This window comes from Plastoroseomonas hellenica (assembly GCF_018129085.1).
Taxonomy (GTDB): domain Bacteria; phylum Pseudomonadota; class Alphaproteobacteria; order Acetobacterales; family Acetobacteraceae; genus Plastoroseomonas; species Plastoroseomonas hellenica.
Genome location: NZ_JAAGBB010000024.1, coordinates 1 through 56484, shown reverse-complemented (window position 1 = coordinate 56484; position 56484 = coordinate 1). Strand labels below are relative to the sequence as shown.

Genomic DNA, 56484 nt, shown 5'->3' with positions numbered 1-56484 from the left:
ATTCGGGGAGATCATTCTTCTCGCGCTTCGCGACGATAGCATTTGGTCGACCGCGAACATTCTCGCTAATTCGCCATACATATATTCCTATGATTCCTAAAGAGAGGAGTGTCATAAAGCCGAAAAACAAAATCGCTATCATTATGGGAACGTATCCGGCAACAGTAATGTCCCCAAACAACCATGCCAGCATGACTACGGTGGCAATGGCGATTGAAAGTATGCCACCAATGGCGCCTACGGCGACGAGCAACGAGATCGGCAAGTCCGAAAAGGCGAACACGCTGTCCAAGAAATACCTGAAGCGCTTCGCAAAAACCCAGGCGCTACGGCCTTTCGTGCGGGCACGCCTGTCGTAGGGAATTTTGACTCGACGGAATCCAACCCAAAAAAGCTGCCCAATGAGTGAGCCTGCCCTTTCGTCAAGGCTCAGCAGGGCGTTGCGGACTGCTTCATTGCAACCAAATACATCGACACCACCAGCGGGCACGTCTGAGATCACGAAGCGCCGGTATAAGCGCCAATAAATATTAGACAAAAATCGTGACATTCTAGGATCTTCGCGTGAGCGGCGGACGCCCAGACAAAGATCAGCACTGCCTTTAGTCAGATCGTCAAAAAATTTCTCAATTAATTCAGGTGGTTCCTGCATATCCGCGGCCATTACGGCGAAGTAGCGACCGCGAGCCGCTATCAAACCTTCGCGAATAGCAGAAAATGCACCGAAATTACGAGAGAGTACGAGTAGCTGCGCTGGAAAACTGAGCTTTTGCAATGATGCTCGCAAGATAATTTCACAATTATCGGGCGATGCATCAACGACGAAGACCACCTCCAGCCCGTTTACTCGCGTCGCGAGATCGCTGAGAGCAGGTATTAGGTCAGGAAGATTTTCTTCATTTCTGTAAACCGGGATAACTAGGGAGCAAGTTATATCTTCCATTATAGCTTCTGGCCGTTCCACAATTCATACCATGATTGCATTGAAGGCTCGCTATGCTTTCGAAAACACATTGAGGCGGGCGGTACCCACGCAAACAGTTCGCGACTACGAGATCCCATAACACTCCTCTCCATTGTACCCATCCTAGCAGTAGGAACCGCCAGCGGGAACTGTCTGAGCAGGAGTCGCCACGATCATGCACGCGCCGCGTCGTAGCGCCCAGACGCGGCGCCAGACTGCCGGAAGTCGCCTCGCCATCTTAACTGAGTGAGCCGCCGGGAGTGGACTGCCCTCGGGCCAGTCTCAGCCACGGAGGGCAGATGTGCCGCTGCAGCCCTCCTCCAGCCCGGTGCTCGCTGCGCCTTGACAGCGGCGTCCGCAAGCCGCGCATCTATGGACATGAGCCCCACTCCCACCATTGAGGCCCGCCTCGACCAGCTAGAAAGCCGTCAAATCCTGCTGCGCGAAAGCCTGATCCGGGCCTTCTGGGAGCAGGCAGACCGCCTGGACGCGCTCACGCTCCCTGGGCGCCGGCTGCGCTGCCCGATCTGTGACCGGGAGGAGACGCGCGAGCGCCTGGAAAAGCGAATTGATCAGTGCCAGTTCGGCGGTGGCCGTCTGGAGCGCTACGAGTGCCAGGGGTGCGGCGGGGTTTTCGGGCCAGCGAAGTTTCTCGACCTGTCGCCCGAGATGGTCAGCACGGATTACCGCCTGCTCTACGACGGCTATGCGGAGGCGAACTCGACGGCGTCCGAGATCCGCGCCTTCCGCTCCCTGCTCCCCGAAGCTCCCGGTCCCTACCTAAACTGGGGATGTGGCCGGTGGAGCGATACCATCCCTACCTTGCGCGCCGAGGGCCACGATGTGTGGGGATACGAGCCCGCTGCCCCGCCGGTGGACGGCGGCTTCATCGTCGGGGACAAAGGCCACATCTCGGCGCAGTTCGCCGGCATCTTCTCGAACAACGTCATCGAGCACATGCTGCGGCCGGTGGAGGAGTTTCGCTACTTTCACTCCATACTGAAGCCGGGCGGCCGAATGGCGCACGCATCGCCCTGCTATGAGTACGCCTATGCGAGCACTCGGTTCCACGTGATCTTCCTGACGGGGGATGCGCCTCATGTACTGGCAGAGCGCACTGGTTTCCGCGTCGCGGGCCGGGAGCAAGAGGGGGAGTTCATTAACTGCGTGTTCGAGAGGGTCTAGGTCACCAACTCATAAGCGCGAAGCCAAATACGTGTAGCGGTGAGTTTGACGATACCAGGTAGTTAGCAGCAAGTTTGTCATATCGGGTGGCGGCGGCGCGTAGTGCAGCGGAGGCAGAAAATGAAAGCCGCGCAGGCGATCGGCGCTCATGTGGCGGCGGACCTGCAAGATCCACGCTCTGGCCAACGTGCAAGGCCGGCCGATCGCTTCGTCGTGACGCCCGGCAATGTTGCCGATATCAGCGTTGCTGCAGCCCTTCTCGAGGACATTGCGCCACCACAGCGCCTGCTCGCTGACAGGGCCCTATGACGCGGACCACCTCCGCCACAGGCTGGAGCAGCAGGGCACCGCTGTCGTTACCCGTCCACGCGCAGCCGTCGCAGGCCCTACTACCCACTCGACCACAACGCATATCGTCGACGGAAACGTCATCGAGCGCATGTTCTGCCGCCTGAACGATTGGCGCTGCATCGCTACCCGATACGACAGGCTCGCCAGGAACTTCCTCTCCGCTCTCGCTCTCGCCGCACCGCTTCTTTCTGGCTGACCTAATAGAGTCGACAGCTAGACGGTATCCGGGAGGTATGCCAAGCGTCGGGGCCAAGCGGGGAGAGGGCTGTGACGATTCGGGTCAGGCAAGCGGTTGCGGATGTGGCGGTCCTATGCGCGGCATCCATGTGCATGCCGGCACTATTTGCCATATTGCGTCGCCTTGGTTTTCCTCTCGGGCTACGAGTGGTCCCCATGGGAGAGGATTATAATTGGGTAATAATTCTGAATGCGTCAAGCGTAGCGGCCCAGGCCCAAACATTTTGGTCAATGAATGACCGAAATCCACTTTCCCCCTGGTGGTATATTATCGCGCAATACTTGTACATGGGTCTCCCCAACGGGCCTCTGCTAACGCGCTTGGCCATGAATCCGCTTCTTGCGATATCCGCGTATGTGATGGTCCGATGTTTGGCCCCAGTTTCTGGACGAGGTCTGGCGCTGTCAGTAGGGATTCTCGTTGCTTGTTGGACGTTTTCAACTACAGTTGATCAGATCTACTGGAATTTCCTTGGTGCTCTTGCGTTGACGATGCTGTGTATCGCTTCTTTTGCCGTGTGGAGTAACCGCGCCGGCAGGGAGGCGACGGGATGGTATGGAATTTCTTTGTGTCTGTGGTTTGCTGCCTTTGCAACATATACATTTCAAGTTGGAGCCATTCTTGCGGTCTCGGTTCTCGTTATTGCCTACACTTCGCTGAATAAGATTTCAATTTCAAAATCAATCGGCGAGTTGGCTAGAATAGTTACTCCTTTCGCTGTTATTTTGGCGCTATTTATCCTGATATGGACGACGGCACGTAATCCATTAATGAGTGATTATTATAATCTTAATATAAACGTGCTGTTCACAAATTTAATCCCGTCATTATATTCGGGTCTATCCCCAGTTCGCTATTTCGGATTCGCAAATGTCGCATTTGCGTCAATGGGTTTTTGGGCCCTTGTGCCGTCTGTGCTTACAGCAATACTGGTGGGGGGTGGGATATATAGTCTCATCCGCGCGACCGTCCCCAGCGTTCGGGAGGCGGTGTCGGTACTATGTGTCGCATTCTGCATTATTCTGCCAACCGTGCTGATTGAATCCATGTCGTCGACATGGTCCGTTGGCATGCGATGGGTGATGGTGGATCAAGTCTGGCAGCCGCTTCTTTGGCTCAGCGTTACGTACTGGATTACAGCAATATGGCCTTTCCTCCGTTTGGCCTTCGCGTTCATAACCGGAGCGATGGCTGCCTGTGTCATGCTATTGTCGCTGGGACATAACGTCGCTCAGAACCGTGCTGCAGTTTATGAAGTTGCCCTTCGGGAGGGATCGAGGCAGATCGCGGCGAACTGGATCGGCCGCCTCCCGCTGCACATCATCATTTTGATGGAAGAGGGAACGCGGCCGGATGTTATGAATATCCGGATTGCTCCCGTCTGGTTTGGAGGCAGAAGCGTAACACTCCGCACATTGTGGCGAGGGTCCGCACCACCGGAGGCAGCACATGCGGGGTGGTGGGATGTCGTATTTGATGACAACGGCGTTCGGAACGTTGCCATTGGTGGCGGGGCGGCACCCTACGATCAAGTTGCTATCGCTCGCTTTGACGGACGCGAAGTCCGGTTGGTCGATGTCTTACGTCCTGAAGACGTAATTGGCTTTCCCGTGCGTTGGCAGAGGTCAGGCCCGCTGTCGCCAAGATAGTGACAGCTGCTGTCGCTGGTACCGAACGTCTGGGCTATTCCGAACTGGCATCGTTCGGGTCAGAAGCCCTTTCGCCGCGCAGCGGCCACCTTCTCCGGTGACAAGCCCAGGGAATCCACCGCAGCGCTAGCTCGCCGCACAGCGGGGTCGCCGCGAGCCAGCCCGAACCCGCCGAGCAGCTCCGTTAGTTTTTCGCGCGCTTGCCTGCGCGGCGCATCCGCCACTACAGCCTGCAGCAGCGGTAGCAGCGCATCCGCATAGGCCTCCGGCGCGTGTCTCGCGCATGCCACGGTACGGCCGCGCTCCCCGATGGCCATGCCGCACGTCGGATCGGTCAGAAAGGATTCCAGGTGACGCATCACATCGAGCGCTTCGGCTTCAGGACGGCAGAATAGCGCGGCATCTCGCGGCAACTCCGCGTAGCAGCCGTGATCCGTGACCAGCACGGGGCGCGCCGAGGCGAGGGCGGTGACGACCGAGGCCGAGGCCCCCTCCAGCACCGGGTTCCGTAGGCAGCAGACGACATCCACATCTCGCATTCGACGGACGAACTCGTCATCACTCACCCATCCCGTGATCTCGGGGGTGCGCATCCCGAGTTGCCCTGCCAGGCGCTCGAACGACGCGCGGTGATGCGGCTCCGCCGGGCCGATCACTCGCAAATGCACGCGGTGCCGCAACAAGGGCGAGGCGGCGATGGCCAGCATCACCTGGTCGACGCGCTTGTTCTCGTTGGCGTGGCCGAGCACCGCGACGGTCAGTCCCGCGGGCCAGAGCGGAGGGGGGGGCGGCAGGGAAGGCGCGACATAGGCGAGAGGGATCACTGCCACAGGGCCATCGCAGGCGGCACGCAACCGCTCAGCATAATGCTCGGCATGGGCGACGCCTGCCGCGCATTCCCGCGCCAGCCATTCCAGCATGGGGCGGCGGCGCGCCATCTCTGGTAGCGGCAGTCCGAATGGCTCGCCTTCTGGCATGGATTCAGCGCCATAGAGCTCGCGCGGTACGACCTGCAGCAGTGCCTCCTGCCCTGTGGAGACTGCATGCATGCCGAAAAGGTTGGCGATGAAGGCGTCATGGAACACGCCGACCGTGCGCACGCGGTCCAGCCGTCCCGGCAAGGCGCCATGATTGCCTAGGTGATCGCCGATCTGCGCCACGACCAGGTCGAACTCCGCTGTCATCGCCTCCGGCGACATCTCCACCAGGCGGCACAGAGGCCCGGGTGCCGGGCGCGGCGGAAGGGCGGCGGTCTCGCCAGTCTCCGTGCGCAGCACGCTGACCCGATGTCCCCGTGCGGTGAGCGCTGCCACCACCTCCACGCTGTGGGCCGCAATGGCGGAGTGCACATGCCAAGGCGAAGCCCAGCCGATCCGGAGCGCCGTCACGATACCAGCCTCTTGATGGTGCTCGGCCAGTCCAGCCGTAGGGCCGCCATCGCCTCCTGCCCGGCCATCCCCATGACGCGCGCCCGCGTGCGATCCGCGGCCACGGCGCGCATCGCGGCGGCGAGGGACTCCGGCTCGGGTGGGACTACGTAGCCGTTCTCTCCGTCCCGAACGACGTCGAGCACGCCACCTGCATCGGTTGCGGTGATCATGGGCTTGGCCGCCTGGAACGCCTCCATGGTGCAGTAGCCCAGGCTGTCCTCGTCATAAGGCAGGTAGGCGACAGCGAGCGCATCATTCACCAGCGCCGCGAGTTCCGCGCGTGGCAGAAAGCGCAGGTCGAGCGTCAGCCGATCTTCTACGGCTTCCTCTGCGGCCAGGCGCCGCAGCGCCTGCTCATCCGCTGGCGCATCTGGGGGGCCTGCGATGATGAGGCGCAACCCCGGTGCGTGGCGCAGCGCCTTGATCAGCAGCGATTGCCGCTTGCCGGCGTTCACCCGGCCCGAAGCGAGGATGTACCCGCCGTCCTCGCCACCAGCGAAAAGCTCCGGGTCGTTCAGCGGCGGCCGGAGCACCTCGCTGTCAAAGCCATTGTAATGCTTCAGTCGCCGCGACGTGATCGGTGCGTTGGTGTAGATGCGGCGCGCCTCGCTGAAGGCTAGTGCATCGCCGGCGCGGATGGCACCGAGGATGCGCTGCCCGGCCGTATCCTGCTCGATATGGCTCTGCCCTGCGTCCAGCAGGTCATAGGCCTGACGGAACTGATGCAGCACCCACAGCACCTTGTCGTGCCAGGGCACCATGTAGGCAGGGAATTTGAGCGCGATGACCCGGTCCACGTTCCAGAGCCTGATCTGGCGCGCGATCAGCATCTCATCGATCAGTCGCTCGGGCGGATTCCAGGAGAACGGTAAGCGCATCCCTTCCGCCTCATGCCCTTGGCGGCGGAGATTGAGCACGAGATGCTCGTACAGTTCCTCTGCACCCCCATGCACGAAAGGCACGAGGGTGCTGAGCACCAGGATCTTCATGCCAGCAGTCTCTCGATCGCCGCGCCCCAGTCGATGCCAAGCGCCGCGACGCGCTCTCGCGCCGCCGCACCCAGCCGTGCGGCCAAGGCCCGGTCCTGCCAGAGCCGGTCGAAGGCCGCACCGAGCTCAGCTGGATTAGGCGCGGTCAGCAAGCCGTTCTCGCCATCCACCACGAATTCGGCCACGCCTCCGGAATCGGCGACGGTGATGGTGCAACGGCTGGCATGCGCCGCCTCGATGGTGGGATACCCGTAGCTGTCCTCGTCATAGGGCAGGTAGGCGGAGGCGAGGGCGCTGTGCAGCCGCGCGGCCTTTTCCTCTTCCGTGATCCAACGTTCCTCGAAGGTGACGCGGTCGGCTACGCCGAGGCGCGTCGCCATGTCGCGGAGGGAGCGCGGGTAATCCGGGTTGCCGGAGAGCCCGCAAAGCCGCAGCCGGACCGGGCTGCGCGCATGCGCCATCGCCTCGATCATCAGATGCTGCCGCTTGTGATGTTCGACGCGGCAGATGGCGACGATCTCGTCGCCATGCTCGCCGCCCACGAACATCTCCGGCCGCAGCACCGGCGGATAGAGTACCTCGCTCTCCATCCCGTTGAAGCGGCGTAGCCGGTCACCGACCACGCGGGAATTGGTGAAGATCCGGTGCGCCTCGGACAGGCATTGATTGTCCATCGCCATGATGGCAGCCCGTAGCGCCTCGCCGCCAGCATTGTGCACCACCGCGCTGTAGGGGGTGTCCCAAAGGTCATAGTACCCCCGCAGGTGATGGATGAACCACACCACCTTGCACCTGTGCCGTACCGTGTGGGCGGGTGGGCGGATGGTGATGACGCGATCGAAATACGCGTCCAGCTCCATCATGCGGAAGGCAGCGGACTGCGAGAGGATCTGATCTTGGTATTCAACGAAGGGCAGGTAGATCGTCTCGGCCTCATGGCCGTGCTCGACGAGCTTCTCGTGAAGCCAATCGACAATGAAGCGTCCGCCGCCGCTGATCAGCGGGACCGCAGTGGAGATAATGCCGACGCGCAAGGGAGGTGTTGCCTTACGCTGTGCGCAGCGCCGGATACTCCGAGAGTGGAGCGCGCAGCATTAGGAGGTTGACGGAGAGCATCTGCTGCAGGGCGTCGAGCGGTCGCGCCGGGCGAACCAAACCCTTCATCTCCTCCACCTCGTAGATCCGGAAGCCAGCTTGCACGAAGGACGACATCCATTCGGCAGGAGTGATGCCAGCGCGTTGCAGATGGCTCGGGCCGAACTCCAGCAGCAGCGCCAAATCAGGATTATCGGCCACGATGCGGGTCATGCCACGCCACACCTCGAGCTCGTAGCCTTCGACGTCGATCTTGGCGAGCCGGATGCGCGTGCCTGGCGGCACCAGCGCGTCCAGCGGCTGCACAAGTACCTCCTCGGTCGGCCCTTCCGTGATGGGGTTGATCAGGCTTGATTCGCCCAGCACCGGCCTAATGGAAAGCCGCGCCTTGCCCGGGCTGGCGCCCGCTGCACATCCATGCACCACGACCACTTCGTCGAGCGCGTTCAAGGCGATGTTGCGCCGTAGTAAGCCGGCTACGCGTGACCCGGGTTCGACGGCGATCACACGCCCCCCCGGGCCCGCAGCGCGGGCCGCGGGCAAGACGGTTAGCCCCAGATGCGCGCCAACGTCGATCACCGTGTCGCCGGGCTTGATCAGGGCCTGAATGACAGTGATCGTTCCCGGCTCCAGCCGGCCACCACTGTCGATCAGATGAGCGATCAGCCGGTCATCCTCAGCCGGAAGCAGCAGATAGCCTTCCGGCGACCGGACCATCACCTCTGTGCCCAGGGGCACAGCGACGCGCTGGACCAGGCGGGCGGCCATAGTCGTCAACTCGCCCGTGGCCCGCAGCGCTTGCTCCAGTTGCTGACGGATGGCGTCGATCGCCCCTTTCGTCGCCCCGGCGAACTGCTGCATATCGAGCCGGATGGCATCGACGCCGAGCTGCGCCACGGCGATGCGCTGCATGAGAGCCTCTATGTCCAGGCGGGCGGCTTCAGCATCGAGGCGGGCGGCGTCAGCTCTATCCCGCGCCTCAGCCTCCATCCGCAGCAGTATGCCGGAATGCTCTACAGCATGGGCCATCCGGAGCTGCAGCCGGTTCAGAAAGGGAAGCGCCAGGGGACGCAGCGGACGGAGCAACCGTCGGGCCGCCCGCCGCGTGAAGGGCAGGTTACTATCGGACACGTACCCTCCATGGGGCCTGGGCAGCGGAACATCGAGTTCGCAAGCCTTATCCGGACGAGGCTGAAGCTGGCAAGGCCAGCGGGCCACCCTCTGGCTGCGCGCTGGGCGTTACCGCGTCGCCGCTATCAGGCGTGGCACCAAGCGTCGGATTCAATCCACGAGGTGAACGGCCATGCTGGCACCAGCAGCGATAGCGGTATTCCGATTCAGTCGAACTCAGCGGGGTGGTCCTGAAGCGCGGATCGCATCCACAAGTGTAGCGCATATGCGTTCGACATCGCCTTCAGTCAGCGTCGGGTAGCTCGGCAGGCTGATGCCACGCGCGGCGATGTCTTCTGAAATCGGCAGAGACAATTCCGGCCGCCGATGATGCGGCATATGGTGCGCGCAGTAGAACACCGGACGTGTTTCGATACGTGCCTCCGCCATGCGCTGCATCACGGCGTCACGGTCCACGCCTGCCGGCAGCAGCAGGCTGATGAGCCACTCCGAGCTTTCTACCTCCGGCCTCGGGCGCTGGAAGGTCACCGGCTGATTGGAGAGCAGCGATCGGTACTGGCGGGCTATCCCGCGCTTGCGCTGCAGGATGCTGTCCAGCCTTTCGATCTGACCGAGGCCGATGGCCGCGGCGATATTGGTCATGCGATAATTGAAGCCCATGGCGATATGCCAATAACGGCGCTCCGGATCCATACCCTGGCCCTTGGCGATAGTCAGCTTGCGGAGCATGTCCGCATCCCGCGCCATCACCATGCCGCCCTCTCCGGTCGTGACGGTCTTGTTCCCGAAGAAGCTGAAGGTAGCAACATCGCTGAAGCTGCCGACATGGCGGCCCCGCCAGGTGCTGCCCAGGGCTTCGGCGCAATCTTCCACCATGGCGAGTCCGTGCGACCGCGCCAGTGCGTGCAATGCATCCATGTCGCAGACCGCGCCATACAGATGCACCGGCATGATCGCGCGCGTGCGCGGTGTTATGCGACGAGCGACATCCGCTGGGTCGACTAGCCAGTCTTCCTGCCGGATCTCGGCGAAAACAGGCACCGCACCGGCCTGAATGATCGTGTTGACGGAAGCGATATAAGTGAAGGACGGGACGATCACCTCGTCACCGGGCTTCAGATCCAGGCAATGCAGCGCCAGATGCAGGGCGACGGTCCCGTTACAGACGGTCGAAACATGCGGATTGCCGACAACCTGGCCGAAGGCGTCCTCGAAACGGTTGATGAATTCCCCTCGTGAAGAAATCCATGTGCTGGTGACAGCTTGATCGACATAGCGGCGCTCATTGCCGGAGAGATCGGGTTCGTAGACCGGCAGGAACGCCGCCATTGCGCCCTGGGGGCTTGTTGCTGGACGCGTCATTCTCGGTTCCTTTCAGATGCCGCTCACAAGCCGCAGGGGCAAGCTGGCGCGCCGCTGAGGCTTTAAACTAGCAACAATATCAAGCCAGTGAAAACGGTGGTGATGTCTGCGGAGGCTTTCCCATAATCACCGCAACGTAATCGGCGGCCACCTGCCCCCAATTTCTCTCGCTTATGACTTGCAGGATCGAGGTCTGGCGTTCCAGCAGGGAGGCTCGCTCCTGCAGCACGGATCGGATGAGCTGAGCCAGCTCCTCCGGATCATATGGATTGAAGACAGCATCGCGAAGCTCGGGCACTTCTGAAATCAGCTCCTGGACATGGGGACCGTTCGCCATGATGCATGGAGTGCCCACACTGACGGCTTCACTGAACGGGAACGGGGCTCGCCCCCCTTCGAAGACCGAAGGATGAACGGCGAGTGCCGCGCAATGGAACAGGGCTGCATGGATATCGTCGGGCAAGAAGGGCATCGATATCACATCATGCCTCAGGCCATGCTCACCAAGCAGCGCATCGAGGGGCAATCCAGGGTGTATGCCCGCGGTAACGATAAGCTTGACGTCTAGCAGATCCCGCCGGAGGAGGATGCGGACGGCCTCGATCACGACCTGGAGATTTTTGTTGGGCCGATCCTGAGTCGAGACGACGAGATAGGTGACTTCCTCGAACGGAAACTCACGAAGGTAAGTCCATTCCCGATCGGCGGCATATTGGCGCAGCATCTCTGCTGCGAGGGTCCGGGTTGGCGATGGGGCTTCCGCCGAAGCCAGGAATGGCAGCAGATGTGCAAGTCGTGGCGGCGCATGTGGGACCACGTGGCAGCGCTCGGGCGCCACGCCAAAAATGCCAGATGCATGCCGCCGTGCGACATGCTCGGAAAAGGTGATCACCGGGTCACCATCGGCAAGCAAATGCCTGATTCGTGCCTGCCATTCTGCCCAAAAACCCCCGTTGACGAAGTAATCGTTGGTCCAACCAGCAGCGAACTCCACAGGGATAGCATCGGGAAACAGAACCGCCTTCGGTTTCGGCAGCAATGTCGCAGCATTAAAATAGGGCATGAGCACCAGCCAGCCATCGACCGGCATCGACGTTGCTGCCTTGCGAGCCAGGTCGGCGATCGACGGCGGGATGATCGGACCTTCACTCTCATCAGGCCGTGCCGCCTCGCGCGCACCTGCCGCCAGTGACCCGGGTTCATCGGCTGGTTCCCCCGTGGCGATCCAAGCCTGAAGCAATCTGCCCAGGCGGCGGCCGAGACCAAGGGGAAGCCGATCCAGCCAACCGACGGCGAAACTGACGCCGGTTGCCGGATGGCGGTATGCCTCCCGGATGACCTCCAGTCGCGGCCGCAGATGCGGCCAAAGCAAGCGCCACATCGGGCGCAGCATCGCGCGAATGATAACCAGCGGCATCGACATGATGCCGAGGACAAGGATGCTATTGCCCATGGTGCGCGGCGACAGCCGCGCCCATTTCGGCAAATCCGGGGAGGCGGCCGGGAGGGACTCCTCGACTGCCGGCGCCGATGAGGAGATGGCCGCGCTTTGCATGACGGCTTCGGGTGCCGTCGCATTGACCAGCCAGTCGACGCCTTCTCTCGCCTGCAGCCCGCGCAGGAAACTGCGGGCCTGCTCGGCGGAGGATGGCGGCACGGCGACACAAAAGATGCAGCATCGCGATCTCGCCGCGCCCTCGATGAGGAAGCCCAAAAGTCGCGACATGCCCTCGACGGCGAAGGAGGAGCCCTCTGTTCGTTCCAGCCAAACCCCGATCTTCGGCCGCGACGTCCCGGGCGCCGGGATTACGCGCATCTCATCGCTCACTGGATGGTCACGCCTATCCCGGGCCGGTGCAGCGTGACCGCCGCATAGGCCGCCGCAACCTGCGCCCAGGTATTGCGCGCTAGGTCGGCATAGACCTGCCGTTGACGGTGCAAGGTTTCCTCGCGGTTGTTCATCACTTTCAAAATGCGCCGAGCAAGATCCTCCGCGTCGTAGGGATCGAAGATGTCCTCGGCAAGGTCATGATCGGCGCGCCCCTCCGCGACATGTGGTCCCTGGGCCACGAGGCATGGCGTGCCGACGCTGATCGCCTCGCCGAAGGGCAAAGGCATGCCGATGCCTTCAAATACCGCGGGATGAACGGCGAGCGCGGCGCAATGGAACAGCGCGGCGTGCTCGGGTGCAGGCAGGTCGGGCATGGCGATGACGTCATGCTCCAATCCGACCTCGCGGATCTGGCGGCCGAAGCCTTCGGCCGGATCCGGTGTGGCGGTGACCACCAACTTCAGGCTCACCAAGTCGCGCCTGAGCAGCCGCAGCAAGGCTTCGACGACAATACTGAGGTTCTTGTTCGGCCTGTCCTGCGTGGACACCACCACGAAGGCGGTCTCCTCGAACGGAAAGTCGCGCAGATAGGTCCAGCCACGCTTGGCCGCATGTTCGCGCAGCATGGCCGCCGCTGCGGCGCGGCTGTCCGGAGTCGCGGCCATGCATGACGCCACTCCGGGCAACAGGGGAGCCAGATTTGGCGGCGCCAGTGGGATGACATGGCAACGCTCCGGCGCGACCCCGAGCATTCCGATCACATGCCGTCTGGCCACATGGTGAGAGAAGGTGATGATCGGGTCGCCCTGGTCGAGAAGCAATCGGGTGCGTCGAAGCCAGCGATGCCAGGTGCCACCGGGTTGCCACTCCGCGTCGCGCCAACCGTGAGGAAAGTCGAAGGGCATGGCGTCCGGGAACAGCACTGCACGCGGGCCGGGCAGCAGGGTCGCGGCCGAGTAGTTCGGGAAGAATATCAGCCAGCCATCGACAGGGAGACGGCCCAAGGTGAGGGCCAATGTCGCCGAGGCCGGGTCGATCAGTACCGGATCATATATCCGCTTCTCCGCTTCGGCTGCCGGCAGAGGCGGAAGCTGATCGAGGCGCCACAACTCCAGCAGGCGCGCCGGACGCTCGCCGAGATGGAAAGGCAATCGCCGCAGCCAGGCCGCGACCTCAGTCGCGCCGTTCACGGGGTCGCGAGCGACTCTCATCAGCATGGCGAAACGCCGCCAGAGCGGCCGCAGAATCGGCCGCAGCAGGCTGCGCAGAAGTGCCAGGGGAAGCAGCATCACGCCAACCGCTGCCAGCACGACGCCGGCTGCACGAGGATGCGGGCTGCGTACCCATGCTGGCGCCGGCGGAACGGGCTCCTTGGCGAGGCTGGGCTGCTCTTCGGGAAGCTGCGGCGCATGCAGCGTCCAATCAACTCCCTCGGTGGCCTTCAGGCTTCGCAGGAAGCGATGGGCATCGGCGGCGACGGCGCTCGGCACGGCAACACGAAAAGTGCAGCATCCACATTGCGCTGCGCCTTCGATGAGAAAACCGAGCAAACGCGACATGCCTTGGGCCACAAAAGATCCGCCAGCAGGCCATTCCAACCAGACGCCGATTGCCGGGCGAGGCAGAGTCGGGGAGTTCATGGTGCGAGCAGGGTATCGAGCAGACCCTGGTAGGCGCGAACCCGTTCCTGAGGATCATCGGCGACGAGCACATGACGCGGCGCCTCTCCTGCGCGCAGCCGGCGCTCGGCCTCGCGGAGCGCCGCAGCGGCGGCCCGGGCATCGGTTGCCGGAAACCAAATCCCGTCGATTCCGTACCGATCCGCTAAATACCGCATGGACGGATAATCGCTGCTAACGAAATGGCGCCCGGCCCGAGCCGCATCGAAGGCGGTGAAGGTGCCGTTGTCCATGATCACGTTGTGCCAAACAAAGGCGGAATCGGCGATCAGGTCGAGAAAGGCGGCATCATCCGCTTCGCCGGCGAAGGCGATGCGTTCGATCAGACGTGGCCTGTTTCGCAGCGCCTCCGCAAATGGGTGATCAGACGCGGAGGCGGGGCGCAACTGATCAGTAGACGGACCGCAAATGAGGACGTCCAACCTGCCGTCGAATTCCTGCCAATAGAGGCGGAGCGCCTCGAGCGCCTTCAGGTGGTTCTTGTGTCTGGCGGGATTGGTGACCCATAGAATGCGATCACCTGGCGGCCGCATCTGGGGCACCGGCGTATCGCGCACCGGATCGATGAGAGTTGGCACGAGCTTGACGTTCCGGCTGACCACGCCGGCGTAGCTCACGGTGTCGGAAATGGTGCGGGGTGTGGTGGCGAATACACACCGCGCATGGCGCCAACCAAGGAAGGTTTCGTCGGTCAGCTTCTTGTGCTCGGGCGTCCTGAATCGCTCAGCTTCCGGCACATAGCGACTGATGTGGTCGGCGCAGTAGATGATGCGCGGCCGCAGCGGCGCCACATAGCCTTCCAGCGAAGTGCCGAAGACTATCCAGCCTTCGCAATCGAGAAAGTCGTGAAGCCCATCACGTGGCATCCAGCCATAGGTGACAAGGCCCTCCGGAATCAACTCACGCGCGGCCATCACATTGAGAATCGCGGGTGGCTTGAAAGACCAATCCAGCTTGCGGATACTGAGACGATAAGATGCCTGCCGGGCCCGCGCCTCGAACGCAGGCCAATCGTAAGCCCCATCGCGACGAAAGCCGATCACCACTTCCAGCGGCCGCCCGTCGGGCGCCCGCAGGTCGCCGATCGTATCGGCCAAAGCCCAGGCGTTCCGCAGCATGCCGCCATGCCAGATGGCGGGCAAAAGTATCGCAACGCGGCAATATGGGCCACGGACGGCGATCGGTAGCATTGTGTACGGGCTTCCCTCAAGTATGCCCTTTTCCAATAGTCACCTGTGGCTGACAAGTGCTGCCACTCTGTATGACGCCAGTCAGCGGTTGCGCAACGGCTTGGCGGGGGTACCTCCAACCCGGCAATCGGCCTCTAGATTCGATACAACGGCCGAGCCGGCTCCCACGATCACATCGCCTCCGATTTGAATGCCGGGCCGCACCGCCGTGCCAACGCCGATCAGGGTCCGATCGCCGACGACGACGTTGCCGGCAAGAGCACAACCAGGCGCTATATGCGCGGCGGCACCGATGGAATTGTCATGATCGACCACGGCTCCGGTGTTCAGAATGCTCAACTCCTGCAGCACGGTTTCTGTGCCGACTACGGCGCGCGCCATGACGACCACGCCCTGCCCGATTCTCGCGGAGGGCGAGACAAGGGCGGATGGGTGCACCGCAGCGGGCAGCAGGTAGCCCATTTCCTGCAATTGGCGGCCAATGCGCTGGCGCAATCGGTTGTTCCCAAGTGCCACAAGAGCAGCCTGCACGCCCTCCTTGCGCAGGCGCGGCAGCAAGGTGTCGTCCCCGAGAACTGGGAGGCCCAGCACCTGCGCCCCGAGCATGTCGGGGGCGATAAAGCCGACGACGTCATGGGACCCGAGGGCTCTGAAAACCTCGAGCACCACCTTTGCGTGACCGCCAGCGCCGACAATGACAAGCTTCATGCGATCTCCAGAGCGATTGGTGTAATGGTATCGCGCATAAAGGCACTGCGGTGCTAGAAAGCCGCGCGCAACCCAGGAAAGAGTGCAGCCGTCAAGGCGTTCCAGTTCCCGTTGCGCCGTATAGGCCATGCCTTTTTGCACCAGCAATGGCTCACCATGTCATTTCCACGCTGGGGCCTCAGGGCAGCGAAGCGCGCTGCCCGGGGCTGTCAGAACGTTCTGAGTTAAGAATATTCCGGACAAATTGGTGACTGCCCTCGTTGTGCCCGCTTGCCGGCTTCTGGCGACGGTTTCAGACTGTGCTGCCTTGCGGGATTCTCCGCATCCGCACCTCATGGTCAGGCCATTGCCCAGCGCCGGCAAAATTCTGGCTCAGGTGCAGTGAATAGATGGGGGTCTATTGTAGATTGGGTGAAAGAATGGAAATTCTGTTCCATAAGAGTATATTCTAGTAAGAATTGGTCGAATCAGTTACTTTAAGTTAGACTAGACTGCCTTTCCTGAGGCTCTCTTCGGTGGTGCCCGTGACCTTCATCTCGTATGCGCAGAATTTTGAAGACGTTATGCTTTGGCGAGCGCTCAAGCACGTGGAGCGAGGTTTCTGGATCGATGTCGGGGCGGCACATCCGGATGAGTATTCCATCACTCGCGCCTTCAGCGACCGGGGCTGGCGCGGCATCAATATCGAAGCCAACCCGTCCTTCGCAGTGCGCATTGCCGGAGCGCGGCCGCGCGACGTGACCCTCGCCGTCGCCGTGGGCGTAAGTTCGGAACCTGTGCGCTTCTTCGAGGTGGTTGGCACCGGACTTTCGACCACGCACGGCGACATCGCCGATCGGCATCGTGCGGCCGGGTTCGAGGTCCGGGAGCACGAGACCCCTTCGCGTCGCCTGGCCACGATCTGCGACGAGCACGCCTCGGCAGAGATCCATTTCCTGAAGGTCGATGTCGAAGGATCGGAAGCGGAGGTGCTGGCTGGCGCGGATTTCGCGCGGCACCGCCCTTGGATCGTGCTGGTCGAGGCCACCAAGCCACTGTCGCAGGAGGAAGCGTTCTCGGAATGGGAGCCGCTGCTGCTCTCGGCCAACTATCGCTTCGCGTGGTTCGACGGCCTGAACCGCTTCTATATCGCTGCCGAACATTGGGAGGCATTGTCATCAGCCTTCGCGACGCCGCCGAATGTGTTCGATGACTTCATTCGCGCGGGCGATACGGAACAACTCAACCGGATTGTTGGCGCCGAGACGCGCGCAGGCGAAGCGGAGGCGCGCGCCGGGCAGGCGGAGCTGAGGGCTCTGAAGGCGGAGACACAGGCCATGCAAGCGGGCGCGCGCGCCAATCAGGCGGAGACGCGGGCCGCGCGGGTGGAAGCAAGGGCGGTGCAGGCTGAAGCGACGGCGCGCCGCGAAGCCGCACGCACCACCATCGCCGTCAGCCGCGCCGAGGCCGCAGAGACCTGCCTTGCTCACATCCATACGAGCACCTCCTGGCGTTTGACAGCGCCTATACGTGCGGCGCGTGAAGCCGCCCGTGGCCGCCTGGGCCTCGCCCTGGTGGAGGCGGGCATGGCGCCGACCCGGGTGGAACGGCTGAAGCGCAGCGCGGGCGAGGATGGCGGCCACCTCAAGAAAGCCGCGCGCATCGCCTTTTATGCGGCAACTCGTGTCGCTGTGCGGCTCCCCGGCAGTAGGGCGGCCGACGCCTGGCTCAGGCGGATCGCGCCGGGGGGCTGGCGGTGGCTGCATCAACGCAGCGATGCCTATCTGGCTTCCGCCCTGCAGACCAGGGTCGCCTCGCACAGGGTAATTCCATCCCATGCGATCGGATCGGCGGCCCTGGCTTCCAGCCCGATACCGCTCTCGCCCGCGCATCGGCTTACCCTCGTGGTGCATCAGTTCCATTCAGGCTCGGCGCCGGGCGATGCGATCACCAACAGCATGCTACTGATCCGCAGCTGGCTGCGCGGCCAGGGCTATGAGAGTGAGATCTTTGTGGAGCACCGGCATCCGGCGCTGGCAGATGATCTGCTGGAGATCGGCGACCTGCCGCAGCACGACGACTATGTTCTCATCGTGCATCACTCCATGGGCTACGACGCGCTGGATCGCATCCTGGCACTACCCGCGCGTAAGATCCTAATGTACCACAACATCACACCGCCGGAATTTCTCTCGGATTTCCCGGTTTCGGTCCGCTACGCCGAGATCGGCCGGCAGCAGCTCGGTATCATGCGGCCGCATATGTATGCCGCGCTTGCCGACAGCGATTACAACGCTCTGGAACTGCGCGCCTTTGGCTACACGTCGCCGGCAGCCTGCCCACTTCTCTTCGATGTGGACGCGATACGCGCCCGCGCGGGATCCGGGGCGGATGCGCCCAGGCCCGGTGACCAGCCTTTCACCATCCTCTTCGTCGGCCGCATCGTCGCCTCAAAGGGGCAGGCGGATCTGGTGGATGCCTTCGCTACCTTCCGCGGGGAATGGGACAAGCCGGCCCGGCTGGTGCTCGTCGGCCGCTCGGCGGGAGATGAGGCAGAGTATCCGACGGAGATCCGTCGAAGGATCGCGCTGCATGGGCTGGACGGCGATGTCATTCTGACGGGTCCGGTGTCGGATGAGGCGCTGCATGGATGGTATCAGGCTGCGGACCTCTACGTATCGCTCAGCCATCACGAAGGTTTTGGTGTTCCGCTGATCGAGGCGATGGCGCATGGCGTGCCGGTCCTCGCCTGGCCGGCCGGAGCGGTGCCCTATACCCTCAGCGGCGCCAGTGTCCTGCTGCAGGACCGCGCACCCGAGGCGGTGGGCTACGCGATGCTCCAGCTCGCGCGCGATCCGGACCGGCGCGCGCGCATCGTCGCTGGGCAGCGCGAAGTGCTGGGCCGTTTCCGGCTTGAACGGCATACGCAGACGCTGATGCAGGCGCTGCTCTCGGCCGGCGCTGCTCCGCCAGCCAGCCGCACGGCGCGGGACATTATGGCCGCTAACCTTCGGGTGACCGTGACCGGCCACATCAGCGGCAGCTACAGCCTGGCCATAGTCAACCGCACCACGGCCCTGGCGCTGGAGGCCCGGCAGCCGGGCAGGATACGAATCCTACCCTGGGAGAATGGGCCGGCCACAACGCTCGACGGCGTCCCCACGGAGGAACTTGGGCCGGTCTCGGAACTGATATCCCGACCACCTGCCGTGACAGGGCCGGAGCTAGTCCTGAGCCAGCACTATCCGATCCATGTGCCGCAGGACCCGCGCGACGGCGCCGCCGTCATGGTGTTCTGGGAGGAATCGCTGCTGCCGGCGGAGACGGTGGCACGCATCAACGGTGGCTTCCGGGGCGTCCTCGCGCCTTCATCTTTCGTCGCCAAGGCACTGATCGATTCCGGTGTCAGCTTGCCGATCGCCGCCGCCGGCTATGCACCCAGCCTCGATGCCTTCTTCAGCATCGGTGAACAGCGCTCGTCCAGACCCCGCCCGATCGATGAGCCCTTCACCTTCGTTCACGTCTCATCCTGCTTCCCGCGGAAGGGGGTGGATGCGCTGCTTGCGGCCTATGCGGCGGCATTCCGGCGCGGCGATTCCGTCCGGCTGGTGATCAAAGGCTTCCCGAACCCGCACAATGACGTGGCCGAGCAGATCGCCGCGCTGCGCATGGCCGATCCGGAACTGCCGGAAATCACCTTCGTCAACGAGGATCTCGCTGGCGAGGCCTTGCTCGACCTCTACCGTACCGCCGACGTCATGGTGTTGCCGGCGCGGGGGGAGGGTTTCAACATGCCGGCGGCGGAGGCCGTGGCAGCCGGCATCCCGCTGATCGTTACCGGCTTCGGCGGTCACCTCGACTTCTGCACGCCCGATGAGGCGCGCTTCATTGGCTACCGCTTCGCGCCATCGCGCAGCCATATTGCATCTGCGGGCTCTGTCTGGGTTGAGCCGGATCGCGACGACCTTGTACGGGCGCTGCGCGAGGCGTTCCAGGATCTCCAGGGCGGCGGCGGACGCTTCGCCGGGATGGCCGAGCGCGCGCGCGCTGCTCTCGTGCAGCGGCTGGACGCCGCGGCCTGGGCCGACCGCGCCTGGGATATGATGATCGACATACTACTGGCCGCCGCGCCGCGGCCGATGCGGCTCGCCTGGGTCTCCACCTGGGATGTGCGCTGCGGGATCGCCGAGTATTCGCGCTTCCTAACAAAGGGCATGGGCGACGCGGGTGCGGCGATGCAGACCACGATCATCTGCGATTCCCGCACAGCGCCGTCATCGGTCGGCAAGGAGCGGGTTCGGGTCGGCTGGACCATAACTGATGTCCACACCGCCGAAACCCTGGCGCGAGAGATCGCAGTGCTGGATGCCGACGTCGTGGTCATCCAACATCAGCCGGGGTTGATCGAATGGCAGCAGCTCAGGCATCTGTTGCTCGACCGGCGCGTTGCAGGCCGCGTCGTGACGGTTACGCTTCATGCCGCGCCGCGCATCATGGAGATTCCCGAAGAGGATCGCCTGGCCACCCTCGAAGTGCTCCGTGGAATCGCTCGCGTAGTGGTGCACCAAGTCGCTGATTTGAATCTGTTGAAGGACCTGGGACTGACGGCCAATGTGACGCTGTTCCCGCAAGGAGCACCGGCCAATTGGGTTGCGCCGGCGGCGCGAGCCCTCTCCAATGAAGATGCGCCAGTGATCGGATGCTTCGGATTCCTGGCTCCAGGAAAGGGGATCGGCCGGCTGATCGAAGCTGCTTCGATACTGAAGGCACGCTGGCCAGGGCTGCAACTGAAGCTGCTGAATGCATTACATCCCTACGCGCCGCGTACGGAGCTGACGCGTTGCCAGGCTTTGGCTGAGTCGCTCGGCCTTGCCGACGCGATCGCCTGGGAGACGGAATTCCTGCCTCTGGAGGAATGCCAGCACCGGCTTTCCCAATGCGATCTGGTCGTGTTGGCCTATGACGAGAGCAAGGAATCCTCGAGCGCGGCCATTCGCGTCGCCCTGGCGAGCGGTGCACCGGTGGCGGTGACGCCGGTGGCGATCTTCGAGGAGGTGATTGGTGCGGTCCATCGCTTCGAGAGCCTCGATGCGGAGGCCGTTGCGCAGGGCGTCGATGCGTTGCTGCGCAATCGACCGATGCGCCGCCACTACCAGGTGCGTGCGGCGGCGTGGCTGGAGGAACACGCCTGGGACAGCCTAGGGCGCCGGTTCCGCGGCATGCTGCAAGGGCTACGGGTCAACACGGAGCGGCTTAGTTAGTGTGGAAGAATGTAGGGCCAGATAAGGGGAGGAGGACCATGGACGAATCCACGTCTTTGCGAAAGATCGCCAGATTTTTCAAAACAGTGATCCGAAGTCAAAAAGCTGAATCAAATGGCACCGAAAATATCAGCTTAGCGGAAATTTGCGAAATGAACTTCAAAGAATATGTAGCTAACGGTAGAAAGTTCGGCCCTTTTGTTTTTGATTTCTTAATTTCTGACGAAACGGGGAAATCCTGGTACGATTCCTCTCCCGATCAGTTCATGCCCGAGCGGCAGTGGTGCCTGGAGAATGTGCGGCCAGGCTTCAACATTCTCGATTGCGGCGCTCATCACGGCATGATGACGGTGCTCTTTTCCCTGATGACGGGGAAGACGGGTCAAGTGCATGCGTGGGAAGCACTTCCGGCGAACGCGGAAGTCGTTCGTCGCAATGCCGCGCTGAACAACTGCACAAACGTGCTCGTGCATCCCAGGGCCGTCGGCTCAGGCGACGCCACGCTTCCATATCACCGGAATTCCGGCAACGTGGTGCTTGTGGCCGGTTCGGACCGGTCGAGCACGGATCATATCCAGGTCGTCGCTCTCGATGACGATGTCGACCCCTCGTTGAGGGTCGATTTCGTCAAGATGGATGTGGAGGGAAGCGATCTCGAAGCTCTTCAGGGGGCGAGGAGGATCCTCACGCAGCGCCCGGTGATCGATTTGGAGATTCATAACTTCTTGTTCGCCGACCGCGTGTCGACCCTGAGCGCGATCTTCGAAATCCTCAATCAGCATGACTACTCGTACGAAGTCCTGCCCAATATCTTCGATCCGATCATGCGCATCGATGGCCATGTGGATGTTTCATGGCTGGCGTCCTTCGATAACCCGCACGTCTTCTGCTCACCACACTGACGCTTCCAATCGTGGAGCAGCGGAATTCGCGCGGTCCAACACGCGGCACCGCTGGCGCGTCGACTGACATTGATGATCGCGGGAACCCGGAAGCCTGCTCAAGCAAGGGCACGCCGGGCGTCTGATTTATCTGCTCGTCACCGGTCTAGCCGCAGCCTGAGCGCCCACGGATGAGTGTTCCACAGTCTTCCCATCCAATCCCTGGAACAACGCCATTGGATGCGAAACTCGCGCACTCGGCACTAGGCAGTGCCAGCCGAGGAACTCCTTCATCACCAGCGCAGTGATCGGTGCCAGAGCATCGGCATGCGCTGCGTCACGTGTGTACCAGCCGATGCCGTCGAGCTCGTCAGAGCCCGCGATGTCCCCCTGCACCCGCTCGGCGGGCGCCAGCAGGAAGCGCGCATTGAAGCGGATGGGGCTCGCGGCCGGCGTGACCGCGCGGCAGAGGTAGCCAATGCAGGCAAGATCGGGCGCGAGACCGGCGCCCTGCCGCTCACCGAGGACCAGCCCGGTCTCCTCATAAAGCTCCCGCACCGCGGCCACCGCGATCGCGCGGGCGAGGGAAGGCGTCGCTTTGCGTTCCAGCGCGATGCGCGTCGCCTCCGGCAGCGGCGTCAGCGGCTTCGCATAGTGGTCGGCGCGATCGACGGCGCCGCCCGGGAAGACCAGCACATTCGGCATGAAGCGGCTTTTCGCGTGCCGCCGGCCCATCAGCATCTCCGGCCCCGCCGGCGTGTCGCGCCAGAGGATCAGTGCGGCGGCGTTACGCGGCCGTGCGGCGCGGCGTCCGCGGCGCCGGCCAGGTTCGGCATCCGCGCCGCCCGGGTTGTCGGCACGGGGATCGGGGCGGGCGGCGTCGTCAGGCAAGGTCGAAGCCGCGGGTGCGGAGCCAGGCCGCGAAGCCGAAGCGCTCCGGCACCGAAAGCTGGCGCGCGACATTCTCCGACCAGGCGCAGCCCTGTGGCGCCGCGCCATGCACCTCCGGATAGCGGGGCTTCGCCGACGGGCGCAGCGCATCATAGCCGGGCAGCGCAGCTTCCAGCGCCGCATCGTCATAGGTCTCACGATGCACGACGACACTGGCCGGCAGGCGCGGGGAGGGGGCGTTGCGTTCCTCCGGGAAGCCGAGCGTCAGCCCCGCGACGGGATAGACCCCCTTCGGCAGCCGGAACAGCGGCGCCACCTTCTCGATATGGCTGCGCACATAGCTGATCGGGCAGGTGCCGAGGCCGAGCGCATCGGCCGCCGTCATCGCCGCCCCCATCGCAAGCGCCGCATCGACCGCCGTGTTGAGGAAGGTGTCGAGGTTGTTGTTCGCGTGCTCCCGCCCATGCAGGCCGGCCACGCGCTGACCGCGCCGCATGTCGCCGCAGAACAGCAGGAAGACCGGCGCCTGCGTGATCCAGGGCATGCTGCCGATCCAGCCCGCGACGGCCGCGATCTTCACGGCGTCGCGGGTGACGACGATGGAATATTGCTGCAGGTCGGACTTGCTCGGCGCCGATTGCGCGCCGGCCAGCACGGCGTCCAGCAGCGCATCCGGCACCGGCGCCGCGCGGTAGCGGCGCGTCACGCGGCGATCGAGGAGGGCGCGGAACGCCTCCGGCAAGGGATCCGGCAGCGCGAAATCCGCACTGCCGTAGCGGGCCTTCAGATATTCGCTCACGCCCGCATCCTCCTCAGGGTCGCCCGCACCGGGATCAGACCGGATCCCAGCTGAACACGTCGCCCGACCGCTCGAGCGGCGCGAAGGCGGGCTTCAGTGCCGGCAGCGCGTATTCGGCGATTGCCTCCGGCGTCCAGCCCTCGCTGCGATGGATGCCGCGCACCGGCCGCATCGCGTTGAACACGAAGAGCTCGTTCATGCGCGGCGCGAAGACCTGGCCGGTGACATCCTTGGCCGCGTCGGAGGCGAGGAAGACCGCGAGCGGTGCGTTCTTCTCCGGCCCCATCGCCATCAGGCGCTGCACCCGCGCCTTCTGCTCCGGCGTCTCGGCCGGGATGGAGCTCGTCATGCGGCTCCAGGCGAAGGGAGCGAGGCAATTGGAGCGGACGCCGAAGCGCTGCATGTCGAGTGCGATCGACTTCGACAAGGCGACGATGCCGAGCTTCGCCGCCGAATAATTCGCCTGCCCGAAATTGCCGATCAGGCCGGAGGTGGAGGTGATGTGTACGAAGGCGCCCGAGCCCTGCTTGCGGTAATGCTCCGCCGCGGCGCGGGAGACGAAGAAGCTGCCGTTCAGGTGGACGTTGATGACGGCGAGCCATTCCTCGGGCGAGGTCTTGTGGAAGATCTGGTCGCGGAGGATGCCGGCATTGTTCACGACGATGTCGATGCGGCCAAAATTGTCGAGTGCGCACTGGACGATCCGCTGCGCATTCGCCCATTCGCTGACGCTGTCGGTATTGATCGCCGCCTGGCCGCCACGCTGCTCGATGATCGCCTTGGTCTGCTCTGCCGGCGTCGCTGACTGGCCCTCGCCGGTCAGGCTGGCGCCGATGTCGTTGATGACGACCTTGGCGCCGGCCACCGCCATGGCGATCGCGATCTCGCGCCCGATGCCGCCACCCGAACCGGTGACCACGGCAACTTTGCCTTCGAGCATCATGGTGCTGCTTCCTCCTGCTTGCGAACCCTCGTATCTAGTACCGTCATCCGGCTTCGGGAAGCCGGTCCGGCCACGCGGCCCTCCTGCGCCTGCCATTCATGGGATGCCCGCAAGCGCCGAGTAGCGCGGGGCGTCGGGCGCCTGTAACATTGGCGGCCATGACCGACGCAGCCGATTCTCGCCTCGCTGCCCTGCGAGGTCTCATTGCGGACCTCGCACCTCATCTCAACATGGACTTGGCGCTGAAGTTCTGGGACGGCGTGCCCCTGCCGCTCGGCCCGCGCTGGTCCGGCGACCTGGCGATGGAGATCCATTCGCCCGGGGCGCTCACCCGATTGTTGCGCTCCCCGCGCCTGCAGACCCTGGTGGAGCTGATCGTCGAGGATCTGGTCTCGATCGAGGGCGGCACCCTGCTCGACATCGCGGCACGCCGGGCGGAGCGCCGCACCAAGCGCCTCTGGCGCCGGCTCAGCAAGGTGAAGCTGGCCCGGGCGCTGCTGCCCTTCCTGTTCGGGAACCCGGCCGCGACCTCGAGCCTCGCCTATGAGGGCAAGGCGCCGCGCGAATACGAGAAAGGGCGAGACGACAAGGCGCTGGTGCAGTTCCACTACGACCTCTCGAACGCCTTCTATCGCCTCTTCCTCGATGAGGAGATGGTCTATTCCTGCGCCTATTTCCCGGACTGGGACGCCTCCATTGACGTCGCCCAGAAGGCCAAGCTCGAACACATTTGCCGCAAGCTGCGGCTGGCGCCGGGGGAACGCTTTCTCGATATCGGGTGCGGCTGGGGTGGCCTGGTTTGCCATGCGGCGCAGCATCACGGGGTCCAGGCGCATGGCGTGACGCTGAGCCAGGCGCAGTTCGACTTCGCGCAGGCGAAGATCGCGCGCCTCGGCCTGCAGGACCGCGTGACGATCGAATTGCGGGACTTCCGCGAGCTCACCGGCACTTTCGACAAGATCGCGAGCGTGGGCATGTTCGAGCATGTCGGGCTCGCCAACCGGGATGCCTATTTCCAGCACATCAAGGGCCTGCTGCGGGAGCGCGGGCTCTATCTGCACCACGCGATCACCTCGCCGATGAAGCGCACGGAGCGCCAGTTCCGCCGCAACAGCCCGGAATTCAAGGTGCTGACCAAATACATCTTCCCGGGCGGCGAGCTCGACCACATCGGTGGCACCGTCACCGCGCTGGAGCGCAACGGCTTCGAGGTGCACGACGCCGAGAACCTGCGCGAGCATTATGGCCGCACCTGCCGACTCTGGACCGAGCGCCTCTACGCGAACCGGGAAGAAGCCGCGAAGCAGGTGGGGCCGGCGAAGGTGCGCCTCTGGCTGCTCTATCTGGCGGGTGTCACGCTGTCCTTCGACCGCGATACCTCCCGCATCTTCCAGACGCTCGCCTCCAAGCGTTCGCGCGGGCCGAGCGGGCTGCCGCCGACCCGCGCGGATATCTACCGGTAATCCTATTTCTCCGTCGCGGAGATGATGCTGCCGGACTGGCTCTCGGGGATGCGCAGCCGCCAGGCGCCGGCATCGACCTGGGTGACGAAGTCGAGCACCGCACGGTTGAAGGCATCGGGATATTCGAGGTTCATCGTATGCCCGGCCTTCGGCATCACCAGCAGCGCGCTGGAGCGGATGGTGCGCTTCAGATAGAGCGCCGGCTCCAGCGTCGGGTCATCCTCATCGCCGGCGATGACCAGCGTCGGCACCGTCAGCGCCGCGAAGCCGTCCTTGAGGTCATAGAGCGAGGGACGCCGCCGCTGCACGCCCTGCTGGGTCAGCGCGGAGCCTTCGGTCGAATGCTCGCGGAGCTGCGCCTGGAATTCGGCGAAGCCGCGGGGATCGGTCTCGGCGAAGACGAGGCGGGTCGGGCCGCGGCTGTAGCTCAGGCCGAACGTCGCCATCCCTTCGGCGCGGATGCGCGCGATGGCGGCGTCGCTCTCCGCCTGGAACTGCGCGCGCTTGCCGGCTTCCGCGCCATAGCCGACACCGGCCGCGGTCAGGCTGCGGGCGAGTTCCGGATGGCGCAGGCCGAGATGCAGCGTCGCGAAGGCGCCCATCGAGAGGCCCACGACATGGGCGGGCGGCAGGTCGAGGCCCCGGATGACGGCGGCGATGTCGTCAGTCGCCCGGTCCTGGGAATAGGCTTCGGGATCGCTCGGCACCTGGGAGGGCGGATACCCGCGGGCGTTGAAGGCGATGCAGCGGTAGCGGCGGGCGAAGAAGCGGAGCTGCGGCTCCCAGCTCCGGCAGTCGCCGGCAAATTCATGGACGAAGACAAGCGGCGTGCCGCTGCCCGCCTCCTCGTAGTACAGCTCGACACCGTCATCGGTGCGGATCACCGGCATGGATCTCTCCTTCGCGGGGTTGGCGCGCGGGGTTGGCGGGGCGGCCGCGCGCCAAGCATAAGCCGGCAGATTGAGCGCCGATTCCGGGAGCGTCCAGACGGCTGGCTACCCTTGACTCGGGGCCTTCGCGGGCGCATCTGCAATCCGGACCGAGAAGGTCCGTTTTCTGGTCCGAGAGGAGCGGGAGCCCGTGTTGCGGCTTTCCAAACTGACCGACTACGCAGTCGTCGTGCTGGCCCGGCTCGGGTCGGAAGGCGGGGTGCAGACCGCCCCGGGCCTTGCCGCCGGCACCCATATCGCCGAGCCGACGGTCGCCAAGGTGCTGAAGATCCTCGCCCATCACGATCTGGTCGAAGGCCAGCGCGGCGCCCGTGGGGGTTACCGGCTGACCCGGCCGCTCGCCGCCATGCCGCTCTCGGAGGTGATCGCCGCCATCGAGGGACCCGTCGCGCTGACCGCCTGCGTCGACAACGGGATCGGCACCTGCGAGGCGGAGAGCGTCTGCGCCGTGCGTGGCCGCTGGGACCCGGTGAACCGGGCCATCCGCGACGCGCTTGCCGGCATCACCATTGCCGATCTCGCCGGCCCGCCGAAACGGGCCGCAGCGCCCACCAGCTTTCCCACCGCGCACGCCGCGGAATAAGAGCCAGGACACGCCATGCCTGCCGTGAATGAAACGATCGAAGCCGTCCAGTCCGTCACCGACTCCGGATATAAATGGGGGTTCGAGACCGACATCGAGATGGAGTTCGCGCCCAAGGGCCTGAACGAGGACATCGTCCGCTTCATCTCGAAGAAGAAGAACGAACCGGAATGGCTGCTCGAATGGCGGCTGCGCGCCTTCGCGCTGTGGCAGACCATGGAGGAGCCGCGCTGGTCGGCGGTGAAGTACAACCCGATCGACTACCAGGACGCCTATTACTACGCGGCCCCGAAGCAGGGTCCGAAGTCGCTCGAGGAGGTCGATCCGGAGCTGCTCCGCACCTATGAGAAGCTCGGTATCCCGCTGCGTGAGCAGGAGGTGCTGGCGGGCGTCGAAGGCGCTGGCTCGGCTGCCGACGCGCGCATGCCGATCGCGGTGGATGCGGTGTTCGACAGCGTCTCCGTCGCCACCTCCTACAAGGCGCGGCTGGAGAAGGAAGGGATCATCTTCTGCTCCATCTCGGAAGCGGTGCAGACCCATCCGGAGCTGGTGCGGAAGTATCTCGGCTCCGTCGTGCCGCAGGGCGACAACTTCTTCGCGGCGCTGAACTGCGCCGTCTTCACCGATGGCAGCTTCGTCTATGTCCCGAAGGGCGTGCGCTGCCCGATGGAGCTGTCCACCTATTTCCGCATCAACGCCAAGAGCACAGGTCAGTTCGAGCGCACGCTGATCATCGCCGATGAGGGCAGCACGGTCAGCTACCTCGAAGGCTGCACAGCGCCGATGCGCGACGAGAACCAGCTCCATGCCGCGGTGGTCGAGCTGGTGGCGCTGGACGATGCTTCGATCAAGTACAGCACGGTGCAGAACTGGTACCCGGGCGACGCCAATGGCAAGGGCGGCATCTATAACTTCGTCACCAAGCGGGCGGCCTGCCGCGGCAAGCGCAGCAAGGTGAGCTGGACGCAGGTCGAGACCGGCTCCGCCATCACCTGGAAGTATCCCTCCTGCATCCTGCAGGGCGACGACAGCGTCGGTGAGTTCTATTCCGTCGCCATCGCCAACAACTGGCAGCAGGCGGATACCGGCACCAAGATGATCCATCTCGGCGCGCGGACGAAGTCGACCATCGTCTCCAAGGGCATCAGCGCCGGGCAAGGGCAGAACACCTATCGCGGTCTCGTCCGCATCGGTCCGCGTGCCAGTGGTGCCCGCAACTTCACCCAGTGCGACAGCCTGCTGATCGGCGACAAGTGCGGCGCACACACCGTGCCCTACATCGAGAACCGCTGCCTCACCGCCAAGGTGGAGCATGAGGCGACGACCAGCCGCATCGCCGAGGATCAGCTCTTCTACTGCCGCCAGCGCGGCCTCAGCCAGGAAGAGGCGGTCGGCATGATCGTCAATGGCTTCTGCCGCGAGGTGCTGAAGGAGCTGCCGATGGAGTTCGCGGTGGAAGCGCAGAAGCTGCTGCAGATTTCGCTCGAAGGAAGCGTTGGTTAACCGCGTCCGATAACCGGAGGGCGCTTGTCGCCCGGAGGTCTGAATCGGCCGCGTTCCGAAGGAAATAAATGGGTATGTTGAAGATTGAGAATCTTTCTGCCGAGATCGACGGCAAGACCATCCTGAACGGCATCTCGCTCGAAGTGCCCGCCGGCGAGATCCATGCCGTCATGGGGCCGAATGGCAGCGGCAAGTCGACGCTGTCCTACGTGCTGGCGGGCCGCGAAGGCTATGAGGTCACCGGCGGCAGCGCCACTTTCCACGGCCAGGACCTGCTGGCGCTGGATCCGGAGGAGCGTGCGGCGGCCGGCCTTTTCCTCGCCTTCCAGTATCCGGTGGAGCTGCCGGGCGTCGGCAATGCGAATTTCCTGCGCACCGCGCTGAACGCGATCCGCAAGACCCGCGGCGAGCCGGAGCTCGACGCCATGCAGTTCCTCAAGATCGCGCGGGAGCGGATGAAGGCGCTCTCGATGCCGGAGGACATGCTGAAGCGGGGCGTCAATGTCGGCTTCTCCGGCGGCGAGAAGAAGCGCAACGAGGTGCTGCAGATGGCGCTGCTGCGGCCGCAGCTCGCGATCCTGGACGAGACCGACAGCGGCCTCGACATCGATGCGCTGAAGATCGTGGCCGATGGCGTGAACGCGCAGCGTGCGCCCGATTTCTCGGCGCTGATCATCACCCACTATCAGCGGCTGCTCGACTACATCATTCCCGACCGCGTGCATGTGCTGGTGAAGGGCCGCATCGTGAAGTCGGGCGGGCCGGAGCTGGCGCATGCGTTGGAGAAGGAGGGCTATGCCTCCGTGCAGGAGGCGGCATGAACGCCGTCGCGGGCGCTGCCGGCTTCTCCCACCGTTTCGAAGGCCTGCGAAGCCGGCTGCCGGGCGCGAAGCTGCCCTGGCTCGATGCGCTGCGCGGCGAAGCGGCGGAGAGCTTCGGCGCCCAGGGCTTCCCGACCCGGCGGGTGGAGGCATGGAAATACACCGACCTCAACCCGCTCGGCCATGTCAGCTTCGATGAACCGCTGACCCTGCTGGATGGCGGCGTGACCTTGCCGCCGGCGATCGCGCCGCGCGTCGTCTTCGTCGATGGCCGTTTCCGGGAGGATCTGTCGGACCATCCGGGCGCCCGTTCACTGGCGCGGCACCTGCCGGAGCTCGAAGGCCGGCTCGGCGTCCTGGCGCAGCCGGCGCGGGAGCCGATGGCGGGACTCAACACCATGCTGTTCGAGGACGGGCTGCTGCTGGAGATCGGCGAGGGCGTCGATGGTGGCGTGATGGAGCTGCTCTCCTACGCCACCGCCTGCGAGCGGCCGCAGGCCTTCCACCCGCGCCACCTCATCCGGCTGGCACCCGGCGCGTCCCTGACCCTGATCGAGACTGCGACGGGCGCCGCCCGCGCCCGCTACCTGCACAACCCGGTCTATGAGATCGAGGTGGCGGAAGGCGCGCGCCTGACCCATGGCCGGCTGCAGCAGGAAGCGCGGGAGGCTTGGCACCTCTCGACCGTCTATGCCCGGGTCGCGGCGGGCGGGGTCTATGACAACTTCACGCTCAACGCCGGCGGCAAGCTGGCGCGGAACGAGATCCACACCGCGCTGACCGGCGCCCGCGCCCAATGCCACATGAACGGCGCCCAGCTCCTGGTCGATGGCCAGCATGCCGACACGACGACCGCGCTCGACCACGCGGCGCCGGATTGCAGCAGCCGCCAGACCTACAAGACCGTGCTCTCCGGCAAGTCGCGCGGCGTCTTCCAGGGCAAGATCCTGGTGCGCCAGGCCGCGCAGAAGACCGATGGCTACCAGATGAACCAGGCGCTGCTGCTGAGCCCGGATGCCGAGATCGACAGCAAGCCGCAGCTTGAAATCTACGCGGACGACGTGAAGTGCAGTCATGGCGCGACGGTGGGGGAGCTGGATGCCGACCAGCTCTTCTACCTGCGGGCCCGTGGGATTCCGGAAAGCGAGGCCAAGGCGATGCTGGTGGAAGCCTTCCTGCAGGAAGCGGTGGAGAGCGTTGCGGAAGAGACGCTGCGCGGCGCGCTGGCCCGCGCCGTCGATGGCTGGTGGCGGGCGGAGGCAGCGGCGTGATGGACGGCCTGGCGCGCTCCCCCGGCTACGACGTCGCCCGCATCCGCGAGGATTTCCCGATCCTCGGCAAGGAGATCCGCGGCAAGAAGCTGGTCTTCCTGGACAGCGGGGCGTCGGCCCAGAAGCCGCGCCAGGTCATCCAGGCGATGACCCGCTGCATGGAGGAGGCTTATGCCAATGTCCATCGCGGCGCCTACCATCTGAGCGAGGTCGCGACCGGCGCCTATGAAGCAGCGCGCGGCGCGGCGGCGCGCTTTCTCGGCACGCCCGATGCGCGCGAGGTCGTCTTCACCCGCAACAGCACGGAGGCGATCAACCTGGTCGCCCGCAGCTATGGCGGCGGCGTGCTGAAGCCGGGCGATGCGGTGCTGACCAGCGAGATGGAGCACCACGCCAACCTGGTGCCCTGGCAGATGCTGCGCGACGCTGAAGGCATCGAGCTGCGCTTCATCCGGGTGACCGATGCCGGCGAGCTCGACATGGAGGACTACGCCGCGAAGCTCGCGGACGGGCGGGTGAAGCTGGTCGCGGTCACGCATATGTCGAACGTGCTCGGCACCGTGACGCCGGCGCAGCGCATCGCGCGCATGGCGCATGAGGCGGGCGCTGTGGTGCTGTTCGACGGCTCGCAGGCCGCGGTGCACCGACATGTCGACGTGCGGGCGATCGATGCCGATTTCTATGTCTTCACCGGCCATAAGCTCTATGGGCCCACCGGCATCGGAGTGCTCTACGGGAAGCTGCCGCTGCTGGACGCCATGCCGCCGATGCTGGGCGGCGGCGACATGATCGCCTCCGTCACCCTGGAGCGCTCGACCTGGGCCGAGGTGCCGGCCAAGCATGAGGCGGGGACGCCGGCGATTGTCGAGGCGGTCGGGCTGCACGCCGCGATCGACTACGTGAACGCCATCGGCTTCCCGGCGCTGGAAGCGCATGAGCGCGCGCTGACCGAACATGCGATGGCACGGTTTTCCGCGATCGAGGGCGTCACGGTGCTGGGGCGCGCGCAGGACCGGGGCGGGGTCTTCAGCTTCGCGCTCGACAATGCGCATGCACATGACCTCTCGACCCTGCTCGATCGGGTCGGCATCGCGGTGCGCGCCGGGCGGCATTGCGCCGAGCCGCTGCATGCGCGTTTCGGGATGGAGGCCGGCACCTGCCGCGCATCCTTCGGCCTTTACACGACCCTGGGCGAGATCGATTTCCTAGCTGATGCGCTGGTGGAGGCGCGGAGGTTCTTCCGTGTGTGATCATGTTTGACGACCTGCGGGACCTTTATCAGGAGGTCATTCTCGACCATGGCCGCAAGCCGCGGAACTTCCGCCGGCTGGAGGATGCCGACCGCAGCGCACGCGGCGACAACCCGATGTGCGGCGACCGGATGGAGCTGTTCCTGAAGCTGACGCCGGATGGCGCGATCGGCGATGCCGCTTTCCAGGGCCGCGGCTGCGCCATCTCGATGGCCAGTGCCTCCCTGATGACCGAGGTCATCAAGGGCAAGGCGCCGGAAGCGGCGCAGGCCCTGGGGGCGAAGTTCCGCGACCTGGCCATGACCGGCACCTGCCCCGAGTGCGGCGCCGATATCGCGGACGAGATGGAGCGGCTGCAGCCGCTATCCGGCGTGCATGAGTTCCCGTCGCGCGTGAAATGCGCGACGCTCGCCTGGCATACGCTGAATGCAGCGCTGGCCGGGGCGAAGGAGGCGAGCAGTGAGTGACGACGCCAAGACCGCGCCCGCGCATGGTAGCTGGACCCCGGATGGCGAGGTGCCGCCGCCCGTCCGCGTCAGCGAGGATGCCGTGATCACCATGCTGAAGACGGTCTTCGACCCGGAAATCCCAGTCGACATCTATGAGCTCGGCCTGATCTACGCGATCGAGATCGCCGATGACGGCCAGGTGAAGATCGAGATGACGCTGACCACACCGTCCTGCCCCTCGGCGCAGGAATTGCCGGGACAGGTGGAGGAGGCGGTGCGCCTGGTGCCGGGCGTCGGCGACGCGAAGGTGGAAGTGGTCTGGGATCCGCCCTGGGATCAGAGCCGCATGAGCGAAGATGCCCGCCTCGCGCTGAACATGTACTGAGGACCTGCCCGATGAGCACGACCATCGACACGCCGAAGCCGAAGCGCGCGCTGCCGCCGTTGATGAGCCTGTCGGACGGTGCCGCCGAACGCCTCGCCGCGCTCTATGCGAAGGGCGAGCAGGGCCGGCTGTTGCGCATCGCGGTCTCCACCAAGGGCTGCTCAGGCCTGTCCTACGATCTCTCCTGGGTCGACGCGGCAGGGCCGGGGGATGAGGTGGTCACCGACAAGGGCATCACCGTCCTGGTGGACCGCAAGGCAACGCTGTTCCTGATCGGCACGGTGATGGATTACGAGGTGAAGGCGATGAGTGCCGGTTTCACCTTCACCAACCCGAACGAGAAGGGCCGCTGCGGCTGCGGCGAGAGCTTCCACATCTGACGTCTTCGGCGCCTACGGGAATGATTCTGCCCGAGCGCGCCGAAGCCCGCGTGCTAGCTTTGAACGAACCAGAGAGTTCGGGATCTGCCGTGTACCCAAAGACTTCCCCCGATGCCTCCGCCGCTGACACCGTGGTCCGCAAGCGGGCGCCCGAGGAAACGCGCCGCGCGATCCTCGATGCCGCCATCGCCGAATTCAGCGAGAAGGGCTTCTCCGGCGGCCGCGTGGACGACATCGCGGCCCGCACGCGCACCACCAAGCGGATGATCTATTACTATTTCGGCGGCAAGCAGGAACTCTACGCGGCAGTGCTGGAGGAGCTTTACGGCGGCATGCGCGATGCCGAGCAGGCGCTCGGCCCCGAGGTGCTGCCGCCGGAGGAAGCGATGGTCCGGCTGGTCGAGCTGACCTTCGACCATCACGCGGCGCATCCGGAATTCGTCCGCCTGGTCAGCGTGGAGAACATCCACGAAGGCCGGCAGGTCGCGGCGTCACCGACCATCCGAGCCCGCAATGCCGCGGTGATCGGCTTGATGACGCGCCTGCTCCAGCGCGGTGAACAGGAAGGGCGCTTCCGGCCGGGCGTCGATCCGCTCGACCTGCACATGCTGATCAGCTCGTTCTGCTTCTACCGCGTGTCGAACCGCTACACGCTGCGGGCAATCTACGGCCAGGACAACGCCGCGTCGGAAGTGCATGCCACGCATCGCCGCATGATTGTCGATGCAGTGATGCGCTATCTCCGGCCCGGGGCGTAGCGTCCCTGCATCTCCAGCCACGGGCTCAATCCGTCGGGTGGCAGCGCGGCGCTGCGGTCAGCGCCTTGAAGTGGTCCTGCATGCGGACGGCATCGGGCTCGATGCCGGTGAAAAGCCGGAACGCGCCCACCGCCTGGAACACCGCCATGCCGCCGCCATCGAGGGTGCGGCAGCCGCGTTCGCGCGCATGGCGCAGCAGCTCGGTCTCCAGCGGGAAATAGACGATTTCCGCCACCCAGAGGGCCGGGCGCAGCAGCGTGGCGGGCAGGGGGAGGCCCGGATATTTCGCCATGCCGATCGGCGTGCAGTTCACCAGGCCATCGGCCTCCGCCATCGCGATGACGAGATCGGCGGCGGTGACGGCGCGCCCGGCCCCGAAGCGGGCGGCGAGATCGCTCGCCAGCGCCGCAGCCCTGATGGGCTCGACATCGAACAGCACCAACCGCTCGACGCCGAGACCGAGCAGAGCATGCGCGACCGCGGCCCCTGCGCCGCCGGCGCCGAGCTGCACCACCTGGCGGCGCGCGACCTCTGGCAGGCCGCGCCGAAAGCCTTCGGCGAAGCCGGAGACATCGGTGTTGTGGCCGATGCGCTTGCCATCCCGCAGCACGACGGTGTTGACCGCCCCGATCGCGCGCGCATCCGGGGACAATGCGTCGAGCAGCGGGATCACCGCCTGCTTGCAGGGATGCGTGATGTTGAGCCCGGCGAAGCCGAAGCGCTGCGCCGCGACCAGAAGTTCCTCCAGCGCCGCGGGGCCAAGCCCGAGGGTGGCCAGGTCGATGCGCCGATAGATCAGGCGCAGGCCCTGCGCCGCGCCCTCCCGCTCATGCATGGCGGGCGTCAGGGAAGCGCCGATCCCCGCGCCGATCAGGCCGGCCAGGACCGCCGGCGGAGCGTCCTGTGCTGTCGGGGATGCGGTGTCCATTGCGGCCTTCCTGCTGGCTTCGGGCTGAAGCGGGTTCCGTCCGGCGGCATCACGCGAACGGGTGAAGATCTTTGGCAAAACAGCGCGTTAGATCCGGCCATTGGGCGCCGGCCGGCGCAGCAATTTTTCTCTTGCGTCAGAATGTACCATCTAGTACGTACAAAGCAACACTGATGATGCCCCACTCGAAGCCGGGGCTTCCGTCACACACAAAACGGGGCGGCCGTACCGCCTCGCCAGAGGAGAGCGTCCATGCTTCTGCACCGCCGCCGCCTGCTCGGCACCACGACCCTCATCCTGGCCGGCGCCGCCGCGGGCCAGGCTGCGCTTGCGCAGGGCAGCAACGCCTATCCAGGCAACCGTCCGGTGACCCTGGTCGTTGCCTGGGCCCCGGGCGGGTCGACGGATTTCGTCGCCCGGGTACTGGCCCAGCAGCTCAGCCAGGAACTCGGCGGCAATGTCGTGGTCGACAACCGTCCCGGCGCCTCCGGCACCATCGGCCATGCCTCGGTCGCCCGCGCGCGGGCGGACGGCTATACGCTGCTGCTCGGCGTCAATTCCACCTACGCCATGTCGCGCCATCTCTTTCCGCAGCGCGGCTATGACGATGAACGCGCCTTCGTCGGCATCGGGCGCGTGGCGATCTCGCCGATCTTCCTCTGCGTCAACCCGACGCTCGGCATCACCGATATCCAGGGCCTGATCGCCCGCGCGAAGGAAGCGCCGGGGCGGATGTCCTACAGCTCCTCCGGCGCCGGATCCTCAGCGCATCTCGCGACCGAGCTCTTCCTGCGCGAGGCGGGGATCGACATCCAGAACATCACCTATCGCGGCGGCGCCCCGGCTGTGCAGGCGCTGATCGCGAATGAAGCGCAGGTCGCTTTCGTGGATGCGGTCACCGCGCTGCCCCTGATGCAGGCCGGAAGCATCCGCGCCATCGGCGTCAGCACCCCGCAGCCGAACGAGCTGGCGCCGGACGTGCCGACGATCGCGAGCGCCGGCTTCCCGGGCTTCGAGGCGACCTCGGATTTCGCGCTGCTGGCGCCTGCCGGCACGCCGGCGCCGATCGTGCAGCGCCTTGCCACTGCAATGACGGCCGCGATGCAGAATGCGGAGGTGCTGCAGCGTCTGCGCCAGAACTCGATCTTCCCGACCGTCGGCACGCCGGAGGCGTTCCCCGCCTATCTCCAGGCCGAGAGCGCCCGGTGGGCCGACGTGATCCGCACCCGCGGCATCACGCTCGAATGACGCCGATCAGGAAGGGATAAGCCGATGGCCGGCGCGCCCTGCATCATCTCCGTCGCGATCACCGGCTCGGTGCCGCGCAAGCGCGACAACCCAGCCCTGCCGGTGACGGTCGCCGAGCAGATCGAGAGCACCCATGCCGCCTACGAAGCCGGCGCCGCCCTGGTGCATGTGCATGTCCGCAACGCGGACGAGACACCCTCCAGCGATCCCGACAAATTCGCTGCCTTCCAGGAGGGCATCCGCAGGCACTGCCCGGACATCATCATCCAGTTCTCGACCGGCGGCCGCGGCCGCGCGCTCGAGCAGCGCGGCAGCATGCTGTATCTCAGGCCGGACATGGCCTCGCTCGCCACCGGCAGCGTCAATTTCCCGACCATCGTCTACGAGAACCCGCCGGACTTCGTGCGCACGCTGGCTGTCCACATGCGCGACTTCGGCATCAAGCCGGAGATCGAGGTCTTCGACCTGGCGATGCTCTACAACACCGCGGATCTGGTGGCGGAAGGACTGATTCGGCCGCCGCCGCATGTGCAGTTCGTGTTCGGCGTGAAGCACGCGCTGCCGGCGCGGCGCGACATCCTGGAATTCGAGGTGGCGAAGCTGCGGGAGTTGCTGCCCGGCGCCACCTGGACCGCGGCGGGCATCGGCCGGCACCAGTTCGAGGTGGCGTCCTGGGCGCTGGCGATGGGCGGCCACTGCCGCACCGGGCTCGAGGACAATATCCGCCTGGACCGCGAGACGCTGGCGCCCTCCAACGCCGCCCTGGTCGCTGAAGTCGCGGCCATGGCGGACCGCGTCGGCCGCCCCGTCGCCACCGCCGCCGAGGCGCGGCGCATCCTCGGTCTGCCCGCCGTTGCGCAAGGGAGTAACGGGGCATGAACCCCGCCCATGAATTCGTCGCGCGCGACCGCGCGCAGCATCCGCCCGCGGTGACGCCGATCTACAAGACCAGCGTGTTGCGCGGGCCGCATCGGCCGCTGATCTCGCTGCAGAACAGCCAGTCGGAGGTGACGGGGCCGGCCTTCGGGAACAGCGCGCTCGGCCCGCTCGACAATGACCTCATCCTCAATCACGCCAAGACCGGCGAGCCGATCGGCGAGCGCGTCATCGTCCATGGCCGCGTGCTGGACGGATCGGCGCGCCCGGTCGGGGGCGTGCTGGTGGAGTTCTGGCAGGCCAATGCCGGTGGGCGCTACCGGCACCGCAATGACAGCTACGTCGCGCCGATCGATCCGAATTTCGGCGGCTGCGGCCGCACCATCACCGATGCCGACGGCCGCTATCATTTCCGCACCGTCAAGCCCGGCCCCTATCCCTACCGCAACCGCGTCAATGACTGGCGGCCGGCACATATCCACTTCTCCGTCTTCGGCTCCGGCTTCGCGCAGCGGCTCATCACCCAGATGTATTTCGAGGGCGATCCGCTGATCCGCCACGACAGCATCCTCGCGACCGTGCCGGACGGCGCCGCGCGCGATCGGCTGGTGGCGCGGCTCGACCTTGATGCTTCCGTGCCGCTCGACACCCTGGCCTATCGCTGGGACATCGTGCTGCGCGGCAGCCGATCGACCTTGTTCGAGAACCGGCTGCAAGGGAACTGACGGCATGATCACTCCCGACGCGCTCGGCTACCTGCCCGAGACACCGTCCCAGACGGCCGGGCCCTATGTGCATATCGGCCTGATCCCGCGTCAGGCCGGCTTCGACATCTTCGAGAACAACCTCGGCGAGGCCGCCTTCGATCCGACAGCCGAGGGTGAGCGGATCCGCATCGAGGGGCGCATCCTTGATGGTGCCGGCGCACTGGTGCGCGACGCGCTGGTCGAGATCTGGCAGGCCGACGCCTCCGGCCGCTATCCGGCACAGGGGATGAATGATCCATCCGGCCGCGGCTGGGCACGGACGGGCACGGATTTCGAGACCGGGCTCTGGAGCTTCGAGACGATCAAGCCAGGCCGCGTCCCCGGCCGGCGCGGGCATGGCCGGATGGCGCCGCACATCAATCTCTGGATCGTCGCGCGCGGCATCAACACCGGCCTCTCGACCCGGCTCTACTTCGCTGATGAGGAAGCGGCGAACGCGGAGGATCCGGTGCTTGGTATCGTCGAGCAGCCGGAGCGGCGCCGGACGCTGCTGGCACGGCGCGAGGTGCGCGACGACAGGCCTTGCTACGTCCTCGACATCCGCCTGCAGGGCGAGGGCGAAACCGTCTTCTTCGACATCTGAGCGTCCGATGACCGGATGGGGTCCGACGTATACGTCGGACGGCCCGGAGGTCTGAATCGGTCGCTCCACTGACAAGCGTCCGATGACCGGAGGGCCGGAGGCCTGGAGGTCTGAATCGGCCGCTCCACTGACAAGGGGCCGCTGCCATGCCGGATCTGCGCCGCCTGCCGAAATCCATCGCCACCGTCTGCCTGTCCGGCCTGTTGCCGGACAAGCTGGAAGCGGCGGCAGCGGCCGGCTTCGAAGGCGTCGAGATCTTCGAGAACGACCTGCTGACCTTCGACGGCACGCCCGCCGATATCAGGCAGATCTGCGCGGATCTCGATCTCGCCATCACGCTCTTCCAGCCCTTCCGGGACTTCGAGGCGATGCCCGAGCCGCAGCGCCGCCGCAATCTCGATCGCGCCGAGCGCAAGTTCGACACCATGCAGGCGCTGGGCGCGGAGCTGATCCTGGTCTGCAGCAACACCCATGCGGCCGCCCTGCCGGAGCCGGAGCGTGCCGCCGACGATCTGCGGGAGATGGCGGAGCGCGCGGCACAACGCTCGCTCCGCGTCTGCTACGAGGCGCTGGCCTGGGGACGGCACGTCAACCGCTGGCGCCAGGCCTGGGACATCGTGCGGCATGCCGACCATCCGGCGCTTGGCCTCTGCCTCGACAGCTTTCATACCCTGTCGCTGCAGGACGACCTGGCGGGGCTTGCCGGCGCCGTCCCGGCGGAAAAGCTGTTCTTCCTCCAACTCGCGGATGCGCCGAACCTCGCCATGGACGTGCTGTCCTGGAGCCGGCATCACCGCCTCTTCCCCGGCCAGGGCGAATTGCCGGTCGCCTCCTTCCTGCGCGACCTGCTCGCGGCGGGCTATGCCGGCCCGCTCTCGCTCGAGGTCTTCAATGACGAATTCCGCACCGCGGCCTCGCGCCGCATCGCGCGCGATGGCCTGCGCAGCCTGATCTGGCTGGAGGAGCAGGTCGGTGCCGCGCCCCTGCCGGCGCTGCCGAAACTCTCCGGCGTCGAATTCATGGAGTTCGCGGTTGATCACGCAGCGCGGGACGAGCTTGGTGACCTGCTCGGCAGGCTCGGCTTCCGGCACGCCGGCACCCACCGCACCAAGGATGTCGAGCTCTGGCGCAACGGCGGCGCCAACCTGGTCCTGAACGCGGAGCCGGACAGCGCAGCGTCGGAGCGCTTCGAGCAGCGCGGCGCGTCGGTCTGTGCCATGGCGCTGCGCGTCGATGATCCCGACCGCCTGGTCGCCCGCGCCCAGGCGCTCTCCTATCCGGTCTGGCGCGAGCGCATCGGGGCAGGGGAGCGCCGGATTCCGGCCGTGCGCGCGCCCGACGGCACCCTCGTCTATCTGGTGGAGGCCGCGACTGCGGCAACGCGGCCGATCTGGGAGGATGATTTCCGGGTGGAGCCTGGCGTCGATGCGGCCGGCCTGCTGGGCGTCGATCACGTGGCGCAGGCGGTGGCACCCGGCATGATCGACGGCTTCGTACTGTTCTATCGCACGCTCTTCGGCCTCGAGCCCGACGCGCTTTGGGAACTGGCGGATCCCTATGGCCTGGTGCGGTCGCGCGCTTTCGTCGGCGGCGCGGGCAGCGTCCGGCTGCCGCTGAATGTCTCGCAGAGCGGCAACACCGGCACCGGCCGCTTCGTCTCGGCGCTGGCCGGCGCCGGCGTGCATCACATCGCCTTCACCACCGCCGATGCCGAGGTGGAGATGGAACGGGCCGCCGCGCGCGGGGCACCGATGCTCGACATACCCGAGAACTACTACGAGGACCTCGCCGCCCGCTTCGATCTCGACGACGGCGAATTGACGGTCCTGGCGCGGCTGCACCTGCTCTACGACCGCGATCCCGAGGGGGGCAGCTTCCGGCACGCCTATACGCATGCTTTCCATGATCGCTTCTTCTTCGAGATCGCCGAGCGGCGCGACGGTTATCGCCAGTATGGCGCCGCCAATGCCGCCGTGCGCATGGCGGCGCAGGGGCGCCGCCGCACGGGCGGGGATTGAGGAAGCGCCCAGGGCGGATCGCCATTTGGCCTGCGGGGGCGTCTGGCGGGTCTTTTCCGCCCCTGGCGCGCCGATCTCCTCGCCGATGCTACAGCATCGGCTGCGTCGACCGGCCCACCAGGGACGCAAAATCCCTCGCCAGACGCCTCCCGGTGCCAAATGGCGATTCCGCCTATCCCGGCGGCGCCCCAGCGCAAGCCTTCAGCACGCTCAGGAAGCGGGCGAGGCCGCGATCGATCACCTTCTCCCGCCGCAGGATGATCGCGAGCGTCCGGCCGAGGGCAGGGCGCAGCGGGCGCATCGCGGTGCCCGGGATCGGCTGGCGCAGCGCCATCGCCGGCAGCACCGAGCAGCCACGCCCGCCCGCGACCAGGATCTTGGTCGCCTCCACGCTGGCGAGTTCCATGATGGTCCGCGGCACCAGTCCTGCGCGGCGGAACCAGGCATCGATGATGACGCGCGTATTCGCCCCCGCCTCATAGAGGATCAGCGGCAGCGCCTGGAGGTCGGCAGGTGTGAGGCGCTGCCGGCCTGCCGGCAGCATCGCCTCCGGCACCAGCGCGAGCAGCGGGTCGGGCATGATCCGCGTCGCGACCAGACTGCGGCCGAGCGCTGCCGGCAAGGTCACCAGCGCGACATCCAGCTCCCCGTCCTCGACCCGGCGCAGCATGTCCGGCGTATTGCCGGTGGAGACGATCACCTCCAGCCCCGGCATGGCCTCGTTCAGCGTCGCCAGCACGGCGGGCAGCAGGTGGATGCAGGCGGTGGCGCCGGTGCCGAGCCGGACCCGGCCGGTCTCGCCCGCCCGATGGGCGGAGGCGACGGCGCGCGCATCCTCGACGGCCGCCCGCGCCCGGCGTGCCGGCTCGATCAGCGCCCGGCCCGCGGCGGTCGGCACCGCGCGTCCGCCCACGCGCTCCAGCAGGCGGATGCCGAGCGCACGCTCGAGCTCCCGCAATTGCTGGCTCGCGGCCGGCTGGGTCAGGCCGAGCACCTGGGCGGCGGTGGTGATGCCGCCGGTCTCGACAACCGAAAGAAAGGTCCGCAACTGACGAAGGCTGGGATCGCGCATGCAGAAAACTTATCCTGATACGGCATATCAGAAAGAGTTCCTGTTGCGCCCTGCGCCGCCGGGGCAAGTTCGGGGCATGGACATCCAGGACCTCGCCCCGCTTGCCGGGCCGCTACCCGCCATCCGCATCCGGCCTTCGACCGATGCCGATATCGCCGCTATCGCCACCATCTATGGGCACCACGTGCTGCACGGCACCGCCTCCTTCGAGACCGAGGCGCCGGGTGTGGAGGAAATGCGGCGCCGGCGCGCCGACATCCTCGCCAAGGGCTATCCCCACATCGTCGCGGAGGATGGGGAGGAAGCCGTCATCGGCTATGCCTATGTCTCCGCCTATCGGCCGCGCGCCGCCTATTGCAACACCGTCGAGAATTCCATCTATGTCCGCCACGACGCCGCGCGCCGCGGCATCGGCCGCCTGCTGCTTGCGGAACTCATCGCGCGCTGCGAGGCGTTGGGGCTGCGCCAGATGGTCGCCGTGGTCGGCGACAGCGCCAACCTCGCCTCGGTGCGGCTGCACGAGGCGCTGGGCTTCCGCATGATTGGTACCCTGGCCAGCGTCGGCCGCAAGCATGGCCGCTGGCTCGACAGCATGCTGCTGCAGCGGGCGCTGGGCGAAGGGGACAGCACGCCGCCGGTGATCGGCGGCGCCTGAGCGCCGCCACACCGTGAATGCCGGTCAGGCCACGGCGTCGTAGCGCCGCTGCGCCGCCTGCACCTCGGCGATGTAGGTCTCCGCCCAGATGCGGAGCGGATCGAGCGTCGCGCTCAGCGTGTGGCCGAGCGGGGTGGCGCGATATTCCACCGTCACCGGCACGGTCGCATAGGCGCGGCGGGTCACCAGCCCATCGCGCTCCAGGCCTTTCAGCGTCTGCGACAGCATCTTCTGCGACACGCCTTCGACGCGGCGGCGCAATTCGTTGAAGCGCAGCGGCCCCTCAGCCAACAATCCCAGCACCAGCACCGTCCATTTGTCGGCAACCCGATCCAGCACCAGGCGCGTTGGGCATTGGGCGGCATAGGCGTTCGCGGGCTGCATGGCGGTTTCCTGTGGGTAACCAGATAACAGCCAGGTGCCTTCTTTACGCCAATGCGACGAAAGGGCACTTGGTTTCCATTGGATACCATAAAGGAGAACAGCGATGAAGGTCGCTCTGATCGGTGCCACCGGCTTCATCGGCTCGCGCCTGCTGCGCGAACTGGCCGAGCGCGGCCATGCCGTGACCGCCTTGGTCCGGAAGCCGGAGGCCGTGCCGGCCCTGCCGGGCGTCACGGCGCAGAAGGCGGATGTCCATGACCAGGCGGGCCTCGCCGCGTTGCTCAAGGGGCATGACGCGGTGATCAGCGCCGTGCATTTCACGGCGAGCGATCCTCGGAAGCTGCTGGGTGCCGTGCGCGATTCCGGCGTGCCCCGCTACCTCGTGGTCGGCGGCGCCGGCAGCCTGGAGGTGGCGCCCGGCGTGAAGCTGTTCGACACTCCGAACTTCCCGGCGGCCTATCTAACCGAGGCCCAGGCAGGTGGCGCCTATCTCGATCTGCTGCGGCAGGAGAGGGTGGTCGACTGGACCTTTCTCTCCCCCGCGGCGGTGATCGCGGCGGGCGAGCGCACCGGCCAGTTCCGCCTCGGCGAGGACCGGCTGGTCGTGGATGCGGCAGGCGAAAGCCGCATCTCCGCCGAGGATTATGCGATCGCGCTGGTGGATGAGCTCGAGCGTCCCGCCCATTCGCGCCGGCGCTTCACGATCGGCTACTGACGCCGCCTCGGGCCGCTCCGTTCGGGTGACCACATCCGGGCGGGGCGCGATGGTCGCGTGCCTACCGCGACATCAGTCGAGCTGCATGCCGGTCTCCCGCACCATGCGGCCCCAGCGGTCGTGCGCCGCGGCGATCCAGGACGCCGTCGCGGCGCGATCGGCGAAGTCTGGCTGCAAGCCCCAGGCAGTGAAGCGCGGCTGCGCCGCGGGATCGGTGAGCACGGCACGCAGCGCCGCCAGCCACGGAGCGAGCGCTGGCAATGGCGTGCCGCGCGGCGCCATCAGCAGCAGGCCGATGCGCAGGTCGAAGCCCGGTGCGCCAGCCTCGATCATCGTCGGGACCTCCGGCAGGAAGGGAATGCGCTCCGGCGTGGACACCGCGATGGCGACCAGGCGGCCGGCGCGCACCAGCTCCGGCCCGCCGCCAATGGCGAGGAAGCCGGCCTGCACCGTGCCGGCGAGCAGGCTGGTCAGCGCTTCCGTGTTGCCGCGCATCGGGACATGGCTGAAGGCGCCTGGCGGCAGGCCCGCTTCATGGCGCAGCCGCTCCATCGCGAGATGGCCGGGCGAGCCGTTGCCGCCGGAGCAGTAGAAGACCGACTCCCGCCGCGCCGCCGCGATCAGCCCTGCGAGGTCGCGCGCCGGGCTGGACGGATGCACCAGCAGCGCCAGGCCGAAATGCCCGGCCATGCCGACCGGTTCGAGGCTGCCTGGATCGAAGCCGAGGTTGCGGTAGAGATGCGGGTTCACCGTGAAGATCGTGTCGATGCTGATGAGCAGGGTGCGGCCATCGGGCTGCGCGCGTGCCAATGCGGCCGCGCCGATATTGCCGGCAGCCCCCGGCCGGTTCTCCACCACGGCGGCGCCGATCCCGTCACGCTGGGCGCGATCGGCGAGCAGGCGTGCGAGACCGTCGCCCAGCGAGCCGGGCGGGAAATTGACGATGATGCGCAGCGGCTCGGATTGCGCGGCGGCGATGCGCGCGAGCGGCAAGGCCGGCAGGCTCGCCAGGACGGCCCGGCGGCGCATGCGGGGCGTGACCGGCATCTCCCTCTCCTCTGATCGGCTTTAGTGCGGCCGGACCGAAGGCTAGACTAGGGACATCGATCCAGGGGAGGCCAGCGCGCATGACGATCCGCAACGTGCTGTTCGTGATGTGCGACCAACTCCGCTGGGATCACCTGTCCTGTGCTGGGCATCCCTGGCTGCAGACCCCGAACATCGACGCGCTGGCGCGGCGCGGGGTGCGCTTCGCGCAGGCCTATGTGCAGAGCGGGATCTGCGGGCCGTCGCGCATGTCGTTCTATACGGGGCGCTACGTGTCCTCGCATGGCGCGACGCATAACCGCGTGCCGCTCTCGGTCGGGGAGGTGACCTTGGGCTGGCATCTGCGCGAGAGCGGGCGGGTGCTGGCGCTCGCCGGCAAGACGCATGTGCTGCCGGATGCGCGCGGGATGCAGCGGCTGGCGCTGGATGGGCAGAACGACCTGGCGGCGCTGCTGCGCGAGGGCTGGTTCACCCTGGTGGACCGCCATGACGGGCATCACGGCGAGCCGGATTCGGCCTATGCGCATTGGCTGCGCGCGCAGGGTTATGGCGGGCGGGATCCTTGGACGGAATGGGTGACCGCGGTCGAGGCTCCCGACGGGCGCGTGCTGTCGGGGTGGAAGATGCGCAACGCGCGGCTGCCGTCGCGGGTGCGGGAAGAGCATAGCGAGACGGCCTACACGACGGACCGCGCCATCGAGTTCATGACGCGGCAGGGCGATGCGCCCTGGGTGCTGCACCTCTCCTATGTGAAACCACACTGGCCCTATATCGCGCCGGCGCCCTATCACGCGATGTATGAGCCGGAGCAGTGCCTGCCGGTGCGGCGGCACGAAGCGGAGCGGGGATCCGACGCGCATCCGGTGCTCCGCGCGTTCCAGGATGAGGAGGTCGCGCTGAACTTCCAGCGCGACGAGACCATCGCGACCGTGCGCCCCACCTATCAGGGGCTTATCCGCCAGGTGGACGACCATCTCGGGCGGGTGTGGGAGGCGATGGAGACGCTCGGCCGCTGGCGCGACACGCTGGTGGTCTTCACCTCCGACCATGGCGATTACCTGGGCGACCACTGGCTGGGCGAGAAGGAGCTGTTCCACGACTGCATCCAGCGCGTGCCGATGATCGTCTACGACCCGGACGCAGCGGCGGATGCGACGCGCGGCGTGGTGGAGGAACGGATGGCAGAAGCGGTCGACGTCGTGCCGACCATCCTCGATGGGCTGGCGCTGGATCCGGCGGCGCATCTGGTGGAAGGGCGCTCGCTGCTGCCGCTGACACGCGGCGCGGCGGGCGCATGGCGCGATGCGGTGTTCAGCGAGCTGGACTGGACCTTCAGGGGCGCGCGGCGGCGGCTTGGCTTGGCGACGGGACAGCACCACGCCTGGATGGTGCGGACCGAGCGCTGGAAATATGTGCATTGGACGGACGGGATCCGGCCGCAACTCTTCGATCTCGCGGCGGATCCGCAGGAATTCTTCGATCGCGGCGCCGATCCCGCGCTGGAAGCCGTGCGGGAGGCGCTGCGCGAAAGGCTGCTCGGCTGGTTCACTGGCCTGAAGCGCCGCACCACCATCACTTGGGCGGAAGCGGAGCAGCGCACCGACAGCCACAAGCGTGCCGGCGTCTTCCTCGGCGAGTGGTAAGGCGCGCGGCTATTCCCTGGCGATGCCGCGCTCGGCGACGAAGCGCTGCCAGAACGGGATCTCTTCGGCGACCTGGGCCACAAATTCCGCCGGGGTTGTCCGCGCCGGCTCCGCGCCGGCCGCGGCCAGCGCCTCCCGCGCGACGGGCGCCTCCAGCGCGGCCTGCAGCGCCGCGTGCCAGCGCTCGAGCACCGCATCCGGTGTCGCGGCCGGCAGGAAGGCACCAACCCAGGCGGCGATGGCGTAGCCGGGCAGCCCCTGCTCGGCAATCGTCGGCACCTGCGGCGCCGTGCTCATCCGGCTGGCGCTCGCGACGCCGAGCGCCAGGAGCCGCTCCGGACCGACCAGCGCATGGCCGCTCGGGAAGGAGACGAAATGCAGCGGCACGCGCCCGGCCAGCACATCCGGCGCGGCTTCCCCGACGCCGCGATAGGGCACATGCTCGAGCGGGATGCCGGCCTGCTGCGCGAACATCTCGCCGGCCAGATGTCCGGGCGTGCCGATCCCGACCGAGGCGTAGCGCAGCGGCTGCGCCTGGCGGCGCGCCACCGCGATCAGCTCCGGCACGGTCCGTGCGCCCAGCGAAGGATGCACGACCAGGATCTGCGGCGTGTCCACCAGCCGCGCCACCGGCCGCAGATCCCGCAGCGTGTCGAAGGGAAGTTCGCGCTGCAGTGCCGGGTTGATGGTGATGGACGAGAAAGCGATGAGCAGCGTGTGTCCATCCGCCGGCGCCCGTGCGACGGCGAGCGCGCCGATGCTGCCGGAGGCGCCGCCGCGATTCTCCACCACCACCGGCTGGCCGAGCTGCGCGGGCAAATGCTCGGCGAGGGCGCGCGCCGTGCGATCCACGGTGCCGCCGGGCGGGAAGTTCACCACCATCCGCAGGGCGCGTGTCGGGAAGGCCGCCGCAGCACCCGCCCGTCCGGCTGCCAGCAGGCCGAGGCTGCCGGCCAGGACGGCGCGGCGTCGTGCGGTTGAATTCGAAATATACATACAATGGCCTTATCAATTGGATTTTGTGATGCTAATAGCCAGTCCGGTTCAGCGGGTGTGTGAAGCTCTCATGGCGAATTCCGATCCCTCCGCTCTCACCCTGCATGTGCTCGGATGCGGCGACGCCTTCGGAAGCGGTGGCCGGATGAACGCCTGCTTCGCGCTGGCGGAGGCGGAGCGCGTCACGCTGCTCGATTGCGGCGCGACCGCGCTGGTCGCCATGCGCCGCTGGGGCATCGACCCGGACCGGGTGGAGCGGGTGGTCATCTCCCACCTGCATGGCGACCATTTCGGCGGCCTGGTGTTCCTGCTGCGCGAGGCGACACTGTTCCGACGCCCGCGCCCGGACCTGACGATCCTCGGCCCGCCTTCGCTGGAAGCACGGCTGCAGGCTGCCATGGAGGCCTTCTTTCCCGGCGGCTGGACGGCGGATCGCCAGTTCGGCCTGCGCTTCGTCGCCCTGCGGCCGGGCGAGCCCGCGCGGCTGCCTGGTCTCGCAGTGACCCCGGTGAAGGCTTTCCACACGCGCGGCACCGAGGCGCTGGCGCTGCGCCTCGGGATCGCCGGGCGCAGCATCGGCTATACCGGCGACACCGAATGGGTGGACGCCCTGCTCGAGATCGGCCGCGACGCGGATCTGCTGATCGCGGAAGCCTGGATGCCCGGCGACGCCACGCCGCGCCACATGGCCTATGGCGCGCTGCGGCAGCACCTGGCGGCGATGCGGCCGCAGCGCGTGCTGCTGACCCATCTCGGCGAAGCCCTGCTGGAGCGGCGGGCGGAGATCGCGGAGCCGGTCGCCGAGGATGGAATGGTGATGCACCTGTGACGGAGAGACTGGATTTGCCTGCCGCCAACCGCCCCCGCATCCTCGTCACCAATCCGCTGCACCAGGAGGTGCGGGACCGTCTCGCGCGCTTCGCGGATGTGACCATGAATCCCGGCCCGGAACCCTGGCCGCGGCAGGAGCTGCTGCGCCGCGCCGCCGGCGCCGATGCGCTTCTCGCCTTCATGACCGATCATGTCGATGCCGCTTTCCTCGATGCCTGTCCCGGGCTGCGGGTGATCGTCTGCGCGCTGAAGGGCATCGACAATTTCGACCTCACCGCCTGCCGCGCGCGCGGCGTCGCCGTTTCCCTGGTGCCGGACCTGCTGACCGCGCCGACGGCGGAGCTGGCGATCGGAATGATGATCGCGCTCGGCCGGCATCTCCGCGCCGGCGACGCGCTGGTGCGCGGCGGCGGCTTCACCGGCTGGCGCCCGACGCTTTACGGTTTGGGGCTGGAAGGCATGGCGGTCGGCATCCTCGGCATGGGCGCCATCGGCCAGGCGATCGCGCGGCGCCTCGCCGGGTTCGGATGCCGCATGGCCTATGCCGATGACCGCGCGCTGCCGCCGGAGACAGAGGTGGCGCTCGGCCTGACGCGGGGCCCGTCGGCCGCGGTGATCGCGGAAAGCGACTGGCTCGTCGTCGCCCTGCCGCTCACGCCCGCGAGCCTGCATCTGGTCGACGCAGCCGCGCTCGCCCGCATGAAGCCGGGCGCCATGCTGGTCAATCCCGCGCGCGGCTCGGTGGTGGACGAGGCTGCGGTGGCGGCGGCGCTGGAGGCTGGCAAGCTCGGCGGCTACGCCGCCGATGCCTTCGAGATGGAGGACTGGGCCCGCCCCGACCGCCCGCGCACCATCGATGCGCGGCTGCTGCGCCATCCCCGCACCGTCTTCACGCCGCATCTCGGCTCCGCGGTCAGCGGCGTGCGGCTGGCGATCGAGATGCATGCGGCGGAGGACCTCGCGGCCTTCTTCGCGGGGCGGCCGATGTCGGGCGCGGTGGTGCCGCCGCCATGACGCCGGACCTCCTTCTCGTCGAAGCCGTGCTCGCCGTCGTCGACACCGGCAGCTTCCGCGCGGCGGCGGAGGCGCTCGGCCGCTCCCAGCCCACGGTCAGCCAGCAGGTGGCGCGGCTGGAGGCGGAGCTCGGCGTCACGCTGCTGCTGCGCCGCCGCGACCGCTGCGTCCCGACGCCCGATGGCGCGCTCTTCCTGCCGGGTGCGCGCCGCGCGCTGGAGGCGGCGCGCCAGGCGGTCGCGGCGGTGCGCGGACGGCCGCTGGCGATCGGGGCTGCCAGCAATCCCGGGATCTATCTTCTGCCGGCCCGCCTGGCCCGCGCCGCGATGCCCACGGTGCTGCGCCTCGGCTCGAATCCCGAAACCGTCGCGCGGCTGCTCGCGGGCGAAGTCGACATCGCCTTCCTGGAGTGGTGGGAGGATCGCCCAGGCTATGAGGTGGTCCGCTGGCGGGAGGAGGAGATGGTCGTGATCGTCCCGCCCGGGCATCACTGGGCTGGCCTGCCATGCCTGCCCGCCGCGGCGCTGGCGGAGGAGCCGATGATCGGCGGCGAACCCGGCACTGGCACAGGCCGCCTGCTGGCGGGCCTGCTCGGCGCGGCGGCGGGGTCGCTGCGGGTCGCGCGCCAGCTCGGCAGCACCGATGCCGTCAAGCGCGCCGTCGCCGCGGGGCTCGGCATCTCCGTGGTGATGCGGGCGGCGGTGCAGGATGAAGTCGCGGCCGGATCCCTAGTCGCGGTGCCGCTCGAAGCGCCGGGGCTGCGGCGCGTGCTGCTCGCGGTACTGCCCGCGGAAGCGCCGCAGCGATCACCCGCAAGGTTGTTCCTTGGCGCAGCTTGAGTCGAGCAGCCGCGGCGCCGGCACGGCATCCACGAGCGAAGGACGCGGTGCGCGGCGGCGGATGCGGTACACGGCGGCCGGCGGCAGGTTCGCCAAGGTGTGGTCGATGCGCGCCGCCTTCAGGCCCAGCCGGTCCAGCAGCACGCGCGGCACCGGGCAATTCGGGCCATAGGTGAACTGGTAGAAGGCGCCATCCGGCCGCAGATGCCAGAAGGCACCGTCGAGGATCGCGATCACCTTGCGTGGCGGCATCGACAGCAGCGGCAGCCCGCTGACGACGGCGCCCGCGGGCTCGCCGCCGAACAGCTCCACATGCCGCAGCCGGGCCGCGTCCATCCAGAGGGTACGGGCGCGGGGAAAGCGGTAGTGGAGCTTGACCGAGAATTCGGAGCCGTACTCGATCAGCGCGAGGCTTTCCTGCGGCACGCCCCGCGCGATCAGGGCGCGGGTGAAGGCGCCGGTGCCGGCGCCGAGCTCGATGACGGGGCCGGTCGCGGCCGAGATCTCCGCCGTGATGGCCCGGGACAGCGCCCGTCCCGATGGCACGATGGCGGCCACGCGCAGCGGGTCGGCGAGCCAGGCGCGGAAGAAGCCGAAGATCTCGGCGGCGGCGCTGAAGGCCATGATGGTCATTCCTTGCCGGAAATCGCGGAAGCCGGGATCGGTGCCAGGCGTCCCCTGCGGCGCCGGAGGCCATGCCACGCCAGCGCCGCCAGCCCTTCGCACAGCAGCAGCACTGCCAGGATCTGCAGCGCGAGCATCGATGCGTTCGCCGCGGCCGTCGCGAACGAGGCCAGGTATCCGACCCCGATGAACAGCCCGTTCCACAAGGCGATCCCGGCGGCCGAGGCGATGGCGAACAGCCTGACATCGGTGCCGAGGAGGCCGGCGATGCCGGGGGCGATCAGCCTGACGGTCGGGACGAGCTGCGCGCCGAAGACCAGCGCCCGCTGATTGTCGCGGAAATAGGCGATCAGCCGCGCCACCCGCGCCGGGGAGACGCCGAACAGCCGCGCGAACCGCGTGAAGAAGGCGATGGACCGCGCCTCGCCGATCGCCGCGGCAAGCGCGTAATAGGCGAAGCAGCCCGCCAGGCTGCCCGCCGTCGTCACCAGGAACGCCGCCGGCACCGACCAGCCGCCCTCGGCCGCACCGATACCGACGGCGACGAGAAACCCATAGGACGGCAGCATCGGCACCAGGCGCTCGAAGACGGCGACGCCGAGCAGCCCGGCGATCCCGTAATCGGCCGCCCATGCGATCAGGCTCCCGAGCGGATCCATCGTCATGCCTCCCTTGGGAGGGTGGGCGGCATCGCTGCCGGTGACAGGCTCGCAGGCACGCCAATGGCCTTGAAGGCAGGCATCCAACCTTCTCCCGGCGGCGATTGCCGCTCCATGTTGACGCTGATAATATCGAAGGATGGGGATTGATATTGACGATGTCAACATGAGGCTGCCCGTCGTAGGGAGCAGGGGCTGGTGACCGACGACGAGGGGGCAGGGAGGGAGCGGGTGCCGCGCGGCCGCAGCTACCACCACGGCGATCTTAGAAGCGCGCTGATCGCGGCCGCCGGCGAGATGCTGGAGCGCGACGGGCCGGAAGCGATCTCCTTCCGGGCCGTCGCGCGCGCGACCGGGGTCTCGCAGACCGCGCCCTACAACCACTTCCAGAGCAAGGAGGATCTGCTCGCCACCGTCGCGGAGGCCGGCTTCCGCGACCTCGAAGCCTCGCAGAGCGCGACGGCGGAGGCGGCGCGACCGGGCGAGGACCGGGTCACCGCCCTCGGGCTCGACTATGTCCGCTTCGCGCTGCGCCGCCCGCAGCTCTACCGCCTGATGTTCGGCGTCGGCGTTTCGGATTGGTACGCCCATCCCGAGGTGCTCGCCGCCAAGGGCGCGAGCTTCCGCCCGATCCAGACGGTGCTCGCGGAGCAATTGGCCGCCGGCGGCGAGGCCGGCCCGGAGGCGGTCGAGACCGCCGCCATCGCCGCCTGGGCCCTGGTCCATGGCCTCGCGATGCTGCTGATCGACCGCTCGCTCGATCCCGCGAAGAAGGCCGCCGGCCAGGCCGAGGCGCTGGTCACGCGCGTCGTCGGACTCGTCGCCTCAGGGCTCAAACCCGGATCGGCCAAGCCCTGAGAGCATCACGCCGCGGCGTCAGATCCCCGCCGACCAGTCGCCCGGGATGAAGCGGTAGCCATTCCCTTCCTTCGCCACATGGCCCTGGGACGGGAAGGGGAAGTGATAGCCGGTGACGCGGATGCGGTCGGCCGCGACGCGGTCGAAGAGGCGGCGGCGGGAGGCTTCCGCCATCGCCGGATCGAAGTCGAAGGCGATGTGGAAATCGGGCCGCACCCCATTCAGCTCTGGCCGGTTGGTGAGATCGGCCAGGAACATCATCTGCTCGGCGCCGTCGGCTATGTGGTAGGCGGTGTGCCCCGGCGTATGGCCGTAGGCGGCGACCGCGCGCACGCCCGGCAGCACCTCCGCCCCGTCGGCCACGCGGCGGACCGCGTTCTGCCAGGGGCCGAAACGTCGGGTGGTATTGGCGAAATTGCCGCGCTGGCCCTCCGGGCTGCGGGTGGTGTTGCCCTCCTCGGTCCACCAGGCCCATTCGGTCTCCGGCACCGTGAGCTCCGCATTCGGGAAGGCGCGTGCGCCGTCGGCGGTGACCAGGCCGTTGATGTGGTCGCCGTGGAAATGGCTGACGACGACATGGGTGACGCGGGCGGGATCGTAGCCGGCGGCGCGGAAATTCTCGGCGAACCGCCCGACCGGCGCGCCCGCCGGCTGCGCGCCGTTGCCGCTGTCGAAGACGACCAGGGCGCGGCCGGTGTCGACCACGGTCAGAGTGAAGGGGATGCGGAGCTGGTCGCCGGGCAGGAAGCTCTGCGCCAGCACGCGCTGCACCTCCTCGAGCGGGGCGTTGCGTACGAAGCCCTGCAGCGGGACCGGGCGGGAGCCGTCATGCACGGTGGTGACCGTGAAGCTGCCGAGCTTGAAGCGATAGAAGCCGGGCGAGCCCGGCGGGGCGGCCGGGGCTGCGGCCTGTTGTGCGCCCGCTTGCCCCGGCATGGCGGCGGCAGCGGCGGCGCCGAGGCCCAAGATGATGGCGTCGCGACGATTGCTGGACATGGCGCTTTCCCTGTTCCTGCGAAGGTCGCGCTGGCGCGACCCAGGAAGGGTGGCATAGGGCGCCCAGGGTTCAAGCCCTGCGCCGGCCATGTCATGCGAATTCCGGATGACGGCGCGACGCGCTACCGGGCGAAGACCGCGACCGCCTCGATCTGCGCCGACCACAGGAACTGGTCGACCAGCCGCGCCGAGACCAGGCGGTAGCCCGCGGCCGCCAGCACCGCCGCATCGCGCGATAGCGCCGCCGGGTTGCAGGAGACATAGATCACCCGCGGCACCTTCGCCCGTGCCAGCAGCGGCATCTGCGCCGCGGCACCCGCGAAGGGTGGGTCCAGCACCACGGCCGCGAAGGGCGAAAGCTCCGGCACCAGCAGCGGCTGCCGCGCCAGGTCGCGCCGCGCGGCCTTCACCCTGAGGCCGGAGGCACGGGCGCCGCCGTCCAATGCGGTGACCGCCGCGGCCGCGCCCTCATAGGCCGCGACCATGCCGCGCCCGGCGAGGGGGAAGGAGAGGGTGCCGATCCCGGCATAGAGGTCGGCGATCCGGGCCTTGGCCGGCAGCTTCTCCGGCAGTCCCGCCAACACCGCCGCGATGATCGCGGCCTCGCCTTCGGGGCTCGCCTGCAGGAAGGCACCCGGCGGCGGCGCCACCGCGACGCCGCCGACCTTGAGGCTGACCGGGCCGAGCTGCGCGGCGTTCTCGGGCGCGCCCTCGCCCTTGGCCCAGGCAATGCGCGGCATGCCATGCGCGCGCGCGAATTCGGCGAGCGCGGCGCGTGCCGAGGCATCCGGGACGCCATCGGTGCGCAGCAGCAGGTCGGGGCCAGTGTGGAGCAGGTTCAGCACCGCCGACGCCTCCCGCTTCAGTGCCGGCAGGCGGCGCAACGCTTCCCGCAGCGCGGGCAGCAGCGAGACCAGCGCCGGATCCAGCACCGCGCATTCCAGGAGGTCGAGCACCGCGCCTTCGCCGCGCCGGTGGAAGCCGAGGCGGATCGCGGGTCCGTCCCGCCGCACCGCGAGATCGGCGCGGCGGCGGCGGCCGGGGGGCGTGACGGCGGCGGGGAGCAGGATGGGATCGGCGAAGCCCGCGCGGGTCAGCGCCTCGGCCAGCCGCGCCTCCTTCCAGGCGATGCTCGGCGCCTGCGCCCAATGCTGGGTCGCGCAGCCGCCGCAGCCCTCGCCGAAATGCCGGCACGGGGGTGCCGTGCGCTCGGGGCTTGGATCGAGGATCGCCTCCGGCTCCGCGCGGTCGCGGCCGGTCATGCGGGCGGTGATGCGTTCCCCGGGCAGGGCGCGCGCGACATAGACCGGCCCCTCCGGCGTCTCCGCGATGCCATCGCCGGCCGTGCCTAGCCGGCGGATCAGCAGTTCAACCGGGGTCATCGAGCGGCAGATGCGAGGTGGCGAGGCGGACCTCGGCCAGGAACAGGGCCAGGGCCGCGATCAGCGCCAGCATGGCGAGGATCAGCAGCCCAGCCAGCACCCAGGCGACCGGCAGCCCCAGGAAGCCGCCGGCGAAGGTCCAGACGATCAGCATGCAGAGCAGGATCGCTGCGACGACGCAGGCGCCGATCGCGCGATGCAGGTGCCGGGCGCGCCCGGCGAGCCGCGGCAGCTCCCCGGAAAGCGCCGCGGAGCGGCCTTCGCGGATCGAGCGCTCGCGGTCGATCAGCCGGCCGAGCCGCCCGGTGAGCACGTTGAGCGCGCTGAAGATGCCGGTCAGCAGGAAGGCGGGCGCGATCGCCGACTGGATCGCGCCTTCGACCCCCGTGATGTCGCCCGGCCCGCTGATCACCCGCCGAAGGCGTTCAGCCCGGTCTGCGCGCGGCCGAGGATCAGCGCATGCACGTCATGCGTGCCCTCGTAGGTGTTCACCGTCTCGAGGTTCATGACGTGGCGGATCACATGGTACTCGTCGACGATGCCGTTGCCGCCATGCATGTCGCGCGCGACGCGGGCGATCTCCAGCGACTTGCCGCAGTTGTTGCGCTTGACCAGAGAGATCATCTCCGGCGCCACCTTGTGCTCGTCGAACAGGCGCCCGACGCGCAGCACGGCCTGCAGGCCGAGCGTGATCTCGGTCTGCATGTCCGCGAGCTTCTTCTGGACGAGCTGGGTCTGCGCCAGCGGCCGGCCGAACATGATGCGGTTCATCGTGTAGTCGCGGGCCGCGTGCCAGCAGAACTCGGCCGCGCCCAGCGCGCCCCAGGCGATGCCGTAGCGGGCGCGGTTGAGGCAGGAGAAGGGGCCGGCCAGCGACTTCACGCCCGGCAGCCGGTTCTCCTCGGGGACGAAGACTTCGTCCATCATGATCATGCCGGTGACCGAGGCGCGCAGGCTGAACTTGCCCTCGATCTTCGGGAAGCTGAGCCCCTTCATCCCGCGCTCCAGCACGAAGCCGCGCAGGATGTTGTCGTCATCCTTGGCCCAGACCACCGCGACATCGGCGATCGGCGAATTGGTGATCCAGGTCTTCGAGCCGGAGAGCAGGTAGCCGCCATCGACCTTCTTCGCGCGGGTGCGCATGGAATTGGGGTCGGAACCGGCATCGGGCTCGGTCAGGCCGAAGCAGCCGACCCATTCGCCGGTGCGCAGCTTCGGCAGGTACTTGTCCTTCTGCGCCTCCGACCCGAAGGCGTGGATCGGATACATGACGAGGGAGGACTGCACCGAGAAGGCGCTGCGGTAGCCGCTGTCGACGCGCTCCACCTCGCGTGCCATCAGCCCGTAGGAGACATAGCCGACGCCGGCGCAGCCATGGCTGTCGAGGGTCGCGCCGAGGAAGCCCATCTCGCCGAACTCGTTCATGATCTCGCGGTCGAAGCGCTCCTCGCGATTGGCGAGCAGCACGCGCGGCATCAGCTTCTCCTGGCAGAAGGCGCGCGCCGCGTCGCGGATCATGCGCTCATCTTCCGTGAGCTGGTCGTCCAGCAGCAGGGCATCATCCCAGGTGAAGGGGGCGAGCTGGCTCTTCGGCCTGCCGGCGACGTTCATGGCGTAGTCCTCCTCAACCCGGCATCGGCCCCGGGGCCCTGCGACAGGGGCGGCAATCTGGCCTTTGTTCAGGGGCCCCGCAACCAGATAAGCAGGGCGTGTCGCCGGTGCAGCCCGGCCCCCGGAAGGGCGCCGGGCACGGCCTCTCAGGCGGCTTCGGCGGCGTCCGTCTCGGCCTCGGCGGCGGCGCTGTCGCGGCGCGGGCGGGGGATCGGGATCAGCATGAAGGCCGGCACGGAGTCACCGAAGCCCTGCACGGCCGGGCCCAGATCGTCGCGGTCGCGGTCGCGACGCCGGTCGTCGCGGCGATGGTCGTCGCGCACGGCCTCGCGGCGCGGCGCGCGCGCTGCCCCGGCCTCGCGCAGCGCC

Annotated in this window: 52 protein-coding genes and 2 pseudogenes (1 of these 54 only partly in view); 28 read left to right on the top strand and 26 right to left on the bottom strand. The window is 66.9% G+C overall.

What is annotated here, in order from left to right; genetic code table 11:
* Window positions 1-943, bottom strand: partial view of a glycosyltransferase family 2 protein gene (locus tag GXW71_RS19595; RefSeq protein ID WP_211854274.1) — the 5' portion only. 8 nt of this gene lie to the left of the window's left edge; only the first 943 of its 951 coding nucleotides appear in the window; the start codon lies at window positions 941-943; the stop codon falls past the left edge of the window.
* Between the two features lie 399 nt (window positions 944-1342).
* Here GXW71_RS19595 and GXW71_RS19590 point away from each other — a divergent pair, with 399 nt between their 5' ends.
* From GXW71_RS19590 to GXW71_RS19575, 4 genes and pseudogenes are all read left to right on the top strand, one after another.
* Window positions 1343-2149 (top strand): methyltransferase domain-containing protein, encoded by an 807-nt coding sequence (locus GXW71_RS19590; protein WP_211854273.1) that lies wholly within the window; start codon window positions 1343-1345, stop codon window positions 2147-2149.
* 120 nt (window positions 2150-2269) lie between these two features.
* Window positions 2270-2458 carry a hypothetical protein gene (locus GXW71_RS19585; RefSeq protein WP_211854358.1) on the top strand — a complete coding sequence of 63 codons (189 nt, stop codon included), beginning with the start codon at window positions 2270-2272 and terminating at the stop codon, window positions 2456-2458.
* 109 nt (window positions 2459-2567) lie between these two features.
* Window positions 2568-2696 (top strand): annotated as a pseudogene (locus GXW71_RS35615) (IS5/IS1182 family transposase); the annotation flags it as partial.
* Between the two features lie 368 nt (window positions 2697-3064).
* The gene (locus tag GXW71_RS19575; RefSeq protein ID WP_211854270.1) at window positions 3065-4387 is read left to right on the top strand and encodes a hypothetical protein; all 1323 of its coding nucleotides are present in this window, start codon (window positions 3065-3067) and stop codon (window positions 4385-4387) included.
* A gap of 59 nt (window positions 4388-4446) precedes the next feature.
* On the opposite strand, the gene GXW71_RS19570 is transcribed toward GXW71_RS19575, so the two are convergent.
* The 9 genes from GXW71_RS19570 to GXW71_RS19530 all read right to left on the bottom strand — a co-directional run bounded on the left by GXW71_RS19570 (window position 4447) and on the right by GXW71_RS19530 (window position 15931).
* Window positions 4447-5586 (bottom strand): glycosyltransferase, encoded by a 1140-nt coding sequence (locus GXW71_RS19570; RefSeq protein ID WP_211854269.1) that lies wholly within the window; start codon window positions 5584-5586, stop codon window positions 4447-4449.
* Window positions 5587-5771: 185 nt separating this feature from the next.
* Window positions 5772-6806, bottom strand: a complete 1035-nt coding sequence (locus GXW71_RS19565; protein WP_211854268.1) for a glycosyltransferase family 4 protein — start codon at window positions 6804-6806, stop codon at window positions 5772-5774.
* Complete coding sequence (locus tag GXW71_RS19560; protein ID WP_211854267.1) at window positions 6803-7840, bottom strand: glycosyltransferase family 4 protein; 1038 nt, start codon at window positions 7838-7840, stop codon at window positions 6803-6805. Before GXW71_RS19560 ends, GXW71_RS19565 begins: the two co-directional genes overlap by 4 nt.
* Before the next feature lie 13 nt (window positions 7841-7853).
* On the bottom strand, window positions 7854-9032 hold the full coding sequence (locus GXW71_RS35485; RefSeq protein ID WP_211854266.1) for an FkbM family methyltransferase: 1179 nt from the start codon (window positions 9030-9032) through the stop codon (window positions 7854-7856).
* Between the two features lie 216 nt (window positions 9033-9248).
* Window positions 9249-10394, bottom strand: a complete 1146-nt coding sequence (locus tag GXW71_RS19550) for a DegT/DnrJ/EryC1/StrS family aminotransferase (RefSeq protein WP_246526715.1) — start codon at window positions 10392-10394, stop codon at window positions 9249-9251.
* 79 nt (window positions 10395-10473) lie between these two features.
* A complete protein-coding gene (locus tag GXW71_RS35480) occupies window positions 10474-12222 on the bottom strand; it encodes a glycosyltransferase (RefSeq protein WP_211854265.1) in 1749 nt (582 codons plus the stop codon).
* A complete protein-coding gene (locus GXW71_RS19540; RefSeq protein WP_211854263.1) occupies window positions 12219-13784 on the bottom strand; it encodes a glycosyltransferase in 1566 nt (521 codons plus the stop codon). Before GXW71_RS19540 ends, GXW71_RS35480 begins: the two co-directional genes overlap by 4 nt.
* Window positions 13785-13861: 77 nt before the next feature.
* Window positions 13862-15022: a glycosyltransferase family protein gene (locus GXW71_RS19535; protein WP_211854261.1), complete on the bottom strand. Its 1161-nt coding sequence runs from the start codon at window positions 15020-15022 to the stop codon at window positions 13862-13864.
* Between the two features lie 153 nt (window positions 15023-15175).
* On the bottom strand, window positions 15176-15931 hold the full coding sequence (locus GXW71_RS19530) for an acetyltransferase (RefSeq protein WP_211854260.1): 756 nt from the start codon (window positions 15929-15931) through the stop codon (window positions 15176-15178).
* A 395-nt stretch (window positions 15932-16326) separates the two neighbouring features.
* On the opposite strand from GXW71_RS19530, the gene GXW71_RS19525 reads away from it, so the two are divergent.
* The gene (locus GXW71_RS19525) at window positions 16327-21042 is read left to right on the top strand and encodes an FkbM family methyltransferase (RefSeq protein WP_211854258.1); all 4716 of its coding nucleotides are present in this window, start codon (window positions 16327-16329) and stop codon (window positions 21040-21042) included.
* A gap of 38 nt (window positions 21043-21080) precedes the next feature.
* On the top strand, window positions 21081-21944 hold the full coding sequence (locus GXW71_RS19520; RefSeq protein ID WP_211854256.1) for an FkbM family methyltransferase: 864 nt from the start codon (window positions 21081-21083) through the stop codon (window positions 21942-21944).
* A 126-nt stretch (window positions 21945-22070) separates the two neighbouring features.
* Here the strand turns inward: GXW71_RS19520 and GXW71_RS19515 are convergent, their stop codons facing one another.
* Genes GXW71_RS19515 through GXW71_RS19505 form a run of 3 tightly spaced genes read right to left on the bottom strand, consistent with a single transcriptional unit; the run spans window position 22071 to window position 24556 of the window.
* Window positions 22071-22814, bottom strand: coding sequence for an NUDIX hydrolase (locus GXW71_RS19515; RefSeq protein ID WP_246526714.1), 744 nt, complete (start codon window positions 22812-22814; stop codon window positions 22071-22073).
* On the bottom strand, window positions 22807-23613 hold the full coding sequence (locus GXW71_RS19510; protein ID WP_211854252.1) for a nitroreductase family protein: 807 nt from the start codon (window positions 23611-23613) through the stop codon (window positions 22807-22809). The genes GXW71_RS19515 and GXW71_RS19510 overlap by 8 nt, the downstream gene beginning before the upstream one ends.
* Window positions 23614-23647: 34 nt before the next feature.
* Window positions 23648-24556: an SDR family NAD(P)-dependent oxidoreductase gene (locus tag GXW71_RS19505; protein WP_211854250.1), complete on the bottom strand. Its 909-nt coding sequence runs from the start codon at window positions 24554-24556 to the stop codon at window positions 23648-23650.
* A 158-nt stretch (window positions 24557-24714) separates the two neighbouring features.
* Between GXW71_RS19505 and GXW71_RS19500 the strand changes: the two genes are divergently transcribed.
* Window positions 24715-26019, top strand: coding sequence for an SAM-dependent methyltransferase (locus GXW71_RS19500; protein ID WP_211854249.1), 1305 nt, complete (start codon window positions 24715-24717; stop codon window positions 26017-26019).
* A gap of 2 nt (window positions 26020-26021) precedes the next feature.
* On the opposite strand, the gene GXW71_RS19495 is transcribed toward GXW71_RS19500, so the two are convergent.
* Entirely contained in the window at window positions 26022-26909 is an 888-nt protein-coding gene (locus GXW71_RS19495) for an alpha/beta fold hydrolase (RefSeq protein WP_211854247.1), read from the bottom strand.
* 190 nt (window positions 26910-27099) lie between these two features.
* Between GXW71_RS19495 and GXW71_RS19490 the strand changes: the two genes are divergently transcribed.
* The 9 genes from GXW71_RS19490 to GXW71_RS19450 all read left to right on the top strand — a co-directional run bounded on the left by GXW71_RS19490 (window position 27100) and on the right by GXW71_RS19450 (window position 34369).
* On the top strand, window positions 27100-27552 hold the full coding sequence (locus tag GXW71_RS19490; protein WP_211854245.1) for an SUF system Fe-S cluster assembly regulator: 453 nt from the start codon (window positions 27100-27102) through the stop codon (window positions 27550-27552).
* Window positions 27553-27567: 15 nt separating this feature from the next.
* A complete protein-coding gene (gene sufB / locus GXW71_RS19485) occupies window positions 27568-29055 on the top strand; it encodes a Fe-S cluster assembly protein SufB (protein WP_211854243.1) in 1488 nt (495 codons plus the stop codon).
* A gap of 74 nt (window positions 29056-29129) precedes the next feature.
* Window positions 29130-29876, top strand: a complete 747-nt coding sequence (gene sufC, locus GXW71_RS19480; protein WP_211854241.1) for a Fe-S cluster assembly ATPase SufC — start codon at window positions 29130-29132, stop codon at window positions 29874-29876.
* A complete protein-coding gene (sufD, locus tag GXW71_RS19475; protein WP_211854240.1) occupies window positions 29873-31147 on the top strand; it encodes a Fe-S cluster assembly protein SufD in 1275 nt (424 codons plus the stop codon). The genes sufC and sufD overlap by 4 nt, the downstream gene beginning before the upstream one ends.
* Window positions 31147-32397: an aminotransferase class V-fold PLP-dependent enzyme gene (locus tag GXW71_RS19470; protein ID WP_211854345.1), complete on the top strand. Its 1251-nt coding sequence runs from the start codon at window positions 31147-31149 to the stop codon at window positions 32395-32397. The genes sufD and GXW71_RS19470 overlap by 1 nt, the downstream gene beginning before the upstream one ends.
* A 2-nt stretch (window positions 32398-32399) precedes the next feature.
* Entirely contained in the window at window positions 32400-32864 is a 465-nt protein-coding gene (gene sufU, locus GXW71_RS19465; protein WP_211854238.1) for a Fe-S cluster assembly sulfur transfer protein SufU, read from the top strand.
* Window positions 32824-33231 carry an SUF system Fe-S cluster assembly protein gene (locus GXW71_RS19460; protein ID WP_211854236.1) on the top strand — a complete coding sequence of 136 codons (408 nt, stop codon included), beginning with the start codon at window positions 32824-32826 and terminating at the stop codon, window positions 33229-33231. Before sufU ends, GXW71_RS19460 begins: the two co-directional genes overlap by 41 nt.
* 11 nt (window positions 33232-33242) lie before the next feature.
* On the top strand, window positions 33243-33611 hold the full coding sequence (locus tag GXW71_RS19455) for a HesB/IscA family protein (protein WP_211854235.1): 369 nt from the start codon (window positions 33243-33245) through the stop codon (window positions 33609-33611).
* Between the two features lie 89 nt (window positions 33612-33700).
* Window positions 33701-34369 carry a TetR/AcrR family transcriptional regulator gene (locus tag GXW71_RS19450; RefSeq protein ID WP_367617332.1) on the top strand — a complete coding sequence of 223 codons (669 nt, stop codon included), beginning with the start codon at window positions 33701-33703 and terminating at the stop codon, window positions 34367-34369.
* A gap of 25 nt (window positions 34370-34394) precedes the next feature.
* Here GXW71_RS19450 and GXW71_RS19445 read toward each other — a convergent pair whose 3' ends face one another.
* A complete protein-coding gene (locus GXW71_RS19445) occupies window positions 34395-35297 on the bottom strand; it encodes a shikimate dehydrogenase (protein WP_211854233.1) in 903 nt (300 codons plus the stop codon).
* 252 nt (window positions 35298-35549) lie between these two features.
* On the opposite strand from GXW71_RS19445, the gene GXW71_RS19440 reads away from it, so the two are divergent.
* The 5 genes from GXW71_RS19440 (at window position 35550) to GXW71_RS19420 (ending at window position 40789) form a co-directional block, all read left to right on the top strand.
* Complete coding sequence (locus GXW71_RS19440; protein ID WP_211854232.1) at window positions 35550-36545, top strand: Bug family tripartite tricarboxylate transporter substrate binding protein; 996 nt, start codon at window positions 35550-35552, stop codon at window positions 36543-36545.
* 24 nt (window positions 36546-36569) lie between these two features.
* Window positions 36570-37424, top strand: coding sequence for a BKACE family enzyme (locus GXW71_RS19435; RefSeq protein ID WP_211854231.1), 855 nt, complete (start codon window positions 36570-36572; stop codon window positions 37422-37424).
* Window positions 37421-38146: a protocatechuate 3,4-dioxygenase subunit beta gene (gene pcaH, locus GXW71_RS19430; protein ID WP_211854229.1), complete on the top strand. Its 726-nt coding sequence runs from the start codon at window positions 37421-37423 to the stop codon at window positions 38144-38146. Before GXW71_RS19435 ends, pcaH begins: the two co-directional genes overlap by 4 nt.
* 4 nt (window positions 38147-38150) lie before the next feature.
* Complete coding sequence (pcaG, locus tag GXW71_RS19425) at window positions 38151-38771, top strand: protocatechuate 3,4-dioxygenase subunit alpha (protein WP_211854227.1); 621 nt, start codon at window positions 38151-38153, stop codon at window positions 38769-38771.
* 146 nt (window positions 38772-38917) lie between these two features.
* Complete coding sequence (locus tag GXW71_RS19420) at window positions 38918-40789, top strand: bifunctional sugar phosphate isomerase/epimerase/4-hydroxyphenylpyruvate dioxygenase family protein (RefSeq protein ID WP_211854226.1); 1872 nt, start codon at window positions 38918-38920, stop codon at window positions 40787-40789.
* Between the two features lie 172 nt (window positions 40790-40961).
* Here GXW71_RS19420 and GXW71_RS19415 read toward each other — a convergent pair whose 3' ends face one another.
* Window positions 40962-41861, bottom strand: a complete 900-nt coding sequence (locus GXW71_RS19415; protein WP_211854225.1) for a LysR family transcriptional regulator — start codon at window positions 41859-41861, stop codon at window positions 40962-40964.
* A 76-nt stretch (window positions 41862-41937) separates the two neighbouring features.
* On the opposite strand from GXW71_RS19415, the gene GXW71_RS19410 reads away from it, so the two are divergent.
* Complete coding sequence (locus GXW71_RS19410; RefSeq protein ID WP_211854223.1) at window positions 41938-42516, top strand: GNAT family N-acetyltransferase; 579 nt, start codon at window positions 41938-41940, stop codon at window positions 42514-42516.
* A 24-nt stretch (window positions 42517-42540) separates the two neighbouring features.
* Here the strand turns inward: GXW71_RS19410 and GXW71_RS19405 are convergent, their stop codons facing one another.
* Window positions 42541-42900, bottom strand: coding sequence for a winged helix-turn-helix transcriptional regulator (locus tag GXW71_RS19405; protein ID WP_211854221.1), 360 nt, complete (start codon window positions 42898-42900; stop codon window positions 42541-42543).
* A 103-nt stretch (window positions 42901-43003) separates the two neighbouring features.
* On the opposite strand from GXW71_RS19405, the gene GXW71_RS19400 reads away from it, so the two are divergent.
* A complete protein-coding gene (locus tag GXW71_RS19400) occupies window positions 43004-43615 on the top strand; it encodes an NAD(P)-dependent oxidoreductase (RefSeq protein WP_211854219.1) in 612 nt (203 codons plus the stop codon).
* A 72-nt stretch (window positions 43616-43687) separates the two neighbouring features.
* Here GXW71_RS19400 and GXW71_RS19395 read toward each other — a convergent pair whose 3' ends face one another.
* Complete coding sequence (locus GXW71_RS19395; RefSeq protein WP_211854218.1) at window positions 43688-44662, bottom strand: Bug family tripartite tricarboxylate transporter substrate binding protein; 975 nt, start codon at window positions 44660-44662, stop codon at window positions 43688-43690.
* An 80-nt stretch (window positions 44663-44742) separates the two neighbouring features.
* On the opposite strand from GXW71_RS19395, the gene GXW71_RS19390 reads away from it, so the two are divergent.
* Complete coding sequence (locus tag GXW71_RS19390; RefSeq protein WP_211854217.1) at window positions 44743-46305, top strand: sulfatase-like hydrolase/transferase; 1563 nt, start codon at window positions 44743-44745, stop codon at window positions 46303-46305.
* 9 nt (window positions 46306-46314) lie between these two features.
* On the opposite strand, the gene GXW71_RS19385 is transcribed toward GXW71_RS19390, so the two are convergent.
* Window positions 46315-47301 (bottom strand): tripartite tricarboxylate transporter substrate binding protein, encoded by a 987-nt coding sequence (locus GXW71_RS19385; RefSeq protein WP_211854216.1) that lies wholly within the window; start codon window positions 47299-47301, stop codon window positions 46315-46317.
* 70 nt (window positions 47302-47371) lie between these two features.
* Here GXW71_RS19385 and GXW71_RS19380 point away from each other — a divergent pair, with 70 nt between their 5' ends.
* The 3 genes from GXW71_RS19380 to GXW71_RS19370 are packed head-to-tail and all read left to right on the top strand — an operon-like array spanning window position 47372 to window position 49985.
* On the top strand, window positions 47372-48130 hold the full coding sequence (locus GXW71_RS19380) for an MBL fold metallo-hydrolase (protein WP_211854215.1): 759 nt from the start codon (window positions 47372-47374) through the stop codon (window positions 48128-48130).
* A 14-nt stretch (window positions 48131-48144) separates the two neighbouring features.
* Entirely contained in the window at window positions 48145-49146 is a 1002-nt protein-coding gene (locus GXW71_RS19375; protein WP_246526712.1) for an NAD(P)-dependent oxidoreductase, read from the top strand.
* Window positions 49143-49985, top strand: coding sequence for a LysR family transcriptional regulator (locus GXW71_RS19370; RefSeq protein WP_211854214.1), 843 nt, complete (start codon window positions 49143-49145; stop codon window positions 49983-49985). The genes GXW71_RS19375 and GXW71_RS19370 overlap by 4 nt, the downstream gene beginning before the upstream one ends.
* On the opposite strand, the gene GXW71_RS19365 is transcribed toward GXW71_RS19370, so the two are convergent.
* Complete coding sequence (locus GXW71_RS19365; RefSeq protein WP_211854213.1) at window positions 49953-50609, bottom strand: class I SAM-dependent methyltransferase; 657 nt, start codon at window positions 50607-50609, stop codon at window positions 49953-49955. The two genes, GXW71_RS19370 and GXW71_RS19365, sit on opposite strands and share 33 nt — an antisense overlap.
* Window positions 50610-50614: 5 nt before the next feature.
* On the bottom strand, window positions 50615-51268 hold the full coding sequence (locus tag GXW71_RS19360; RefSeq protein ID WP_211854212.1) for a DedA family protein: 654 nt from the start codon (window positions 51266-51268) through the stop codon (window positions 50615-50617).
* 198 nt (window positions 51269-51466) lie between these two features.
* Between GXW71_RS19360 and GXW71_RS19355 the strand changes: the two genes are divergently transcribed.
* Window positions 51467-52126 (top strand): TetR/AcrR family transcriptional regulator, encoded by a 660-nt coding sequence (locus GXW71_RS19355; RefSeq protein ID WP_211854210.1) that lies wholly within the window; start codon window positions 51467-51469, stop codon window positions 52124-52126.
* 18 nt (window positions 52127-52144) lie between these two features.
* Here GXW71_RS19355 and GXW71_RS19350 read toward each other — a convergent pair whose 3' ends face one another.
* The 5 genes and pseudogenes from GXW71_RS19350 to GXW71_RS19330 all read right to left on the bottom strand — a co-directional run.
* On the bottom strand, window positions 52145-53122 hold the full coding sequence (locus GXW71_RS19350) for an MBL fold metallo-hydrolase (protein WP_211854208.1): 978 nt from the start codon (window positions 53120-53122) through the stop codon (window positions 52145-52147).
* Between the two features lie 122 nt (window positions 53123-53244).
* Complete coding sequence (locus GXW71_RS19345; protein WP_211854207.1) at window positions 53245-54504, bottom strand: class I SAM-dependent RNA methyltransferase; 1260 nt, start codon at window positions 54502-54504, stop codon at window positions 53245-53247.
* Complete coding sequence (locus GXW71_RS19340; RefSeq protein ID WP_211854206.1) at window positions 54491-54916, bottom strand: DUF2721 domain-containing protein; 426 nt, start codon at window positions 54914-54916, stop codon at window positions 54491-54493. The genes GXW71_RS19345 and GXW71_RS19340 overlap by 14 nt, the downstream gene beginning before the upstream one ends.
* Window positions 54913-56115 (bottom strand): acyl-CoA dehydrogenase, encoded by a 1203-nt coding sequence (locus GXW71_RS19335; protein ID WP_211854204.1) that lies wholly within the window; start codon window positions 56113-56115, stop codon window positions 54913-54915. The genes GXW71_RS19340 and GXW71_RS19335 overlap by 4 nt, the downstream gene beginning before the upstream one ends.
* Before the next feature lie 146 nt (window positions 56116-56261).
* Window positions 56262-56484, bottom strand: a pseudogene (locus GXW71_RS19330) (hypothetical protein); the annotation flags it as partial.

Excerpts from the sequence above, each read along its gene's own strand:
- GXW71_RS19590 (WP_211854273.1), top strand. The coding sequence starts at position 1,343 with ATGAGCCCCACTCCCACCATTGAGGCCCGCCTCGACCAGCTAGAAAGC.
- GXW71_RS19585 (WP_211854358.1), top strand. The coding sequence starts at position 2,270 with ATGAAAGCCGCGCAGGCGATCGGCGCTCATGTGGCGGCGGACCTGCAA.
- GXW71_RS19575 (WP_211854270.1), top strand. The coding sequence starts at position 3,065 with ATGAATCCGCTTCTTGCGATATCCGCGTATGTGATGGTCCGATGTTTG.
- GXW71_RS19570 (WP_211854269.1), bottom strand. The coding sequence starts at position 5,586 with ATGTCGCCGGAGGCGATGACAGCGGAGTTCGACCTGGTCGTGGCGCAG.
- GXW71_RS19565 (WP_211854268.1), bottom strand. The coding sequence starts at position 6,806 with ATGAAGATCCTGGTGCTCAGCACCCTCGTGCCTTTCGTGCATGGGGGT.
- GXW71_RS19550 (WP_246526715.1), bottom strand. The coding sequence starts at position 10,394 with ATGACGCGTCCAGCAACAAGCCCCCAGGGCGCAATGGCGGCGTTCCTG.
- GXW71_RS19540 (WP_211854263.1), bottom strand. The coding sequence starts at position 13,784 with ATGTCGCGTTTGCTCGGTTTTCTCATCGAAGGCGCAGCGCAATGTGGA.
- GXW71_RS19535 (WP_211854261.1), bottom strand. The coding sequence starts at position 15,022 with ATGCTGCGGAACGCCTGGGCTTTGGCCGATACGATCGGCGACCTGCGG.
- GXW71_RS19530 (WP_211854260.1), bottom strand. The coding sequence starts at position 15,931 with ATGGCCTATACGGCGCAACGGGAACTGGAACGCCTTGACGGCTGCACT.
- GXW71_RS19520 (WP_211854256.1), top strand. The coding sequence starts at position 21,081 with ATGGACGAATCCACGTCTTTGCGAAAGATCGCCAGATTTTTCAAAACA.
- GXW71_RS19505 (WP_211854250.1), bottom strand. The coding sequence starts at position 24,556 with ATGATGCTCGAAGGCAAAGTTGCCGTGGTCACCGGTTCGGGTGGCGGC.
- GXW71_RS19500 (WP_211854249.1), top strand. The coding sequence starts at position 24,715 with ATGACCGACGCAGCCGATTCTCGCCTCGCTGCCCTGCGAGGTCTCATT.
- GXW71_RS19495 (WP_211854247.1), bottom strand. The coding sequence starts at position 26,909 with ATGCCGGTGATCCGCACCGATGACGGTGTCGAGCTGTACTACGAGGAG.
- sufB (WP_211854243.1), top strand. The coding sequence starts at position 27,568 with ATGCCTGCCGTGAATGAAACGATCGAAGCCGTCCAGTCCGTCACCGAC.
- sufC (WP_211854241.1), top strand. The coding sequence starts at position 29,130 with ATGTTGAAGATTGAGAATCTTTCTGCCGAGATCGACGGCAAGACCATC.
- sufD (WP_211854240.1), top strand. The coding sequence starts at position 29,873 with ATGAACGCCGTCGCGGGCGCTGCCGGCTTCTCCCACCGTTTCGAAGGC.
- GXW71_RS19470 (WP_211854345.1), top strand. The coding sequence starts at position 31,147 with ATGGACGGCCTGGCGCGCTCCCCCGGCTACGACGTCGCCCGCATCCGC.
- sufU (WP_211854238.1), top strand. The coding sequence starts at position 32,400 with ATGTTTGACGACCTGCGGGACCTTTATCAGGAGGTCATTCTCGACCAT.
- GXW71_RS19460 (WP_211854236.1), top strand. The coding sequence starts at position 32,824 with ATGCAGCGCTGGCCGGGGCGAAGGAGGCGAGCAGTGAGTGACGACGCC.
- GXW71_RS19455 (WP_211854235.1), top strand. The coding sequence starts at position 33,243 with ATGAGCACGACCATCGACACGCCGAAGCCGAAGCGCGCGCTGCCGCCG.
- GXW71_RS19445 (WP_211854233.1), bottom strand. The coding sequence starts at position 35,297 with ATGGACACCGCATCCCCGACAGCACAGGACGCTCCGCCGGCGGTCCTG.
- GXW71_RS19440 (WP_211854232.1), top strand. The coding sequence starts at position 35,550 with ATGCTTCTGCACCGCCGCCGCCTGCTCGGCACCACGACCCTCATCCTG.
- GXW71_RS19435 (WP_211854231.1), top strand. The coding sequence starts at position 36,570 with ATGGCCGGCGCGCCCTGCATCATCTCCGTCGCGATCACCGGCTCGGTG.
- pcaH (WP_211854229.1), top strand. The coding sequence starts at position 37,421 with ATGAACCCCGCCCATGAATTCGTCGCGCGCGACCGCGCGCAGCATCCG.
- pcaG (WP_211854227.1), top strand. The coding sequence starts at position 38,151 with ATGATCACTCCCGACGCGCTCGGCTACCTGCCCGAGACACCGTCCCAG.
- GXW71_RS19420 (WP_211854226.1), top strand. The coding sequence starts at position 38,918 with ATGCCGGATCTGCGCCGCCTGCCGAAATCCATCGCCACCGTCTGCCTG.
- GXW71_RS19415 (WP_211854225.1), bottom strand. The coding sequence starts at position 41,861 with ATGCGCGATCCCAGCCTTCGTCAGTTGCGGACCTTTCTTTCGGTTGTC.
- GXW71_RS19410 (WP_211854223.1), top strand. The coding sequence starts at position 41,938 with ATGGACATCCAGGACCTCGCCCCGCTTGCCGGGCCGCTACCCGCCATC.
- GXW71_RS19405 (WP_211854221.1), bottom strand. The coding sequence starts at position 42,900 with ATGCAGCCCGCGAACGCCTATGCCGCCCAATGCCCAACGCGCCTGGTG.
- GXW71_RS19400 (WP_211854219.1), top strand. The coding sequence starts at position 43,004 with ATGAAGGTCGCTCTGATCGGTGCCACCGGCTTCATCGGCTCGCGCCTG.
- GXW71_RS19395 (WP_211854218.1), bottom strand. The coding sequence starts at position 44,662 with ATGCCGGTCACGCCCCGCATGCGCCGCCGGGCCGTCCTGGCGAGCCTG.
- GXW71_RS19390 (WP_211854217.1), top strand. The coding sequence starts at position 44,743 with ATGACGATCCGCAACGTGCTGTTCGTGATGTGCGACCAACTCCGCTGG.
- GXW71_RS19385 (WP_211854216.1), bottom strand. The coding sequence starts at position 47,301 with ATGTATATTTCGAATTCAACCGCACGACGCCGCGCCGTCCTGGCCGGC.
- GXW71_RS19380 (WP_211854215.1), top strand. The coding sequence starts at position 47,372 with ATGGCGAATTCCGATCCCTCCGCTCTCACCCTGCATGTGCTCGGATGC.
- GXW71_RS19370 (WP_211854214.1), top strand. The coding sequence starts at position 49,143 with ATGACGCCGGACCTCCTTCTCGTCGAAGCCGTGCTCGCCGTCGTCGAC.
- GXW71_RS19365 (WP_211854213.1), bottom strand. The coding sequence starts at position 50,609 with ATGGCCTTCAGCGCCGCCGCCGAGATCTTCGGCTTCTTCCGCGCCTGG.
- GXW71_RS19360 (WP_211854212.1), bottom strand. The coding sequence starts at position 51,268 with ATGGATCCGCTCGGGAGCCTGATCGCATGGGCGGCCGATTACGGGATC.
- GXW71_RS19350 (WP_211854208.1), bottom strand. The coding sequence starts at position 53,122 with ATGTCCAGCAATCGTCGCGACGCCATCATCTTGGGCCTCGGCGCCGCC.
- GXW71_RS19345 (WP_211854207.1), bottom strand. The coding sequence starts at position 54,504 with ATGACCCCGGTTGAACTGCTGATCCGCCGGCTAGGCACGGCCGGCGAT.
- GXW71_RS19335 (WP_211854204.1), bottom strand. The coding sequence starts at position 56,115 with ATGAACGTCGCCGGCAGGCCGAAGAGCCAGCTCGCCCCCTTCACCTGG.